Raw genomic sequence first — 55,359 nt, forward strand, 5'->3', positions numbered from 1 at the left:
CCTTGAACAGCCACAGCGCGGCGAGCGCGATCACGGTCACCGCGCCGGCCGCCCAGAACAGCCGCAGCCCGGTGGCGAGTCCGATCGCGGCGGTGATCCACAGCGACGCCGCGGTCGTCAGGCCGCTGATGTTGACGCCCTCCTTGAAGATGGCGCCGGCGCCGAGGAAGCCGATGCCGGTGACGACCTGGGCGGCGATGCGGGTCGGATCGGAGCCGACCTCCTTGCCGGCGATGGTGAACAGGGCCGCGCCGGCCGCGACGAGCATGTGGGTGCGCAGGCCGGCGGGCTGGGCGCCCATCTCCCGCTCCAGGCCGACGAGGGCGCCGAGGCAGATGGCGACGAGCAGCAGGGGGATGACGGTCCAGTCCATCGGACACTCATACCCTCAAATCAGTTCCGGGACCACACAGGCGCAACGGGTGCCCGCGGCCGTCGGGGTCGTCGCGGCTCAGCCGTCGAGGGTGCGGCCGATGCCCTGCGCCGCGACCCGCAGGCCGGCGACGAGGCGCCGCCGGTCCCGGCCCAGCCGCGCCACGACGATGCCGAGCGCGGCCACGACCTCGGTGCCGCCGCGCAGCACCGGCACCGCGACGGAGCTGGCGCCGAGGGTCATCTCGTCGGCGGTCGTCGCGTAGCCGTCCCGCCGGATCCGTTCCAACTGCGCGGCGAGCACCGGCGGCCGCACAACCGTGAACGGCGTGACCCGGTGCAGCGACGCGAGGACCTCGGCCCGCACCTCCGGCGGCGCGTGCGCGAGCAGGACCTTGCCGACGCCGGTGCTGTGCAGCGGCAGCCGGCCGCCGGCCCGGCTGACGATCGGCACTGACTCGTTGCCGCGCAACCGCTCCAGGTAGAGCACCTGGGTGCCCTCGCGGACGGCGAGGTGCACGGTGGCGAGGGTCGCGGCGAAGAGGTCGTGCAGGAACGGCGAGGCAAGCTCGCGCAGCCCGGTCTGCACCGGGGCGAGCAGCCCGGTGCTCCAGATCCGCCGGCCGACCACGTACTGCCCCGACTCCCGCCGGTCCAGGGCGCCGGCGGCGACGAGCTCGGCGGCGAGGCGGTGCGTCGTGGTGAGGGGCAGGCCGGCGCGGCGGGCGAGGTCGGACAGCGTGAGGGCGCGGTGCCGCTCGTCGAACGCGCCGAGGACGGCGAACGCCCGCGACACCACCGACGAGCCCGGGGTCGAGACCCGACCAGCCATCCGAAACCCTTCCACTCAGTGGAAGCCAAGCGTAGACCGCCGCGCGCCGGGATCCGTACGGTCGCGTCCATGACCGCCGACCCATCGCAGCGGGACATCTCCGCCGAGATCGAGGCCCTGCACGCGGGTCCCCCGCCCGCGCGGCAGCCGATGCTGTCCTTCACGCCGTATCGCAGCTCGACCCTGCGCCACCCGACCAGGGAACCGCGCCGGGCCGACCCGGAGGGCGCCGAGCTGCTCGCGCCGGTGTTCGGCCACTGCGACGTCGACCCCCTGGAGGCGGATCTGACCATCCAGCACGGCGGCGTGCCGATCGGCGAGCGCATCGTCGTGCAGGGCCGGGTCGTCGACGGCGACGGCCGGCCGGTGCGGCGGCAGCTGGTGGAGGTGTGGCAGGCCAACGCCGGCGGCCGCTACATCCACCAGCGGGACCAGCACCCCTCGCCGGTCGACCCGAACTTCACCGGGGTCGGGCGCTGCCTCACCGACGACGACGGCGGCTACCGGTTCGTGACGATCAGGCCCGGCGCGTACCCGTGGCGCAACCATCACAACGCGTGGCGGCCGGCGCACATCCACTTCTCGCTCTTCGGCACCCAGTTCACCCAGCGGCTGATCACGCAGATGTACTTCCCGGGCGACCCGCTGTTCGGGCACGACCCGATCTACCAGTCCATCACCGATCCCCGGGACCGGGAGCGCCTGGTCGCCACCTACGACCACGACCTGTCCGAGCACGAGTGGCTGCTCGGCTACCGCTGGGACATCGTGCTGAGCGGCACCCACCGCACCCCGCTGGACGCCGCATGACGACCCCCGGACAGACCATCGGCCCGTTCTACGGGTACGCGCTGCCGTACCGGCGCGATCACGAGCTCGTCCCGCCCGCGCACCCCGGGGCGATCCGGCTGCACGGCACCGTGTCCGACGGCGCCGGGGTGCCCGTGCCCGACGCGCTGCTGGAGATCCGCCAGGCCGGGCCGGACGGGGTGGTGCCCACTGTGGACGGTTCGATCCGCCGCGACGGCACCCGCTTCACCGGCTGGGGGCGGGCCGGCGTCGACCCCGGCGGCCACTACAGCTTCACCACGCTCGTGCCGGGCGGCCGGGCGCCGTTCTTCGCCGTCGTCGTCTTCGCCCGCGGGCTCCTGGACCGGCTGTTCACCCGCGCCTACGTGCCCGGGCCGGGGCTCGGCGACGACCCGTTCCTGGCGTCCCTCGACCCGGACGAGGGCGCAACGCTCATCGCTCGTGAAGAGCCGTCCGGCGACCTCCGCTTCGACATCCGGCTCCAAGGGCCGGGCCAGACCACGTTCCTGAACTTCGAGGGGACCTCGTGAACGCCTTCGACGACGGGATGGCGGTGCGGCGGGAGGTGCTCGGCGACGCGCACGTCGACCGTGCCGTCGCCGGCACCACCGGGTTCACCGCCGACTTCCAGTCGTTCATCACCCGCTATGCGTGGGGCGAGATCTGGACCCGGCCGGGGCTGGACCGCCGCTCCCGCAGCCTGGTCACGCTGACCGCGCTGATGGCCAACGGGCACTGGGACGAGTTCGCGATGCACGTGCGCGCCGCCCGCCGCAACGGCCTGACCCGCGACGAGATCGGCGAGGTGATCCTGCACGCCGCCGTCTACTGCGGCGTGCCCGCCGCCAACCACGCGTTCGCGGTCGCCGGTCCCGTCCTGGACGAGTCCCCGTGACCAGCTTCGCCGCTCGCCGGCAACGGGCACCGGTGCCGCTTGAGGAAGGAGTGCCATGACGGTCACCCGCACCACGGTCGGCATCGTCGGCGCCGGGCCGGCCGGGCTCATGCTGTCGCACCTGCTGGCGCGGGCCGGCATCGACACCGTCGCGGTCGACCACCGCACCCGCCACGAGATCGAGACCACCCACCGGGCCGGCATCCTGGAACGCGACAGCGTCCGCCTGCTCGTCGACGCGGGCGTGTCCGGCCGGGTCCTCACCGGCGGCCACGAACACCGCGGGATCGACCTGCGGTTCGGCGGGGAGAGCCACCGCATCGACTTCCAGGGCCTCGCCGGCGCGTCGACCTGGCTCTACCCGCAGACGGACGTCTTCGTCGACCTCGCCGACGCCCGGGCCCGCGACGGCGGCGACGTCCGGTTCGGGGTGCGCGACACCACCGTCGCCGACGTGACCGGGTCGCCGTTCATCCGGTACGCCGACGACCGCGGCACCATCCACGAGATCGCCTGCGACTACCTGGTCGGCGCCGACGGCTCGAAGAGCATCTGCCGGCACCAGATCCCGTCGTCCGCACGGCGCCGGTACTTCCGGGAGTACCCGTACGCCTGGTTCGGCATCCTGTGCCGGGCGCCGGCCAGCGCGCCCGAGCTCATCTACACCCGCTCCGACCGCGGGTTCGCCCTGATCAGCCAGCGCACCGAGGCCGTGCAGCGGATGTATCTGCAGTGCGACCCCGCCGACGACCCGGCAGACTGGCCCGACGACCGGATCTGGAGCGAACTGCAGGCGCGACTGGCCGGCACCGACGGGTTCCGGCTGCACGAGGGGCCCATCTTCGAAAAGACGGTGCTGCCGTTCCGCAGTTTCGTGCAGGAGCCGCTGCGGCACGGGCGGCTGCTGCTGGCCGGCGACGCCGCACACACGGTCCCGCCGACCGGCGCCAAGGGCCTCAACCTCGCCCTCGCCGATGTGCGGGTCCTCGCCGAGGTCCTCGAGCTCGCCGTGCGCCGCAACGACCCCGACGCCCTGGACGACTACACCCGCCGCGCGCTCATCAGGGTGTGGAAGGCGCAGCACTTCTCGTTCTGGATGACCACGATGCTGCACGTCCCGCCCGGCGCCGACACGTTCGACCTGCGCCGGCAGGAGGGCGAGCTGGCCACGCTGGTCGCGTCGGAGTCGGGCCGCCGCTACCTGGCGGAGGGGTACACGGGCTGGCCCGCCGTCTAACGGTGTCCGACGCTGTCCAGGATCGCGCGACGGCGGCGGGCGGCGGCGGCGAGCATGAGTGCCCCGCATCGAAAGGCTCACAATGAGACGCACGCTGCTCCCATTCCTCGCGCCGCTCACCGCCGCGGTGCTGGCGCTCGCCCCGGCGCCGGCCTTCGCCACCGACGCTCTGGACGCGCCGACGAACGTGCAGGCCGTGCACGTCGCGGACACCACCGCCGACCTGTGGTGGAACGGCGACGCCCGCAGCGACGAGGCAGTCATCGAGCGCAACGTCGGCGGTGTCTGGTCGCCGTTCGCCCGCGGTGCCTTCGGCGCGCTCCACCTGACGGGCCTGCAACCGGGCAGCGGCTACACGCTGCGGATCTCCCTGGTGGCGGCCGGGTACGCCGCGAGCCCGCCATCCGCACCGGTCACGTTCACGACCCTGCCCGGTCCCGACACCGTCGCGCCGTCCGCGCCCGGCTCGATGCTGTTCAGCAGCATCACCACCACCGCACTGTCCCTGCTCTGGGCCGAGTCGACCGACAACGTCGAGGTCACCGGGTATCACCTGCAGCAGCTGGTCGGCGGCGCCTGGACCACGATCCGCACCGTCGACGCGTTCAGCCGCTTCCAGCGGGTCACCGGGCTGTCGGCCGGCACGTCGTACACGTTCGCGGTCATCGCCTTCGACGCCCGCGGCAACACCTCCGCCCGGTCCGCGCCGGCGACCGTCACCACCCTCGCCGCCACCGCCACGCCGACCTGCCAGGCCCAGATCATCCTGTTCAACCCCGGCTTCCTGGTCACGGTGACCATCACCAACACCACCGCCGCCGCGCCGGTCAGCGGCTGGGCCGTGCGGTTCAATCTCGCCGCGACCGCGTCCGTCTCCAACGCCTTCGGCGGGACGCTCACCCGCTCCGGCGGCACCGGCACGATCAGCCCGCCGCCGTGGGGCGGCACGATCAGCCCCGGCGGGCAGCTGACGGCCGGCTTCTCCGGGACCGCCACCCCGTTCACGCCGCCGGAGAGTTTCACGCTCAACGGCACCCCGTGCACCGTGGCATGACGCCGTGACCTGCGGCGCGGGGCCAACCGCCGGAGAAGCCCCGCGCATCGCACCGCTCCCCCGGCCTACGCTGCCGGCATCGACAGCCACGCCCGCACCGGCCCGCCCGACGCCCTCCTGGCGCCGGGCGCGGTCGCGGGCGTGCGCACGACCGAGGACCTGGCGCGGCTGCTGCGCGAGCTGCGCCGCCGCGACGCCCGCCGGCGCGGCGGCGCCGAACTGACCTACCGGGAGCTGGCCGCGGCCACCGGCTGGTCGCACGGGATCATCGGCGGCTACCTGGCCGGGCGGGTGCTGCCGCCGACCGACCGGCTCGACGTCCTGGTCCGCCTGCTCGGCGCGGCACCGGCCGAGCAGGGCGCCCTCGCCACCGCCCGCGACCGGGTCGAGGAGGGCCGCCGCCCGGCGCCGCCGCTGCCGCCGGCGCCCACGACCCCCGTCCCGCGGCAGCTGCCGGCGGACGTGCCCGCGTTCACCGGCCGGACGGCGCGGCTCGCCGGCCTCGACGGGGTCCTGGACGGCACCGGGCCGCGGGCCGCGCTCATCGCCGGCACCGCCGGCGTGGGCAAGACGGCGCTCGCGGTGCACTGGGCGCACCGGGTCGCCGCCCGGTTCCCCGACGGCCAGCTGTACGTCGACCTGCGCGGATACGACCCCCGGCAGCCCGTCGACGCCGGCGACGCGCTCGCCGGGTTCCTCCGCGGTCTCGGCGTCCCCGCCACAGGGATCCCGGCCGCGACGGCCGAGCGGGCCGCGTGCTACCGCACGGCGGTGGCCGGCCGGCGGCTGCTCGTGCTGCTGGACAACGCCTCCACCGCCGAGCAGGTCCGCCCGCTGCTGCCCGGCACCGGGACCTGCGTCGTGGTGGTGACCAGCCGCGACGCGCTCGCCGGGCTGGTCGCCCGCGACGGCGTGCACCCGGTCCACCTCGGCCGCCTGGACCGGGCCGACTCACTCACCCTGCTGCGGCGGCTGGCCGGGCCGGGCGTCCCCGCCGGCACCGCGTCGCTGATCGCCGAGCGCTGCGCGGGACTGCCACTGGCGTTGCGGGTCGCCGCCACCCCGCACTTCGCCGGGGACCTCCACGACCGGCCGGACCTCGACGCGTTCGACGCCGGCGGTGACCCGCGCACCGCGCTGCGGTCGGTGTTCTCCTGGTCGTTGCGGCAGTTGAGCCCGGCCGGGGCGAGCGCCTTCCAGCTGCTCGGGCTGCATCCGGGTCGGATCGTGGACGCGGCCGCGACGGCCGCGCTCGCCGGGGTGCCACCACCCGCCGGCCGGGCGATGCTCGACGAGGTGGCCCGCGCGCATCTCGTCGAACCGGCCGGCGCCGGCGGTTACGGCATGCACGACCTGCTGCGCGCGTACAGCGTCGACCTCGCCGGGCAGCTCACCGGCGACGAGTCACAGGCGGCACTGGACCGGCTCGCCGCGCACCTGCTGCACACCGCGACCCTCGCCGCCGCTACCCTGTTCCCGCACGACCACCCGGGCGGCACCGGGGCGTCCACTGTGGACACGCCGGAACGGGCGCAGCGGTGGCTGGACCGGGAACGCGCCACGCTCGTCGCCCTCTCCCGGACCCACGCCGCCGTCGATCTGTCCCGCGTCCTGTGGCGGTACCTGGAGGTCGGCGGGCACTACCGGGACGCGCTCACCGTGCACACCGCCGCCGCGGCGCACGATGACGCCGACGCCCACACCAACCTCGGCGCGGTCCACTGGCTGCTCGGCGACCACCACCTGGCGAAGGTCCACTTCGGACGGTCGCTGTGCTGGCACCGCAGCACCGGCGACACGGCCGGCGAGGCCCGCGCGACCGCCCGGCTCGCGCTGGTGCACGAGCGGCTCGGCGACCACGAGGAGGCCGCGGCCCGGCTCCGCGACGCCCTCGCCATGTACCGGGCCGCCGGCGACCGGCACGGCGAAGCCGCGCAACTGCTGAACCTCGGCTTCACGTATCAGCGCGGCAACGATTACGCGAAGGCCGAAACGCAGCTCCGGTGCGCCGTGAACCTCTTCGCCGAGCTCGGCGACCGGCGGCTGGAAGGCTACGCGCTGGGCAACCTCGGCGCCGTGGAGAGCCTGACCGGCCGGCACGACCAGGCCCTCGCGCACCTCCGGCAGGCCCTGGCGAACTGCGTCGCGGCCGGTGACCGCGGCGGCGAGGGCAGCGCCCACGGGACGATCGGCGCGGCGCTGCACCGGGCCGGCCAGCACCACCGGGCGCTCGGGCACCTGCGGCGCGCCCTTGCCCTCAGCCGGGCGACGGGCGAGTGCGGCCTCGAGGTCGAGACGCTCAACACCCTCGGCGACGTGCTCCTGGCCACCGGCCGGCAGGACGCGGCGGCGCGCCGGTTCGCGGCCGCCCGCGCCCTCGCCGAGCGGACCGGCGACCGGCACGGCCTGGCGGGCGCCCTGGACGGCCAGGAGCGCAGCGCCGGTCGTCACCTCAGCACGGCACGCCGTTGACCGTGATGTCCACCGGCGCCCCCGTGCTCGCCGCCGACGCGGTCCAGCCGAACCGCACCGACCGGCCGGTGTCGATGACCGCGTTGTAGGGCAGGTTCGTCGCGGTCACCGTGAACGGGTCGGGCTGCGACATCGTCGCCTGCCAGGCGCCGAGGTTGCCGGTCGCGGTGGGCATCGTCCACCGGGCCGTCCAGCCGATGACGGCCGGGCCGTGGTTGGTGATCGTGAGGTCCGCGACGAACCCGCCGGACCAGGCGACGAACGAGTAGTCACAGGCGACCGCGACGGGCGGAAGCGCAACTGCGGGCGCCGCCCAGGCGACCGGCAGGAACGCGGCCGTGGCGAGCAGGCGGGCGGGACGGGACATCGAGCCTCCATGGTGGGATGCGGATCGGGCACTGGCGCGCGCCGGTCACACGGCCCGTCCGCCGCACCGGCCGCTCGGCTCCCACCGCGGCTCGCGGCAGCAATGTATCGATCCGATCACCGCCGGTCAACGAACCGCTGTCCTGACCCTGGCCGGCGCCGCCGGTGCGCCGGTCGGGCTCGCCGCGGCCCCCCGCAGCCAGGCCGCGGCGCTGACCTTCCAGGCGCCCGCCGACACCGGCGGCACCGCGATCACCGGCTACCAGGTGTCGGTCGACGGCGGCACCTGGACCGGGCTCGGCACGGAGGGCACCGACGCGCTGAGGGCAACGTGGCCGGGCTGGTCAACGACAGGTCCTACCAGCTCAAGGTGCGCGCGGTGACGGCCGTGGGCCCGGGCGCGGAGGCCGGCCCGGTGCTGGTGACGCCGCTCGCCGCGCCGGCCGCGCCGAGCGGGGTCACAGCCACGGCGAAGACCGCGACCATCACCGTGACGTGGGTCGCCCCGCCCACCGGCGGCGCACAGATCACCGGCTACACCGCCGTCGCCTCGCCCGGCCCGGCGACCTGCGACGCGGTCGGCGCGACCACCTGCGTCCTGGGCGCGCAGTCGAACCAGGCGTACACGATCACGGTCGTGGCCCACTCGGCCAGCGGCGACTCGGCCGCGTCCGCGCCGTCGAGCAGCGTGACCGCGGCCGCGCCGGAGATCCCGGCCACGCCGCCGGTCACGGACGAGAAGCTCGACACGCCCCAGAGCGACGACAAGCCCACGGCGCCCGGCGCGACCATCACGCTCAAGGGCAGCGGCTACGCGCCGAACTCGACGGTCGAGCTCATCGTGTACTCCTCGCCGGTCTCCCTCGGCACCGTGGTCACCGACGACAAGGGCGAGTTCTCCGTCGACGTCGTCGTGCCGCCCTCGCTCCCGGTCGGCGACCACACCCGGGCCGCGGTGGGCGCGGACAAGGACGGCAACGTGCGGGCGATGCGCCTCGACGTCACCGTCGCCCCAGCCGCTCCCGCAACCCCGGCGACGCCCGCGACGCCGCCGCTGGCGGTCACCGGCGCCGCCACCGCCGTCACGGCCGAGGCCGGGCTCCTGATGCTGCTCCTCGGCGCCGGCCTGGTCCGCGCGTCCCGCACCCGCCGGCTGGCACCCCCGCCACCGCCACACGCGCACCGGCCCCGCCTGACGGCAGTGCGCGGGTGCGGGCCGCGCCCCGGCATCAGGACGGGCGGACCGGGGGTGGGAGTTCGCCCGACCCCCGGGCGATGTACCGGGTCGGCAGCGTGACCGTCTCGGCCGGGCCGCTGTCGCCGTCGAGGCGGGACAGCAGCAGCAGCGCCGCGCGCCGGCCCAGCTCGGCCGGGTCCTGCGCGATGACGGAGACCGGCGGGTCGAGCATGTCGGCCAGGGGGAAGTCGTCGAACCCGACGTGCGCGACGGTGTGGTGCAGCCCGAGGTCGACCAGGGCGCGCCGGGCGCCGACGGTCAGCCAGTTCTGTGCGGTGACGACGGCGGTCGGCGCGGTCGCGGCGCCGAACATCCCGGTCACCGCCGCCCGGGCCGCGTCCTCGGTGTGCACGTCGCGGCGCACCCAACCGGCCCGGGTCCGGCAGCCCAGCTCCGCCATCGCGGCGGCGAAACCCTCGTGCCGCTCCCGTGCCGTCCACAGTGAACTGTGATCGGCCACGAACCCGATCCGCCGGTGCCCGAGCGCGTGCAGTGCCCGCACGGCGCCGGCGACGCCGCCGCGGTTGTCGGCGGTCACGGTGTCCACGCCCGGGACCGGCGACGCGCGGTCGACGCACACGATCGGGGTCCCGTCCCGGTGCGCGGACTCCAGCTCGTCGTCGGGGGCGCCGGTCGGCACCACGATGAGGCCGTCGACCCGCCGGGTGCGCAGCACACCGAGCAACTCACGCTCCCGTTCGGGCTCCTCGTCGCTGCTGCCGGCGAGCACGAGCAGCCCCCGCTGGACGCCGACGTCCTCGACGGCCCGGTGCAGGGCGGAGGAGAACGGGTTCGCCACGTCCTGCAGCACGAGCCCGATCGTGTTGGTCCGCCGGTCCGCGCGGCGCAGGCTGGTCGCCGCGGTGTCCTTGCGGTAGCCCAGCTGCCGCGCGGCGTCCAGGACCCGGCCGGTCAGGTGCGGGTCGACCGGGACGCCGTTAAGAACCCGGGAGACCGTGGCCAGGCCGACCCCGGCAAGGGCGGCGACGTCCTTCATCGTGGCCCGCACATGAACATTCATATATAGACATCTTCCATCGTCAGGCGCACACTGTCGAACAGTCGTCAGGAAACGTTTCCACACGAGGCACCTTCCCGCCAGAAGGGACCGCAACCATGCGCCTGCGCATCCTGCTCACGCTCGTCCTCGTCGCCGGCATCCTGCTGCCCGCAGCGCCCGCCGGCGCCAGCCCGTCGAGTGACTACCCGGAGTTCCCCTACCCGGCCACCGCCGCCTACGACGAGCCCTACCGGGGCCAGTTCCACTTCAGCTCGCGCGGCGGCTGGATGAACGACATCAACGCACCGCTGTACTACAACGGCCTCTACCACCTGTTCTACCAGCACAATCCGCACGGCCTGGCCTGGGACACGATGCACTGGGGCCACGCCACCAGCCCGGACCTCGTGCACTGGACGCAGAAGCCGATCGCGCTGGAGCCCGGCGTGCACCCCGGCGACCTGTTCTCCGGCGCCGGGGTCGTCGACACGGCCAACACCTCGGGGCTGCGGACCGGCACCGACGCCCCGATCGTGGTGTTCACCGGCACCAACGGCGTCTCGATCGCCTACAGCACCGACGGCGCCCGCACGTTCCAGAACTACGACCGCGGGCGCAAGGTCGTCACCCCGGCCGGCACCAGCCGCGACCCGAAGGTCCTGTGGGATGCCGCCCGCGGCCGGTGGGTCATGGTCGTCTGGTCCGACGGCGGCGGTAACGGCGTGAACGTGTACACGTCCACGAACCTGCTCGACTGGACCTATCGCAGCCGGTACTCCGCCGGCTGGCTGTTCGAGTGCCCGGACTTCTTCCCTCTGCCGGTCGACGGCGACACCGGCAACGTGCGGTGGGTCATGACCGACGCGTCCGGCGAGTACGTCACCGGCACGTTCGACGGCAGCACGTTCGGCCCCGACTGGTCCTCCCCGCAGCGCATGGACCAGGGTCGCAACAGCTTCGACGGCTCGTTCTACGCCGGGCTGACGTTCAACAACATGCCCGACGGCCGGACCGTGCAGATGGCCTGGCAGCCCGGCAACCACGGTGCCACCTGGACCGGCAACGCGTCGTTCCCCGCCCAGCTGCGGCTCGTCACCACACCGGCCGGGCTCCGCGTCACCCGCAACCCGGTCGCCGAGCTGGCCGGCCTGCGGGCGGACACGACGACCTGGTCGAACCGCACCGTCACCGCCGACCCGGCCACCGACCCGTTCACCGGGATCACCGCCGACACCTACGAGATCATCGCCGAGTTCGACACCGGCACGGCCACCGCCGCCCAGTTCGGGTTCCAGCTGCACCGGCGCGCCGACGGAAGCTACGACCGGGCCGTGGTCTACGACCGGGCCGCGCAGACGCTGTACGGCGCGCCGCTCGCACCCCTGAACGGCCGCGTGAAGATGCGCCTGCTGGTCGACCGCGGCCAGCTGGAGGTCTTCGGCAACGACGGGCGGCTCTCCGTCACCGACAACGTGAACTTCAACTCCGCGGCCGGCAGTCAGGGCATCCGGCTCTTCGCCACCGGCGGCTCGGTGCGGCTGGTCTCCGCCGAGTTCCACCGCCTCTCCTCCGCCTGGAATCAAGGCCCGAACCAGGGCCAGCCGACCCTCGAGTCGAACCTGGCCGGGCCCTGGCGCGCCGTCGGCGGGACGTGGGGTGACGCGGCGGCCGGCAAGCGCGGCACCGCCGGCGGTGACGCCTTCTACCTGAGCGCCACCAGCGCCACGGACTTCACCTATGAGGGCGACGTGACGATCGCGTCCGGCACCGCCGCCGCCCTCACCTTCCGGTCCAGCGCCGACGCCTCGCAGCACTACACCGCGAACATCGACGCGTCCGGGGTGGTGAAGCTGTGGCGGCCCGGCCGGGTCATCGCCACCTATCCGACAACGATTACGCCCGGCCGCACCTACCACCTGAAGGTCGTGACCGCCGGGGCGGCCATCAAGGTCTTCCTCGACCACGGCACGACCCCGGTCATCGACGCCACCGACACCGCCTACACCGGCGGATACCTGGGCGCCAACGTCTTCAACGGCACGGGCACCGTGCAGAACCTCACCCTCAACGGTCCCGGCTTCGCGACGAACCTGGCCGGTCCGTGGCAGCCCGTCAACGGCACCTGGACCACGGGGGCGGCGGCCCGGCCGGGCGCGCGGGGCAACGCCGCCGGCGACACCTTCTACCTCAGCCGGACCGTCGCCACCGACTTCACCTACGAGGGCGACGTCACGATCCTCAACGGCACGGCGGCGGCGCTCACCTTCCGCGCCAGCGCCGATGCCACTGCTCACTACACGGCGAACATCGACGCGTCCGGGGTGGTGAAGCTGTGGCGTCCCGGCCGGGACATCGCCAGCTACCCGACAACGATTACGCCCGGGCGCACGTATCACCTGAAGGTCGTCGCCAGCGGCGCCAGCATCAAGGTGTACTTCAACAACGGCGCCACGCCCGTCATCGACGCCACCGACACCGCGTACAGCAGCGGGTATCTCGGCGCCAACGTCTTCGACGGCACGGGGGTGGTGCAGCGCCTCAACCGCAGCTGACCCGCTCAGGCGGCGATCAGCAGCTCTGGAACCGGGCCGGGCCGGGCCTTGTGGCGGGCCCGCCTGGCCTCCAGCGCCGGGATCACGGCGGCGGTGACCCGGTCCGCGTCCGGCATCCCGTCCACGGACAGCAGGATGCCGCGGCGGTCGTACCACTCCAGTATCGGCTCGGTGACCTCGTGGTACAGGGCCAGCCGACGCCGGATGACGGGCTCGGTGTCATCGGAGCGGTGCTCGATCCCGGCCCGCGTCAGCAGCCGCCGGACCACCTCGTCGTCGTCGGTGCGCAGGTGCAGCGCCACCTGCGCGGTGGCACCGATCGAGGAGGCGATCTGGTATGCGGCCCACGCCTGGGCGGGGTTGCGCGGGTAGCCGTCGAGGACGTAGCCGCCGCCTCCGGCAGTCGCGTCGGCGAGCGCCTTGCGGACCAGGTCCTGCATCAGTTGGTCCGGGACCAGGCCGCCCCGATCCAGGTACGCGTGCACCGTGCGGCCCAGGGGCGTGCCGCGCGCGACGTGGCGGCGCAACAGGTCTCCGGTGGCGAGATGCGGCACCCCGAAGTGGGCGGCGATCCTGGCGCCCTGCGTCCCTTTGCCGGCGCCGGGTGGCGCGATCATCAGTACCCGCATGGTCTCTCCTCATCCGTGTGTGGCTACCCATGAATGTTGCGGCGGGCACCGGCTCAGGGCATGAGTCAGATGACCGCATCACGGGCTACGGTGGGACACACCACACGTGACAGGGGCAGCACGGTGAAGGTTCCTGCGCCGCCCAGCGGCGATCTGCTCGGCCGGGCGTCCGAGCTGCGGACAATCGACGCGTTGCTCGCCGGCACCGACCCGCCCGGCCCGAGCCTGCTGCTGCGCGGCAATCCGGGCGCGGGCAAGACCGCCCTGCTCGACGCCGCCGGCGCCCGCGCGGTCACCGCCGGGGCCCGGGTACTGCGGGCGACCGGCGCCCCCTTCGAGACCGGGATCCGGTTCTCGACGCTGCACCAGATGCTGTACGCCGCCCGGGACATCGCCGGCCGCCTCCCCGACGACCAGCGCGACGCCCTCGCCCATGTCTTCGGCCGCGGCGGAGCCCGCGACGCCGACCCGCTCGTGCTCGCCACCGCCGTGCTGGCGCTGGTCAACGAGATCGCCGCCGGCCACCCGCTGCTCGTGGCGGTCGACGACGTGCAGTGGATCGACCCCGCCAGCGCGACCGTCCTGGGGTTCCTCGCCCGCCGCGTCGGCGGCACCCCGGCGCGGTTCCTCGCCGCCGGCCGCATCGGCACGCCCTGCCTGTTCGACGAGATGCGGCTGCCGGAGCACACCGTCGGCCCGCTGCCGCCGCAGGCGGCGGCCATGCTGCTGGACGCCGGCCACCGCGGCCTGCCCGGCGTCGTGCGGCGGCGCCTGCTCGCCGACGCCGACGGCAACCCCCTGGCGCTGGTGGAGCTGCCCGGATCGCTGACCGACCGGCAACGGTCCGGCCAGGTCGCCCTGCCCACGTTCCTGCCGTTGAACGCCCGCCTCGAGGCCGCGTTCGCCGCCGGGCTGGCCGCGCTGCAGGAGCCGGCCCGCGTCCTGCTCCTGCTGGCCGCGCTGGACGGCGAGGCGGACCTGTCGACGGTGCTGGCCGCCGCCCGGCCGCAGGCGGACCTGCAGGACCTGACCCCGGCGCGGCGGGCCGGCCTCATCACGGTGGACGAGGCCAGCGGCCGGATGGTCTTCCGCCACCCGCTGATCCGCGCCGCGATCGTCCAGCTCGCATCCGCCGACGAGCGGCGGCACGCGCACGAGGCGCTCGCCGAGGCCCTCGCCGCGTCCTCGGCCGGATCTCGCGGCACCGCCCCGGAACGCCGAGCCCGCCACCTTGCCGACGCCGCGACCGGCCCGGACGAGACGGTCGCCCGCGCGCTGGACGACGTGGCCCAGTCCGCCTGGGGCGGCCCGTCCGGCCGGCGCATCGGGGCCGCCGGCGCGGTCAGCGCGCTGGTGCGCGCCAGCGAGCTCAGCGACCGGCCGGGGCAGCGCTCACGCCGGCTCGTCGAGGCCGCCTTCCTGGCCAACGTGACCGGTCAGCTCGACCGGGTGCCGCAGCTGCTGCACGACGCCGGGCAGACCCCCGACACGGCCACCGGGCTCGTCTTCGCCGCCACCGCGCATCTGCTGACCAACGGCGAGTGCGAGGTCGACACCGCCCACCACCTCCTCGCCAAGGCCCTGGACGACCTCGACGCCATCCCGGGCAACGAGGGCTGGGACGCGTCCGGTGTCCTGTACGCCCTGCTCTTCGTCTGCGTCTACAGTGGACGCCCGGAGCCGTGGGAGCTGCTGCGCGGGGCGCTGTCCCGGTTCGACCCGCGGGCCATCTCCGCGCTGCGGCTGTGCTACGACGCCTACGCCGACCCGGCCGGGACCGCGACCCCCGTCCGCAGCCGGCTGGCGAGCGCCTTCGAGGCCCTGTCCAGCGATCCGGCGCCCTGGCAGTTCATCCCCCTGGCGTACGCCGCCATCGAGCTCGACGAGCTGGCCGCCTACCGGCACCTGTGCCAGCAGGTCATCGACCGGGAACGCGACGGCGGCATCGTGACCGTCGTCATCACCGGCCTGCTCATGCTCAGCGTCGACTCGATCGCGCACGGCCAGTGGGACGAGGCCGAGCAGCTGGCCACGGAGGCCCTGGACATGGCCCGGGCCGACGGCTACCACCTCCTCGAAGGCCAGATCCGGTGCCGGCTCGCCCTCATCGCGGCGTCCCGCGGCGACGGGTCCCAGGCGCGCGTGCTGACCGACGAGGTGACCCGCTGGGCGACCCCGCGCGGCGTCGGTCTCACCCAGGCCCTGGCCTGGCAGGCATGCGGCGTCGCGGCCCTCGGCCGCCGCGACTATGAGGACGCCTACCTGCAGACCACCCGGATCGCCCCGGTCGGCCACCCGAGCCTCGGCATCCCCGGCCGATGGCTGGTGCTGGACCTGGTCGACGCCGCCGTCCACATCGGATACGTCGACGAGGCACGCGCGCACGTCACCGCGGCACGACAGGCCGGGCTCCCGGAGGTCTCCACCCGCACCGCGCTGCTCACCGCCGGCGCCGCCGCGCTCGCCGCCCCCGACACCGAGGCAGACCAGCTGTACAGCATGGCACTCGCCCTGCCCGACGCCGACCAGTGGCCGTTCGAACAGGCCCGGATCCGGCTCGCCTACGGCGAATGGCTGCGCCGCACCCGCGACACCACCGCGGCCCGGCTGCAGCTGCGGGAGGCCTTCGAGAGCCTGAACCGGCTGGGCGCCAGACCATGGGCGGACCGGGCCCGCAACGAACTACGCGCCGCCGGCGTCGTGACCGCCCGAGCCGATGCCGTCGTGGCGCTGACACCGCAGGAGCGGCAGATCGCGACGCTCGCGGCGACCGGGCTGACCAACAAGCAGATCGGCGAGCGCCTGTTCCTGTCGCACCGCACCGTCGGCGCCCACCTGCACCGGCTCTTCCCGAAGCTCGGCATCACCTCTCGCGCCGCGCTCGCAGGCGCCCTCGAGTCGCTCGGCCCCGACGACTGACGTGCCTTCCTCATGATCCGGTAGACCTTGCGCACCCCTGGGTACACAGGCTTTACCGGATCATGAGACCCGGCGGTCACCGTCCGAGGCCGGCCAGGACGACGGTGAGCCCGCGGTAGAACTCCTCGTCGGGGCCGATGGAGCGGGCGGCGCGGGCGGTCTCGGCCAGGAACGGGAAGTCGTCGCCCGGCAGCCGGGCCAGCGCGGCGGTGCCGGGGCCGGACAGCGGGCCGAGGTGCTCGGTGGTGAGCGCGCCGATCAGGAAGGCCAGCAGGGTACGGAAGGCGACGACCCGGTCCGGACCGTGGAAGCCGGCCCCCGCCAGCACCCGCAGCAGCACCTCGCCGCAGCGCATGACGCCGGCGCTGGTGCTGCGGTGGGTCAGGAACAGGGGCACCGCTGCCGGATGGGCGCTGACGGCGTCCCGGATGCCGCCGGTCACCGCGGTCACCTGGTCGGTCCAGGGCACGTCGGCGGGCGGGGTGAGGTCGACGTCGCGGAGCACGAGCTCGACGACGAGGCGTTCGAGCTGCTCGCGGTCGGTGACGTAGCGGTACAGCGACATGGTGCCCATGCCCAGCTCGGCGGCGACGGTCCGCATCGACAGCACGGCCAGCCCGGCACGGTCGATGAGGGCGAGCGCGGCGGCGGCGATCTGGTCGTCGGTCAGTGATCGAGGACGTGGCATGGCCTTGACAGCGTACGACATACGCCTACGATTTAGGAGTACATCGTACGCCTACGAGGGGGAACCATGGTCACGCAGCAGATGGGACGGCGCCTGGTCGCCGGTCAGACGATCGAAGCGACGGCGCTCACCGCGGTCGGCGGCGCACCGGTCGACGTGCCCGCCCCAGGGCTTCTCGTCCACCTGCAGTTCCGGCGCTTCGCCGGCTGCCCGGTGTGCAACCTGCACCTGCGTTCCATCGTCCGCCGGCACGACGAGATCGCCGCCGCGGGCATCCGCGAGGTGGTCGTCTTCCATTCCTCCGAGCAGGAGCTCCGGCCTCACGCCGACGACCTGCCGTTCGCGGTCATCGCCGACCCCGGCAAGCGCCTGTACGTCCGGTACGGCGTCGAGGCCGGCGCGCGGGCCCTGCTCAACCCGCGGGTGTGGGGTCGCATCATCCAGGGGATCGTCCGCGACCTGCCCGCCGTCCTGCGGCGCGGGAAGCCGGCACCCGCGCTCCAGCAGCCCAACGGGCGCCTCGGCCTGCCCGCCGACTTCCTCGTCGCCGGCGACGGCCGCCTGGTCGCGGTCAAGTACGGCAGCCACGCCTACGACCAGTGGTCGGTGGACGAGCTGCTCGCCCTCGCCGAAAGCGGCGCCCGCTGACCGTTTTCCGGCCCCGGTGCCGGCACCGTCGCGCACCGCTCCCCCCTGGGTCACCACCGTCGCGGCCTCGACGCAGCGGCGCGAGTTCCGGTCGGTCATCACGCTGACCTCGACGGACGGTACGTCCGCGACCTTCAGCGGCGCGTCGGTCACCGGCGGGCTCGCCACGCCCGCGCCGGTCACCGTCGTCGACTGCGCCGGCACCCTGCCGGCCGGCTCACTCACCGGCAAGGTGGCGGTGTGCGCCGCCGTCGCGCCGTACGTCGGCAACAGCTACCAGGTGCTCGGCGCCGGCGCCGCGGGCCTGATCCTGCACGGCGGCTCGGCGGCCGTCACGGTCAAGGGGATCTTCCGGGGCAACGGCCAGTTGACGACGACCGCGGACTCCCCACTGGTCGCCGGCACGACGGTCGTCACGACCCCGGTCACGGTCCGCTGACACACTGATCGCACCACGGCCCCGGCGGAAGACCGCCGGGGGCCCGTCCCCACCACCAGACGGCGGGTCAGGTCACCAGCAGCACCGCGACGAGCGCGGCCGCCGCGGAGACGGCCGCGCCGGTCCAGCGCCACCAGCGACGGCCGGCGGTCAGGGGCAGCCCGCGCCAGCGCGGGACGGCCAGACACAGCGCGACGGCGGTCGCGGCCACGCCGAGCGCCCAGACCGCGCCGGGGACCGTGAGCCAGTCGCCGGCGCGGAATGCGAGCACCAGCATCACCACCGACCACACCGCCGACGACGCGAGGCGGACCCGGTCGGTGCGGCCCCGGGCGGCCAGCCCCACGGTCATGAACAGGCCGGCCGCGCCCAGGAAGCTGAGGCCCACGGCGAGCACCACGGCCATCGGCGGGTGCGGCGGGCGCTGCGAGCCGGCCGGGGTGACGCCGAGCAGGCGCCGGCCGATCGCGTCGACGTCGCGGTCGGTGTTGCCCAGCACGACGACGCCGCGTCCGGTGGCGCGGTCCACGGCCAGGTAGGAACGGAAGCCACCGGTGCCGCCGTTGTGCCAGGTCAGCGTCGCGTTGTCGAAGCGGGTGGTGAACCAGCCGTAGCCGACGCGCTCCCCCGGGCCCGCGTCGAACCGCGGCTCCAGCGCGGCGGCGCCGGGCGCGGTGCCCGCGTGCACGGCGGTGACCAGGCGGGCCAGGTCGGCCGCGGTGGACCACATGCCGACGCCGGCGGGCGCCCAGCCCTCGCCCCGCCACGGCGACACGTGCCGGCCGGCGGCCGTGGAACCCGTGGCGTGCCCGGCGGGCAGCGCGACGCCGTCGGGGTGCAGCGTGGTGTGGACCATGCCGAGCGGGCCGAGCAGGAGGTCGTGCAGCAGCTCCGGGTAGGTGACGCCGGCCCGTCCGGCGAGTTCCTGGCCGAGCAGGGCGGCACCGAAGTTCGAGTAGTGCACGGTGCCACGGCCGCCGCCGGGGCGCTCGGTGCCGGCGGTCCGCAGCAGCCAGCCGCGGTCCTGCCCGGCGTACGGGTCGGCGCCGCGCACCGCGGCGAGGTACAGCCGGAGCGCCTGACCCGCCGAGACGACGGGAACGCTGCGCAGGCCCGAGCGGTGGCTGGCGAGCTCGGCGAGCGTGACGTCACCGGCCGGGCCGTCGACGCCGACCCGGTCGCCGGGTGCCACGGTGGGTCCGGGTGCCGCCGCGAGGTCGGCGAGCAGCATGCCGGTGAGGGCCTTGCCGATCGAGCCGATCTCGAACGGCGTCGCGGCGGTCACCGGACGGCCGTCGCCCCGGTCGCCGACCCCGGCGGTGCGGACTCCGCCGGGCCCGATGAGCGCGACGGCGAGGCCCCGGTAGCCGTCGGGGTCGCCGGCCGCCGCGCGGAGGTCGGCGGCGAGCACGGCGTCGCCGGTGACGGGTCCGCGCAGGTGCGGTGGTCTCGGTGCGGCCAGAAGGGCGACGACTCCCGGCAAGCAGAGCGATCACGACGATCACGACGGTGTGGTGACGCACGTTCGGCTCCTTCCGTTCAACGACGGGCGGCCGCCAGGATCACCAGGAGCGGCACGACCCGCTCCGGGGGCACGCTGTACTGCCCGCGGGCGCCCGTGCGCAGCCAACCGGCGGCGGTCAGCTGGCGCAGGTGGTGGTAGAGCTGGCCGCTGGTGCCCAGCCCTTCGACGTCGGCGAGCTCCGTGGTCGCGTGCCGGCCGCCGAGGATCTCCCGCAGCAGCCGCAGCCGCATCGGGTGGCCGAGCGCGGCGAGGGTCGCGCCGAGATCGGACCAGTCCTCGTCGAGCAGCCGCTCGACGGGCGTGCCGAGCTGCCATTCGTAGTGCTCGCCGGCCGGCAGGTCGACGGCGCCGGTGAAGAGCACCGCGCCGGGGCTCGGTGCCAGCTCCCGCAACCGGTCGAGCGCCCAGAACACCGGCGCCGGCTGGTCGGACCCCGCCGCCTCGGCGAAGACCCGCGCCTCGAGCGCCGCTACACGCTCCTCAATGCTCGCCACTTCTACGATATTACGTAGTTACGTAGCATCGTACAACCGTTCTGGCTGAACGGGCAGATGCGCCGTCGCGCCGCCGCCCGTACCGTCGCCAGCTGTGACCGTCGATGCCGCCCGCCCTCCCCGCCCGGCGCAGGTGACCGTGGCCTTCTGGCTCCAGCTCGCCAGTGCCGCACTGCTGCTCGGCATCGTCGGAGTGGCCATCGCCCACGCCGTGCACTTCGACGGGGCGATCTCCCGGGCCGCCGCGCTGGTGCCGGACGCCGACCCCCGCGAGGTCAGCGACGAGCGATCGGCCAACGTCGTGGGGACGCTGTTCGTCGGCGTGCCGGCGCTGCTGCTGGCCGCATGGCTCGCGGTGACGGCGCGACCGGTGCTGCGCGGCAGCAACGTCGCGAGGATCTTCGTCTTCGTGGCCGGTGGCGGACAGTTGCTGCTGGCCGCGACGCAGGTGTGCGGCGGGATCCTGCTGCTGCCGCTGGCGTTCGCGTTCAGCGGCGACGAGGACGTCATCGTCGACGACGGCGTGTCGTGGGAGGAGTCGGGGTTCCAGGACGCCCTCTACAACAGCTCCGGCCTCTTCACCGAGGTCTTCTTCCTGTCCGGATTCGTGGTCGCGCTCCTCGTGCTGACCCTGTCCGGCGCCGTGGTCCTGCTGCTGGCGCTGCCGCCCGCGAACCGTTACTTCGTCCCGCGGGCCGCCGCTCCGGCATGGCCCGCGTTCCCGGGCAGACCGATGCCCTACGTCATCTGCCCCGACCCGTCGGCCCACTTCCCGCGACCCGAACCACCGGCCGGACCACCGGCGCCGCCGGAGCCACCTGCAGCGCCGGCACCGCCGGACGGGGCGTAGCCGCCTCGTCGTGGGCCTGCCGGGCGGCGAGCAGCTCCGGAAGGTGCTCACCGCTCCAGACCCGCACCGCCGCGATGAGCGTCAGCAGGCTGCGGCCCAGCTCGGTCAGCGCGTACTCGACGTGCGGCGGATGCTCCGGATACGCGGTGCGCACCACCAGCCCGTCGCGCTCCATCGCGCGCAACGTGGACGTGAGGACCTTCGGCGTGACGGCGCGCAACGGGACCCGCAGCTCGGTGAACCGCCGCGGACCGTGCTCCAGGCACAGCACGACCATCGCCGTCCACTTGTCGCCGATCTGGAACGGCAGGGCGCCCGACGGACACACCGGGTCGAACATCTCCGGGTCGAGGTCCATCCCAGTACCCTTGCAGATACCGGCATCCCCTGAAATACCGTCCCCGCCAGGCAGTCGACCAGGCAGTCGAGCGGAGGAGCGGGAACATGGGCGGCATCGTCATCTTCGGGGCGGGCGGCAGGGCCGGGCAGGCGATCACCGCCGAGGCGCGGCACCGCGGTCATCAGGTCACCGCCGTCGTCCGCGATCCGGAGAAGCACCCGGACCTCGCCGCCGACGGGGTGGCCGTCGTCCGGGGCGACGTCAGGGACGTCGGCGCTACGTCGTCGATCCCGCGCGGGCACGCGGCGGTGGTCAGCGCGGTCACGCCCGCGTCGGGCCCCGAGGCCCTGGCCGACCTCGGGCGGCTCGACGAACGGTTCTTCGTCGACGGCGTCGACGCGCTGCTGGCAGGTCTGCCGCGGGCCGGGGTGCACCGGCTGGTGCTCATCGGGCTCTTCGCGAACCTGCTCGGCGCCGACGGCCGCCCGGTGCTGGACGACCCGGCGGCGTTCCCGGCGCAGCTACGGCCCTTCGCCCTGGCGCACACCGCGGGCCTGGACCGGCTGCGGGACGCCGGCACCGAGGTCGACTGGCTCATGCTCACCCCGCCGGCGGGGCTCGACCCGGCGGGTCCGCGGCTCGGCCGGTACCGCACCGGCGGTGACACCGCGCCGTCGACCGGGCTGACCTATGCCGACCTCGCGGTCGCCGTGCTCGACGAGATCGAGACCCCGGCGCACCACCGCACCCGGATCTCAGTGTTTCACTGAGAGCACGGCCAGATCGCGCTCGGCGTACAGGCGGTGCTCCCACTCCTCGTTGAGCACGACCGACAGGCACTCGCGCACCGGGAAGCTGCGCGGCGGCGGCCAGCCCGGACCCTCGACCGGCTCGGTGTGCGCGGCGAGCCGCTCGTCGGTGAGACCGTCGACGAGCGTGCGGACCGTGGCCATCCGGTCCCGGCGCAGCTCGAGCACCACGTCCAGCGACGGTCGCGCCGCGCGGTCGCGGGGCACGCCCGGGGTGTCCGGCATCCCGTCCCACGGCAGGGACAGCGGATCCCACGGCGCCGGGTCACCGAGCACCGCCCGGCGGATCCACGCGTCGGTGGCGAACGCAAGGTGCCGCAGGGTCTCGATGAACGACCACTCCCCGTCGACGGACTCGTGCAGCAGCCCGGGATCCAGGCGGCGGGCGCGCTCGACGGTGCCGTCCCAGAGCCGCTCCAGGATGTCCCACGCCTCGCGGAAGCCGGCCGGGTCCGTCGGACGCATCCTGGCCCGGTCGGGATACCGGCGGTCGAGTTCGGCCTCGACCAGCGGCCCGACATCGACGCCGTTGATCCTCAGGTGGCGGACCTCGCCGGAGATGTCGGCGTCGACCAGCTCGACGCCCCGCATCACGACACCGGTGAGGTCGACGTCCTGGAACCGGGCGCCGGCGAGACGGACGGCACGGAACCGCGCACCGGACATGTCCTCGTTGTCGAAGGCCATGCCGCGACCCTATCGCCGCAGCTCGACACACCGCCGGAATGGCGACTGCACCGGCAGTGCGTGATCATGACCGCGGCTATGATCCCCCGGATTGCTCTGGCTGGGTGGTGGGAGTGCAGATGCGGGTCGGGATTTCCGGGACACACGGAACCGGGAAGACAACGCTGGTTGAGGCATTGTGCGCGCAGCTGCCGGGCCACGTCGCCGCCGACGAGCCGTACTACCTGCTCGAAGAGGAGGGTTACGAGTTTCAGTTCCCGCCGGCACTCGAGGATTACCGGGCACTGCTGGCCCGCTCGGTGCGGAGCCTGTGCTCGCCGCCGTCCCGGCCCGACGTGATCTTCGACCGGACGCCTTTGGACTACCTCGCATACATGGCAGCGGCTGGTGCGGACCCCGCCGAGGAGGTGGATGGTGCAGTGTTGCGGCCGGCGTTCGCCAGTCTGGATTTGCTGGTCATCACGGTGATCACACCCACGACGGAGCAGGTGTTGCCGGCAGCGGAGCTGCCCGGTCTTCGTTCGCGAGCGAATGCCGCGATGCTGGATCTGGTGTACGACGACCCGTTGAACGCCTGGGAGGACACGCCGGTGCTGGAGCTGAGCGGGCCGCTCGACAGCCGGTTGCACACGGTCCTCACCGCGCTGAAACAGGTCCGGCAGCAGGGTTCGGATCAGGCTTGACCACCCGATTCATCGACACCACCGCCGCGATCGTGGGTGGCGTGGTCGCCGCGTGCACCGGCATCGGCGACCGGCCCGACAGCCGCGGCGTGCCGGTCGGGTGGATCGTCCGCCGGGAACCGCTGCCGCTCTGGTCCGACCGCGGCTGAACAGTTTTCCGGCGTCGCGGATCTGACGGCTGGATGCGTCGGTGGGCCGTACGATGCCGGGATGGCGGACCCCGGGTTCAGGCTGGGCATCGATCTGGGTACGTCGAACACGGTGGCCTGCGTCCGCCTCGGTGCCGCCGCCGTGACGCCCTTGCTGTTCGACGCCTCACCATTGCTGGCCTCCGCGGTGTTCGTGGGCACCGACGGCGCCGTGCTGACAGGGGCGGACGCGGCCCGGGCCGCCGGCGCAGCCCCGGCCGGGTTCGAGCCCAGCCCGAAACAGCGGATCGACGACGGCAGCGTGTGGCTCGGCGAACGCGCCGTGCCGGTGGTGGAACTGCTCGGTGCGGTGCTGGACCGGGTCGCCTCGGAGGCACGCCGGGTGGCGGGTTCGGACCCGGCCGAGACGGTGCTGACGTATCCGGCGGGGTGGAGCAGCGCGAGGCTGGCGGTGCTTGCCGAGGCGGCGCGTCAGGCCGGGCTGGGCGAGGTCGGGCTGGTCCGCGAGCCGGTCGCGGCCGCGGCGTACTTCGCTTCGGTGCTGGGCCTGCGGTTGCCGGTCGGGCAGGGTCTGGTGGTGTACGACTTCGGCGCCGGCACCTTCGACGTCAGCGTCGTGCGCAGGGCGGAGACCGGTGTGGAGGTGATCGCCGCCGACGGGTTGACCGATGCCGGCGGCAACGACCTCGACGCGCTCGTGGTCGACCTGTTGCGGACCTCCACGCCCGCCTCGGCCGAGGCGTGGGGGCGGCTGGACTGGCCGACGACGCCGGCCGACCGGCGGGCCCGCCGCACGCTGTGGCTGGATGCCCGCGCGGCGCGGGAGCAGCTCACCCGGCACGCACGGGCCGACGTGCACATCCCGGTCGCCGACGTCGACGGCCATGTCACCCGCGAGGAGTTCGAGCGGGCCGCGCGGCCGCTGCTGGACCGCACCGTCGCGTTGACGGTCGCCACGCTGCGCGCCAGCGGTGTGCGTCGTGACGACATCGGCGGCGTCCTGCTCGTCGGCGGCTCCAGCCGGACACCGCTGGCGGCCAGCCTGCTGCACCGGGCGCTCGGTATCGCGCCGACGGTGCTCGAGCAGCCCGAGCTCGTGGTGGCCTACGGCAGCCTGCACACCCCCGCAGATCTCACCTCGACCACCCTGCCCCGCCTCCCCGCGCCCACGACCCAGCTTCTCGCGCCGGCCCCGGCCTCACCGGCCCCGGCCTCGCCGTCCCCAGTCTCGCCAGCCCCGGTCTCGCCAGCCCCGGTCTCGCCAGCCCCGGTCTCGCCGGCGACACCTGTGGTGCCGGCGCCCCGACCGGCGCCGGACACCGCACTGCAGGCACCGGCAGTCATCCAGGCAGCGCCGCCGACCGCACCGCCACCCATGACGGAGCCGGCACCGCGCACGCCCGCCACCACCGCACCGTCCCGCCGCCGCATGGTTGCCTTCGTCGGAGCCGCGGTCCTCCTGCTCGTCGCCACCGCGGCCTTCGCGGTCTGGTACCGCCAGCGCCCCGACAACGCTGATGGCCTCGCCAACGACAGCGAGGTCATCGGCATGGTGTTCAGCCCCGACGGCAAGACCCTCACCACTGTCACCAACTTCGGCCAGGTGCGCCTCGTGAACCTGGCCACCCGTAAGACCGTCATCAAGTTCTCCACCGCCACCAACACCCGGTTCGGCCTCAGCGCCGACGGCAAGACGGTCGCCGTCACCAACGCGCGCGGCACCGTCATCCAGGTGTGGGACGTGCCGACCGGCAGGTCCATCACCACACTCACGAGCACAAAGCCGATCGAAGCGCTGGCGCTGAGCCCCGACGCGAACACCGTTGCCGCCGCCCTCAGCGACGACGGCGCCCAGCTGTGGAACGCGAGAACCGGAGCGCCCATCGCCACCCTGCCCGGCAACTTCTTCCTCGCTTCCCTTGCCTTCACCCCCGACAGCACCACCCTCGCCACCACTCCGGACCGGGACACCAAGCAGCTACGGCTGTGGGACATCAAGACGCACACGGTGACCGCGACGATCACCCCGGACGCCGGCGAGGTCTTCGGACAGATCATGTTCGGCATCAACAGCAACACCTTGGTCACCAACAACTGGCGGCAGGGCAAGTCACAGGTGTGGGACGTCAGCACCACGAAGGCGGTCACCACCCTCAACGGCAGCACCACCGGCATCCTCGCCTTCACCCCGAACGGCGAGACCCTGGCCACCGGCACCAACGACGAGGACGACGGCGACCACCTGGCCCAGTTGCGCAACGCCGCCACCGGCGCGGTCACCGCCACCCTGACCGGTCACACCGGCAAGGTCGTGTGCGCGGCCTTCAGCCCCGACGGCAAGACCCTCGCCACCGGTAGCTTCGACCACACCGTGCGGCTGTGGGACGTCGCCACCGGGCAGCCCAGGTAGCCCGTCGCCGCCGAGGGAGGCCGCCACGGTGCGCAGGGTGTCGACGTAGCGGCCGGTCTCGTTGGTGACGACCGCGGCTACCGCGCCGACCTTCCGGTCCAGGGCCTGGGTCATCTCCCGCTGCTGGGCGCGGTCCAGCACCACCCCGGCCCCGACCGACACCGTGGCGGCGAGGACCGCTACGAGCGTGGCGAGGACCCCGGCGCGAGACACGAGGCGCCCGACCCGCCGCACGACGGACCACATACCCGGTTATCGGACACCCGCCGCCCGTCCTGCGGGTTTCTTGATGGTCAGGTCAACTGCGGAAGGACCTTGGCCCCGAACGCGTCGATGAACTCCTCCTGCCGCTGCCCGACGTGGTGCAGGTAGATCTGGTCGAAGCCGAGCTCCCGGTACCGCTGCAGGATCTCGGTGTGCCGCCCGAGGTCCGCACTGACGTGGACGGTTTCGGCGACCCGCGACGGGGTGACGTCGCGGGAGACGACGTCGAAGTGCTCGGCGGTCTCCAGGTCCCAGCACACCGGCGGCGCGAAGACGTTGCTGCGCCACTGCTCGTGCGCGACCGCGAGGGCCTCGTCCTCGGTCGGCGCCCAGCTGAGGTGCACCTGCAGGCAGAGCTCACCCCGGCCGCCGGCGGCCCGGTACGCGTCGATCATCCGGCGGAGGTGCTCGACCGGCTGGTTCACGGTGATCAGCCCGTCGGCCCACTGCCCGGCCCAGCCGGCGGTCTCCACGCTGATGGCGGCGCCGACGAGCCGCACCGGCTCCGCCGGCCGGGTCCACAGCCGCGCCCGGTCCACGGTGACGAGGCCGTCGTGGCTGACCTCCTCGCCGGCGAGGAGCGCCCGGATGACGTCGACGCACTCGCGAAGCCGGGCGTTGCGCAGCTCCTTGCGGGGCCAGCCGCCGCCGATGATGTGCTCGTTGCTGGCCTCACCGGTGCCGAGGGCCGCCCAGAACCGCCCCGGGTACATGGCCGCGAGGGTTCCGATGGCCTGCGCGATGATCGCGGGGTGGTACCGCTGCCCGGGCGCGTTGACGATCCCGAACGGCAGCCGCGTCGCCTGCAACGCCGCCCCGAGCCACGACCAGGCGAACGCCGACTGGCCCTGCCGCTCGCTCCACGGCGAGAAGTGATCGGAGCACATGGCGGCGGTGAAGCCCGCAGCCTCGGCCCGCCGCACCGCCGCCAGCAGCGCGGACGGGTGGATCTGCTCGTGGGAGTTGTGCAACCCGAAGACCGTCATGGACGCCTGTTACCCAACGGGCGCCGATCGCTTTCACACCGGTGCCGGGTTGAGCCGGGCGAAGCCCTCCTGGCGCTGGTACGGGAAGTGCGGGTACGGCGCGGTCCGGGCGCTGGCCGCGTCGAGCCGGGCGACCTGCTCCGGCGTCAGCGACCAGCCGACCGCGCCGAGGTTCTGGCGCAGCTGGGCCTCGTCGCGGGCGCCGATGACGACGGAGGCAACGGTCGGGCGCTGCAGCAGCCAGTTGATGGCGATCTGCGGCACCGCGCGGCCGGTCTCGGCGGCGATCTCGTCGAGCGCGTCGACGACGGTGAACAGCTGCTCGTCGTCGACGGGCGGGCCGAAGGAGGCGGTCTCGTGCAGGCGGCTGCCGGCGGGCGGCGGGGTGCCGCGGCGGATCCGCCCCGTCAGGCGGCCCCAGCCGAGCGGGCTCCACACGACCGCGCCGAGGCCCTGGTCGAGGGCGAGCGGGAGCAGGTCCCACTCGTAGTCGCGGCCGACGAGGGAGTAGTACACCTGGTGGGCGACGTAACGCGGGTGCCCGTGCCGGTCGGCGGCGGCCAGGGACTTCATGATCTGCCAGCCGGCGAAGTTGGACACCCCGAGGTAGCGGACCTTGCCGGCGCGGACCAGGCCGTCCAGCGTGGACAGGACCTCCTCGACGGGGGTGCCGGCGTCGTACGCGTGCAGCTGGAACAGGTCGATGTGGTCGGTGCCGAGGCGGCGCAGGGCGGCGTCGGTGGCGCGGATCAGCCGGGACCGGGACGAGCCGGCGTCGTCGGGGCCGTCGCCGGTCGGCAGGCTGGTCTTGGTGGACACCAGGACCCGGTCGCGGCGGCCCTTGATCGCCTCGCCGAGCACCTCCTCGGACGCGCCGCCGGAGTACACGTCGGCGGTGTCGAACATCGTGACGCCGGCGTCGAGGCAGATGTCGACGAGCCGGCGGGCCTCGCGGGCGTCGGTGCTGCCCCAGGCGCCGAACAGCGGGCCGCTGCCGCCGAACGTCCCGGCGCCGAAGCTCAGGGCGGGAACCTTGAGCCCGGACGCGCCAAGTCTCCTGTATTCCATGACCGCTCCCCTTAATGGTGCTGCAGTTCCGTTAGTGCTTCCGCTACGCTAGCACCGGCGTTGGCTAAACGGAACTGGAGCACCGTTATGACGGGGAACACGCGGCCCGGGGGGCGCACCGCGCGGGTGCGGGAGGCGGTGCTGCAGGCCGCCGGCGACGTGCTCGCCGAGCACGGCCTGGCCGGCCTGGACCTCGCCGACGTGGCCCGGCGGGCGGTGGTGGGCAAGACGACCGTCTACCGGCGCTGGGGCACCGTCGCCGGGCTGGTCGCCGACCTGTTGCTGGACATGGCGGAGCAGTCGCTGCCGCGGGCCGACACCGGGTCGCTCGCCGGGGACCTGCGCGCCAACGCCAGGCTGGTGCAGCGCACTCTCAGCGACCCCCGGCAGGGCGCGCTGTTCAAGGCGGTCATCGCGGCCGCCACCTCGGACCCGCGGACCGCCGAGGCGCTGCACGGCTTCTACCGGACCCGCATCCGCGAGTGGGCACCGTGCGTGGACCTCGCCGCCGCGCGCGGCGAGGTCCCTGCGGGCACCGACCCGGACGAGGTCATCCGGGCGGTGTCGGCCCCGCTGTACTACCGGCTGCTGGCCAGCGGCGACCCGGTCGACGAGGCCGCCGCCGACACCGCCGCCACGGCGGCCGTCGCGGCGGCGCGGGCCGGCGCCTTCGTCCGCTGACCGCCGTTCCTCACGCCGCGGCCGGAGCCGACAGGCGTTGCGCGATCCACGGCGCGGCCAGCGCCGACGGCGGGTCGACCAGCGCGGTCACCCGGATGAACGCCTCGGCCAGCTCGGCGTCGTGCACCGCGGCCAGCTGCAGCCGCCGCACCGGCTCCGACGGGCCCTCCACGTCGGCGCGGACCGCGAGGGTCCACGGCGCGTCCAGCAGCCCCGCCTGCGCGGCGAAGAACGCGGCCGGCTCGACCGACGTGCGCAGGGCACCGGCGCACATCGCGGCGACCGACATGCCCTGGCCGTACACCGGGTTGAAGGCGCACGCGGCGTCGCCCAGGACGAGCAGTCCGTCGGGGACCGTGGCCAGCTGCTCGTAGCGCCGGCGCACATACGTCGGGTAGCGGAACGAGACCGGGTCACCGGCGGGAGTCGCGGCCCGTACCACATCCGCCGTCGCGGACACCGGCAACGACTCGGCATAGGCGGTGAACCCCGCGAGGTCCGCCGGGGCCCGCTCGCCGTGCACGCCGGCGAGCGTGACGAGGGCGCGGCCCCCTTCCAGGCGTTGCATCACCGAACTGCGGTGCTGGCCCGGGAAGCGGGCCGTGACCACGACGATGTCGCCGTCGAAGAGCTCGTCGGGCACGTCGAAGAGCCGGGAGGTGTACGCGAGATCGATGCGCACCGCCTCCTCCGCCGGCCCGGGCAGCCCGAGGTCGGCGAGCCAGTGCGGCGCGCGGGAGCCCCGGCCGGTGGCGTCGACGACGAGGCCCGCCGGCAGGACCCGGGAGCCGCCGCCGTGCAGGCTGGTGACCCGCCCGCCGGTCACCCCGCCGTCGTCGGCACGCACCCCGACGACGTCGTGGCCGTCCAGGAGCGTCACGTTGGGCAGGGCGAGGGCGAGCTCCCGGATGGTCCCCTCGATGAGCGGCCGGCTCGCGGACAGCGCGGCCAGCCCGGTGTGCGCCTGCCGCAGCGGCAGGCCGTTGAGATACCAGCGGGTGTTGCCGAGGATGTCGCCCTGGTGCCCGCCGGCCGCGAGGACCCGCTCGGTGAACCCGGGCAACAGCTCCTCCACGATCCGCCGGCCCTGCGGCAGCAGGCCGTGCACGTGCCTTCCTTGCGGCACGCCGCGCCGGTGCTCGTTGTTTCGGTTGGCGGGCGGCAGGACGTCGCGTTCGACGACGGTGACGCTGGTGTAGCGCTGTGCCAGTGCGGCGGCCGCCAGCATCCCGGCGACGCTGCCGCCGAGGACCACCGCGCGGTCCGAATGGTGCTTCGACATTGGGTGTACCTCCTTGACCGCCGACGATCCGCCCGGAGGACGGCGGCGTCTGCGTCGAAGGACCCACGCGCACGGTCGAGCTCCCGACGCACTCAACTGCTGGGTGTGCCGTCCGATATGACGAGCATGCCGGACCAGCTCTACCTGCTCGGCAACATCGTGATCATGACGGCGTACGCGGCGATCATGGTCGCGATCGTCGTGCCGGTGGTGCGGGCCGGCCAGCTGCTGACGAACAAGCTCGCCGTGGCCACCGCGTTGATCTTCTTCAGCTGCGCCGTCGGGCACGGGATGCACGCGCTGCTGTCGTATCGCAGCATCCTGCACGGGCACGGCACGTCGTCGGCCTGGTCCTGGTCGGCGGCGCTCTGGGACGCGTTCACCGCCGTCGTCGGCATCTACTACTGGACGTTGCGGCGCGGGTACGGCGTCCTGCTCGACAAGGGTGCCATGTATGTGGAGCCCGGCCGCCAGGACCGCATCGACGCCGCCGGAGAGCGGGAACGGGTCGCCCGCGCCGCCGCCGAGAGCCACCGGGCCACCCTCGCCGCCGTCGTCGAGCACACCGCGGACGCCATCATCGGCTCGACCCCCGACGGCGTCATCACCGCCTGGAACGCCGGCGCCGAGCGGCTGTTCGGCTACCCGGCCGGCGAGGCGATCGGCCGGCACGCGGACGTCCTCACCAGCGGGGAAGGCACCGCCGAACAGGAAGGGCTGCTGGCCCGCATCCGCGCCGGCGAGCGCAGCCTGTCCTACGAGGCGCAGCGGGTGCACAAGGACGGTTCACCGCTCGAGGTCGCCTTCACCGTCGCCCCGATCGAGGACCACACCGGCACCCTCATCGGCATCTCCGTCGTCGCCCGCGACATCGCCGCGGCGAAGGAGGCCGCCGAGCGGCAGCGCGCCATGCAGGAACGCACCCATCAGGCGCAGCGGATGGAGAGCCTCGGCAAGCTCGCCGGCGGCGTTCGGTGCTCGGGCACAGCGACGAGAGTGCCCTGGCCACGTTCCGGCGCATTCAGCGTCGATATTCGGGGTTTACCTACTTCAGCCGGTTCCGTCGTGCCGAGATCGTCTTCGAGCCTGCCTTCGAAGTCGATCCCGAAACAGGGCAGGTCGCCTTCGAGTACGCCGTCATGGACGCTGCGCCCGACGGCTGCCGCAGTGGCTTTGTGCGGCCCGACGAAACGGTGTGGTTCGGCCACCTGCACGTTGATGCGCCGGCGTTTCCCTCCCTCGACCACTTTCTGGAGTGTGATGCCCTGCTCCACCATGCCCACCAGCAGCGGCTCGAGTCCACGGAGACACCGCCGGATGCCAATGCCTATCTCACCGCCCTACGTGCCCGTCACCCGCGCCTGCAGCCGGTGAACTCGGCGAGCGGGTTCTCGGTCGGGTGGTGGAGTGATGATGAGAGGCTCGTATGCATCAACGGCTTTGACGCGCGGCTGGCGGCCGACGGACATGGCATGAGCCCCGTGCCGACCGTCGTGATGACCTGGCTCATCGACGAATCCTTGCGATAAGGGCACCCGCAGCCACTGAGGTTTCGCATCCGCTCATGGCGCAGACAACGCGCGATGGCCGGCTTGTAGATCGTCACGCTTCGTGGTGGCGCATCCCGCGCTCCGGACCGCCGCCGGCGGGCGCTCGTGCCGATGTTCGCTCACACCGGCCGCGGCTGGAACTGGCCAGGAACGAGGCCGGGTGCGAGCCCCGATCCGGGTGCCCCGCAGCGGGGTGATCAAGGCCGTACAGTCGCGGTCGTGCCCATCGTCCCGACCCACATTCTGCGGGCCACTCCCCCGTTGGCCCTGGCCGCCTCCTGCTGGCGGGCTGCTCCTCGGATACCCCCAAGGGTCCTGGTGACACGCCTGCCATCTGCGCCGACTACCGACACGTGCAGGACGACTTCGCCAAGTCGCCCGAGCAGGCCACCCTCAACGCGGAGAACCTGAAGTCATCCGGCGGCACGGGCGACCCGGCCAAGCAGGAAGCCGCCCGACGGGCCTGGGCGACCGCTTACGCCAAACGCATCCGGCCGTTGGCCGGGCGCGCCACCGACCCGGCCGTCAAGACGGCATTCACCAACCTCGCCGACGCCTTCGCCAGCGGCAAGAATGACATCTTCAACGAGATGGACGCCGTGGTGCACGTCTGCCCGGGTCCCACGGACACACCCTCCTGAGCGAGCGGCCGGAGTCGTGTTCGGCAATCCCGCAGCCTGAACGGCTCCGCTTCAACAGCGACCGCGACGGCGACGGCGACGGCGACGGCGACCGCGACGGCATCGGCTGCGGCTGCGGCGCAAGCGCCCGAGTGAGTGTCCGCCTGCTTCGCCGGGCAAGCGTCGCGGTGTGACCCCTGACCAGCGGGCGGCATCACGCTACGAGCGCGACCCCGGCGTCATGAATCCGCCCTGGATCGTACGGCTGCTACCGCGGCCCAGGGGGTCCATCACGTGCAGCAGCGGCTGGTTGCGCAGCTGAGCAGGATCGGCGCAGAATGTTGAACGTGTTCAAAAATGGACGACCGGGGGCCTGGCTGCTGGCCGGGCTGACCGCATCGGTGCTGCTTCGTGGACCCATCTGGCTGCTCACCTGGCTGTATGTCGGGCCGCTCCTGGGTCCGATCGATGGGCTGCTCATCAGCGCAGACAACCAGACCGCCGCCGCGGTGGTCTGGTTCGGAGACGTGGTCGCATCGCTCCTCGCCGTTGTTGCGACCGGCGTGACATGCCTGGGGCTGGGCGAGGACCGCCTGTGGGCGTACCGGATGGGGCGAGGTCTGGCCTGGTTCTACATCGCCGTCAACACCGTGACCGCTGCCACCTGTGGCACGCTGCCGCCGGACTGGGGCATGCTGGCGCCCGCGCTCCTGGCCTTGTACGCCGGCTCGATCGGCGTCGCGATTGTTGTCCTTCGTCAGCTGGCGACACACCGCCGGTCGGCCACCGTCATCGGCATCAACGCGCTTCGCCGCCTGGACTCCCGTCGCGACGCGCCCGAACGTCGCAGATCCTCACTGGCACATCGCGGCGGGGCGTCGTGACCCGTCGGCGCGCAACCCGCGATTGAATGTTCGAACTTTATAGAACGTGTTTGTTTCGGAGATTCACAAAAGAACGTGTTGACACCAGATCCAACATCGTCGCTCAATATGTAACAACCACGAGGTCCGCCAGGACGGTTCGTTGATCGTTCTTCTCGAGGAGAGTTATGTACAAGCGAGCGCTCGTCGCGACGACGGTGTTGGCATCGTCGCTGTTCATCTCGAACGTCATAGCGCCGGCACCGGCGCTGGCATCCGACAACGGTGCTTCCCGGACGCCGCCGGCAGGATGGAGCAGCTGGAGCTTCCTGATGCGCAGCCCGACCGAGGCCAAAGTGAGGGCCCAGGCGAAGGGCATGTCCGACGCCGGCCTGGTGGCCAAGGGTTTCCAGTACGTCAATCTGGACGACTACTACATCCGCAACCCCGGGACCACCGTGGACCAGTACGGGCGCTGGGCGGTCGACACCACGAAGTTCCCGAGCGGCATGAAGGCCCTCGGTGACTACGTCCACGGCCTCGGCGAGAAGTTCGGCATGTACGTGACCCCAGGCATCCCGGTGGCGGCGTACAACCAGAACACCCCGATCGAGGGCACATCGTTCCACGCCCGCGACATCGTGTCCGACACCAGCCGGTACGAGACGAACTACGGCGGTTTCGGCAATGTCATGTACTTCATCGACTACGCCAAGAATCCCACTGCGGCACAGGCGTTCCTGAACTCGTGGGCCAACCTCTTCGCCTCCTACGGCGTCGACTACATCAAGATCGACGGCGTGCACACCAGCGACCAGGACGACGTCATCCACTGGGCAACGGCGCTGCGGCAGACCGGCCGGACCATCCACTACGGACTGTCCAACACCCTGGACTTCAACAACGTCGGCACCTGGAAGCAGCAGGCCAACAGCTGGCGGATCAGTGGTGACATCGAGTGCTACTGCTCGACGCTGACCCACTGGGGGATGATCCGTTCGCGCTGGGCCGACCTGCCGAAGTGGGCTCCGTACGCCGGTCCGGGTGGCTGGAACGACCCGGATTCCCTCGAGGTCGGCAACGGCACGGCCACCGGGCTCACGCCGCAGGAGCGGCAGAGCCAGCTCACCCTGTGGGCGATCTCCAAGGCTCCGCTGCTGCTCGGGGTGGACATGACCAAGTTCGACGCCGGTGACCTCAACATGCTGAAGAACGACGAGGTCCTCGCCGTCGACCGGGACGGCGGCCGGCCGGCCACCCCGGTCTCCCAGGCCACCCAGCAGCAGGTCTGGCGTTCGACGAAGAACCCGGACGGCAGCTACACGGTCGCCATGTTCAACCTCGGCGACAACACCGCCACGATCACCGCCAACTTCGCCGACCTCGGCTTCACCGGCAACGCCACGGTCCGCAACCTGTGGGGCCGCTCGTCCGAGACGCTGTCCAACTCGGTCACGCGCAGCCTGACCAGCCACGAGTCGGCGCTGTTCAAGGTCACGCCGGCGGCCGGCAGCACCCAGCTCGGTGGCCAGCTCGTCAGCGCCAACTCGAGCCGCTGCGCCGACTCGCCCGGCGGCACGACCGTCAACGCGACGCAGCTCGTGGTGTGGGACTGCAACGGCGGCGAGAACCAGCGGATCACCTACAGCGCGTCGGCCAGGACCCTCAAGGTGCTGAACAAGTGCTTCGACGCGCACGACAACGGCACGGCCGCCGGCACGCACGTCGAGCTCTACGACTGCAACGGCGGCGCCAACCAGCAGTGGAACGTCAACGCCAACGGCACGATCACCGGCGTCCAGTCCGGGATCTGCCTCGACGTCACGGGCACCACGAATCCCAACGGATCCGGCCTCGAACTGTGGACCTGCAACGGCGGCGCCAACCAGCGCTGGACCCTGGGGTCCGGGGTCCGCGTCCCCTGATCCGGCTGCCCACCGGACGGGCGGTCAGCGCGAGTCGAGCGCCGGCAGCCCGTCCGCGGCCGCGGGTGCGAGGTCCGCGGAAACGCCCGCGAGCTCCGGGGTGGCCGTCCCGCGGGGCAGCGTGAAGATGAACCGGGCGCCGTCGCGGTAGGTGTCGTCGAGGCGGATCTCGCCGCCGTGGAACTCGACCACCTTCTTGCACACGGCCAGGCCGATCCCGGTGCCGGTGTAGGTCTCGCGGGAGTGCAGCCGCTGGAAGATGACGAAGATCTTGTCGGCGAACCTGGGGTCGATGCCGATGCCGTTGTCCTCGACGCTGAACTGCCACCGGTTGCCCGCCTCGGCGACCGTGACCCGCACCACCGGGTCGCGCTCCGGATGGCGGAACTTGATGGCGTTGCTGATCAGGTTCTGCCACAGCATCGTCAGCAGGGTCACGTCGCCGGGCACGGTCGGCAGCGGTGAGTGTTCGATGCGGGCCCGCCGTTCGCTGATCGCGCCGGCGAGGTTCGCCTCGGCCTGCCCGATCACCTCGTCGAGATCGACGGAGCGGCTGTCGTCGTACACCCGGCCGATCCGGGAGAACGTCAGCAGGTCCGTGATGAGCCGTTGCATGCGGGTGGCGCCGTCGACCGCGAACGCGATGTACTGCCGGGCCTTGTCGTCGAGCTGGTCGCTGTAGCGGCGTTGCAGCATCTGGCAGAACGAGGCGACCTTGCGCAGCGGCTCCTGCAGGTCGTGCGAGGCGACGTAGGCGAACTGCTCCAGGTCGGCGTTGGAGCGGTGCAGCTCCAGCTGCTGCTGCTCCAGCTTCGCCCGGGCCTGCTCGCTGGCGATGAACGCGTCCACGATCCGCTGCCGCATGGTCTCCACGTCGCCGGTCAGCCGGGCCAGGTCGGCGGGGCCGCGCACGGCGAGGCGGTGGTCGAAGTCCCCGCCCGCGACCCGGCGCACCCCGGCGCTCAGCCGGTCGAGCGGCTCCAGCACCACCAGGCGCAGCAGCACCGCGATGGCGGTGATGAACAGCAGCAGGAACCCGACCATGCCGAGGAACACGCCGTCGCGCAGCCGGCGGGCCTCGTCGAGGTCCTTGCGGGCCTGCTCCCGGACGCCGGCGAGGTGCCCGTCGAGGGTGCCGATCCGGTCGCGCACCGCGTCGACCGTGGTCGACGTGTCACCACCACGACGGCGAGCCTCGATCGACGGATCCGCCACCGTGGTCCGCCAGTCGCGGGCCTGCTCCTCGACCCGGTCCAGGTCCACGAGGGCGGCCTGCTCGCCGGCGAGCAGCTGCCGGATGCGGGCCAGCAGCGTCCGCTCGCCGGCGACGCCCCGCGCGTAGGGCTCCAGGAACCGCTCGTCGCCGCTGAGCAGGTAGCCCCGCACGCCGGTCTCCTGGTCGACGAGGGCGGCGGTCAGCTCCACGACGGCGGTGCGGGCCGGGGAGATCCGGTCGCTGAGCCGGTTGGACACCGCCGCGGTGTGCGCCAGGATCGCCGCGCCGACGGCCGCACCGGCCAGGACCAGGACCACCATCGCGATCAGGACCGACGCGAACCAGCGCTGTGTGCTCCACCGCCGCGGGAATCCACCTGTGCCAATCACAGCAGCAACGTACGCGATCGGCGGCGGCGCCGCCCGTGGCGCGTGGTCAGCCCTCCCGCGGGTTGAACCGGGACGCCTCGCCGAGCTCCTCGAACAGCCGGCGTTCGGGCTCGGTCAGCTTCGCCGGGACCATGATCTTGACCTCGGCGTACAGGTCGCCAGGGCGGCCGCGCGGGTTGGGCAGCCCCCGCCCGCGCAGCCGGAGCCGGCGCCCGGACGACGTTCCCGCCGGCACGTCGACGTGGACCGGCCCGCCGGGCGTGTCGAGGGGCACCGGCCCGCCGAGGGCCGCCTCCCAGGCCGCCACCGGCAGGTCGAGCACGATGTCGCGGCCCTCGACCCGGAACCGCGGGTGCGGCGCGAGCCGGACGACCAGGTACAGGTCGCCGGACGGCCCGCCGACCACGCCGGGGTTGCCCTGGCCGGCGAGGCGGATCCGCTGCCCGTCGACGACCCCGGCGGGCACGTTCACGTCGTAGCGGCGGGGGCTGCCGTCGGGGCCCGGGAGGGTGACCTGCCGGCGGCCGCCCCGGAACGCGTCCTCGACGCCGATCGTGATCGTGGCCTGGGTGTCGGCACCGGGGACCGGGCCCGCGCCGCCGGGTCCGTACCGGCCGCCGCCGAACATGCTGCCGAGCAGGTCCTCCAGGTCGACGTCGACGCCCTGAAACCCGCCGCCCTGAAATCCTCCTCCGCTCTGAAATCCTGCGCTCGGAACGCCCGCGCCCCGCCGGGCCCGGGCGGCCCGGTCGAACTTGGCCCGGCGCTCGGGGTCGGACAGCACGTGGTAGGCCTCGTTGATCTCCTTGAAGCGTTCCTCCGCGCCGGGTTCCTTGTTGATGTCCGGATGCTGCCGGCGGGCCAGGGTCCGGTACGCGCGCTGGATCTCCTCCGGTTTCGCGTCCCTGGCCACGCCGAGCACCTGATACGGGTCGCGGTTGTCAGCCACCGTCCCGACCCGCTTCCGGGTCCACCGCCAGCTCGGCCGGCGCGCTCACCGCGACGACGGCCGGCCGCAGCAGCCGCTCCCCGTCGCCGAATCCGGGACGCAGCACCCGCACGACCGTGCCCGGCGGCGCGTCGCTGTCGCGGACGACCTCGGCCGCCTCGTGCCGCACCGGGTCGAACGGTTCACCGACCTCGCCGACCGGTTCGAACCCGAGCCGGGCAAGGATGCTCAGCGCCTGGTCCCGTACCCCTGCCACGCCCTCGAGGATGGTGCTCGGATCGGCGTCGCCGTGCTGCAGCGCCAGGTCGAGGTTGTCCAGCACCGGCAGCCACGCGGCGGACACGGCGAGCCGCTCCTCCTGCCGCTGCCGCGCCGACTGGCGCTCGGCCCATTTGCGGGTGTTCTCGACGTCGGCGGCGGCCCGCTGCCAGCGCTCGGTGAGCTCCGCGACGTCCCCGTTCACCTCGGCCACGGCGTCACCCGGTGTTGAAGTCGGCGTCGATGACGTCGTCGGCGTCCTGCGGGGCCTCCCGGTTTCCGCCACCGCTGCCGAGCGCCAGGGCCGCCTGCCGCAGGTCCTCCGTCAGCTGGCGCAGCCGCGGCGTCTGCGCCTGTTCCCGCACTGCCTGCCGGGCCTCCTCCACGAGCATCGTGGCCCGGGCCCGCTCGTGCTCCGGCGCGTCCCCGCGCTCCTGCAGGCCGCGTTCCAGTTGGTACGCGGCGCTGTCGAGCTCGTTGCTCGCGTCGACCCGCTGGCGGATCTGCTGGTCCTCGGCCCGGTGCTCCTGGGCCTCGCGGACCATCCGCTCGACCTCGGCGGCGTCCAGGGTGCCGCTCTCGGTGATGGTGATCTGCTGCTGCGCGCCGGTGTCCTTGTCCTTCGCCGACACGTTGAGGATGCCGTTGGCGTCGACGTCGAAGGTCACCTCGACCTGCGGGGTACCACGCGGGGCGGGCCGGATGTTCTCCAGCCGCATGCGGCCCAGGACCCGGTTGTCCGCCGCGCGTTCCCGCTCGCCCTGCAGCGCGACGACGTCGACGGCCGGCTGGTTGTCCTCGGCGGTGGAGAACACCTCGGCCCGCCGGGTCGGGATCGTCGTGTTGCGGTCGATGACCTTCGTCATCAGCCCGCCGAGGGTCTCCACGCCCAGCGACAGCGGCGTCACGTCGAGCAGGACGACGTCCTGCACGTCGCCCTTGAGCACCCCGGCCTGGATGGCCGCGCCGAGCGCGACGACCTCGTCGGGGTTGACGGTCATGTTCGGTTCCTTGCCGCCGGTGAGGCGGCGCACGAGGGCCTGCACGGCCGGCATGCGGGTCGCCCCGCCGACCAGGATCACCTCGTCGAGGTCGCCGGCGGTGACCTTCGCGTCCTGCATCGCCTGCTTGACCGGACCCATCGTCCGCTCCAGCAGGTCGTGGGTCAGCTCCTCGAACGTCGAGCGGGTCAGCGTCGTCGTGAGGTGCTTGGGCCCGGTCGCGTCGGCGGTGATGAACGGCAGGTTCACCTGCGTCTGCGTCACCGACGACAGCTCGATCTTGGCACGCTCGGCGGCCTCCGTGAGCCGCTGCAGCGCCTGCGGGTCCGTGCGGACGTCGATGCCGGTCTCCTGCTGGAACTGCCCGGCGATGTGCTCCACCAGGCGGTGGTCGAAGTTGTCGCCGCCGAGGTGCGTGTCGCCGGACGTGGCCCGGACCTCGACCACCCCGTCGCCGACGTCGAGGATGCTCACGTCGAACGTGCCACCACCGAGGTCGAACACGAGGACCGTCTCGTGGCCCTTCTTGTCCAGCCCGTACGCGAGGGCCGCCGCCGTCGGCTCGTTGATGATCCGCAGCACTTCCAGGCCGGCGATCTTGCCCGCGTCCTTGGTCGCCTGGCGCTGCGCGTCGTTGAAGTATGCCGGAACCGTGACGACCGCCTCGGTCACCTTCTCCCCGAGGTGCTTCGCCGCGTCGTCGGCGAGCTTGCGCAGGATCTGCGCGGACACCTCCTCCGGCGACAGCAGCTTGTCCCGTACGTCGAAGCGCACCATGCCGTCGGGCCCCGCGACCACGTCGTAGGTGACGCCGCGGGTCTCCTCGCCGACCTCGTCGAACCTGCGGCCGATGAAGCGTTTCGCGGAGGTGATCGTGCCTTTGGGGTTGAGCACCGCCTGCCTGCGGGCAAGCTGCCCGACGAGCCGTTCCCCGCCGTCGGTGTACGCCACCACGGACGGGGTGGTCCTACTGCCCTCCGCGTTGGGCAGGACGGTCGGCCGACCGCCCTCGAACGCGGCGATCACGGAGTTGGTCGTCCCGAGGTCGATTCCTACAGCGCGTGCCATGTGCGCGTCTCCTCTCGAGCCCTACAGCCGGCATGCCGACTCCAAGGCTCGCCGCGCCACCACGGCCCCGTCTCACCCGCCGCGGATGGCCGCCGCCTCAGCCCGGATCGCGCGAAGCGAAGCTGATGGCGCCGTCGCGCAGGACCGCGTGCACGCCGACGACCTGGTTGACGATCTGCGTGACCCGCAGGTCGACCGCGACGCTGGACAGCGCGACGGCGTCGGCCCGGGTCACCCCGTGCAGGCGCTCCAGGAGGGTGAACATCGACTCCAGCGCGGCGTAGCCGGCGTCGTCGAGGGTGTCGCCGAGGCCCAGCGCCAGCCAGGCGTCGGCGGTGCGGACGACCGGGCCCGGCACCGGGAAGTCGTCGCGGATCCCGAACGTCAGCGTCACCCGGTCCATCGGGCACTCGATCGCGGTGCCGCTGACCTCGCCGTCGCCCTGGGCCGCGTGCCCGTCGCCGGCGGAGAACAGCGCGCCGTCGACGGGGATCGGCAGCAGCAGGGTGCTCCCGGCGACCAGTTCCTTGCAGTCGATGTTGCCGCCGTGCACGCGCGGCGGGATGGTCGAGTGCTCGCCGGGTCCGGCGGGCGGCATGCCCATCACGCCCAGGAACGGGCGCAGCGGCACCGTGTGGCCGTGCTGGTTTCGGCCGGTCATCGCGGCCGGGTCGAGCGTCCACGCGTGCACGACGCCCTCGGTCTCCAGGTGGTACCGCCGGTTCGGGCCGCTCGGCCAGCCACCCGCGACCGTGGTGCCCCACGTCGCCGGGACGACCTCGTCCACGCGGACCTCGAGTGTCTGACCGGCGGAGGCCCCGAGCACCTCGATCGGGCCGATCAGCGCGTGGCCGTACCCCGGGCGGTGCTGCGGCACGCGTGGCCGGTCGGGCGGGTGCTCCCCGGCGTAGGGGCCGGCCGACCACCAGCAGTCGAGGGTCCGGAAGGTGACGCTGTCGCCGGGCCGCACGGTCAGCACCGGCGGGTAGGCCGCCGAGAAGTAGCCGTGCAGCGTCCGGTCGTCGGGTTCCAGCACGTGTTCCACGATGTCGCAGTAAACCAGGCCGCTCAGCGCCCGCCGCAGAGGGCGTGGTCGATGAGGTCGACCGTGATGTCCTCGGTGGGCGCCGGCACGCCGGGGGCCCGCTGGAACGAGTCGGTGTTCATGGAACGCGTCGTTCGTCGGCACCGTGCGGCGCATCTCGGCGAGTTCCGCCGGGCGCAGGCGGCGGTCGTGGCGGACAAAAGCGGCCCGGTCGTCCCGGCAGTGCGGGGCGATCGCGACATCCCGGACGCCGGGTCACCCTGAGCGGGTGATGCGCGGCCTGTCACCGCCGGTCCCGAGTGCCATGATGGTGGCCGGGACGGGTCTCGGGTCACGCGAGGGGCAGGTGAGCTCGATGGCACTCCATCACGCCGCCCGGCGGCAGGGTCGCCGGCTGCACGTGGTCAACGAGGGCGGGGCGGTCGCCGACGTCCTGGAGCTGACCGGGGTCGGCTTCCCGCCACCGGCCGACGGCACCGGGAAGCCGACCCCGTGAACACGCCGGAGCGCGCCGACAGGTCCGACACGCTGTCGTACGGCGACGTCGGGGACCTGGGCACGGTCCGGGAGTTCGTGCGCCGGCACGCGCTGGCGCTGGGCATGTCGGAGGCCCGGACCGAGCTGCTGATGCTGGCGGTCAACGAGCTCGCGACCAACACGGTCCAGCACACCATCGGCGGCGGCCAGGTCCGGGTGTGGGCGGACGACGGGCACATCGTGTGCGACGTCGTCGACCAGGGACCGCCGCGGACGTTTCAGCGGCAGATGCCGCCGGCGGACGCGGTGCGCGGCCGGGGGCTGGCGATCGTGGAGCGGGTCTGCGACCACGTCGACACGGTCAGCGGCCCGGAGGGGACCACGGTCCGGCTGCGCCTGCACCTCTGACCGGCGCTCAAGCACGTAGGCCGGGCGGCGCTACTGCGGTGCCGGGTGACGCGGGACTTGTCCCTCACGCGGCGTCATGCCACATAGTCGGTGGCGTGGAGGAGCACCTGACCGTGGGACATGTGGCGGAGCTGGCCGGCGTCACCGTCCGTACCCTGCATCACTACGACGAGATCGGCCTCTTGCAGCCGTCCACGCGGACCCCGGCCGGATACCGGGCGTACTCCGCGGGCGACGTGGAGCGACTGCGGGAGGTGCTCGCCTACCGGCGGCTGGGCTTCGGGCTGCGCGAGATCGCGGACCTGGTCGACGACCCCACCACCGACGCGGTCGCGCACCTGCGCCGGCTGCGCGGCCTGCTGGTGGACCAGCGCGACCGCGCCGCGGCCATGGTGACGGCCATCGACCGGGAACTGGAGGCACGAGCAATGGGCATCAGGACGACACCGGAGGAGCAACTGCGGGTGTTCGGCGCGCAACTGTACGACACCATCGGAGCCGCCTACCCGGCCACGCGGCGCACCGAGCCGCGGATCGCCGCACGCATCTGGGCCGCGCTGGGCGACGCGCGAACGGTGCTGAACGTCGGGGCCGGCACCGGCTCCTACGAACCCGCCGACCGCGACGTCACCGCGGTGGAGCCGTCGGCGGTCATGCGGGCGCTGCGTCCCGCGGGCGCTGCGCCGTGCGTGGCCGCCGCCGCGGACAGCCTGCCGTTCGAGGATCAGTCCTTCGACGCCGCGATGGCCGTCAGCACCGTGCACCACTGGCCGGACCCGATCGCCGGGCTGCGTGAGCTGCGGCGGGTGGCCCGCCGCGTGGTGGTGTTCACCTACGACGCCGCCTCGCACCAGCGGTTCTGGCTCAACCGCGACTACCTGCCCGAGTTCGCCGGCCTGGTGGTCGGCGGGCCCGCACTGGCCGACCTGACCCGGGCGATCGGGGGACGCGCGGAGCCGCTGCCCGTCCCGTGGGACTGCGCCGACGGCTTCTTCGAGGCGTACTGGCGCCGCCCTGAGGCATACCTGGACGAACATGTGCGCCGCGCGGTGTCGGTCTGGACCAGGGTCGGCCCGGAGGCCGAGCAGCGTGCGGTGCGCAAACTCCGGGCGGACCTGTCCTCAGGCGTGTGGGCCGAGCGCAACGGCGAGCTGGCCGACCTCGACGCGGCGGACCTCGGCCTCCGGCTGCTCGTCGCCTGAGCCACCGGGCCGCTACCGCCGTCGCGGTAGCGGCCCCCGCGAGCGGATCAGGCGAACTGGGCGAGCAGCGCCGGCGGTGCGGGCTGCACCTCGGCGGCGGCCGGCTTGTTGATCGTGACCGGCTTGCCGAAGTCACTGAACGTCGTCGTCGCCGTCGTCGCCGGAATCTGGCCGGCGGCGGGCGTCTTGACGATCAGCGACGTGACGTAACCGTCGGCGCCGACCGTCGCCTCGAACGGCACCGACTGCGCCGCGTTGCCCAGCTGCTGGATCAGGGCCGCGCTGGACGCCGGGAGGTTGCGCTTGGTCATGTCGATCGTGCCCTTGAACGTGCCGGCGCCGGTCCGCTCGATCGTCACGATCGCGTCAGCGAACCCCTTGACGTTGGCCGGGTCGTCCGGATTTCCGAGGCCCAGCTTGCTCAGCGACGTCTTGCTGCCGTCGACGTACATCCACTTCTTCGGGTCGACGCCCGGAACCGGCAGGTTCAGCTTCAGGTACAGATCGGTGCCGACGATGATGACGTCGGCCGTGATCTGCTGCCCCTGCGCGCTGATGGTCAGCGAGCCGCTGTTGGCCTTCTTGACCGGGTCGCTGGATCCGGTCAGCTTGACGCTGGCCGCGGCTCCGGTGTCGGTGGCCGTCGAGTAGGCCACGGTCACGCCGTTGAACTTGTTGAACGCCGCGGCCAGTTCCGCGCGCGGGTCGGCCGCCGGTGACGCCGCGGCGCTGGTCGAACCGTTCGCCGCCGGCGCTGCGGCGCCGCTGTCGGTCTTGGTGCCGCAGGCGCCGGTGACGGCGAGCGTGCCGGACAGGGCCAGGGTGAGCAGGACACTCCTGCTGGACTTCATGTGTTCCTCCCCGTGGGCGGCTCCGTGCCGCCCCGGCGAGGATAGCCACACCCCGCCCAGGCGGTCACACCGGTTTGTCCGCCCGGGCCCGGGACCCGCCGGGAGCCGGTCAGATGCTCCCGATGGTCGCCGACGGGATGCCGCCGCGGCAGGCGATCTGCATCCGCACCGTGTGCTCGGGGTTCTTGAACGAGATCCGTGCCCTGGTGGCCGGTCCCGCCTCGACCTTCACGAGCTCATACGTCTCGGCCGGCTCCCACGACAGCAGCTGCGCCAGGTCGCCGGTGGTGCAGGTCGCCAGGACGCTGCCGCCCATCGACGACAGGGTCCGTTGCTGGGGTGAGGGCGGTTCGCCCGGCGTCGGCGGTGCGGTGGTCGGCGCCGGGTTGCCGCCGGTCGGCTGCGGGACGGGATGGGTGGCGCCGCCGGTCGGACCCCTGCCCGCGGGCCCGCCACCGGCCGTGGTCGGACCGGTGCCGACGGAAGGAACCACCGCGGTCGTGGCGGACGGTGCGTCGGCGCCCGGCGTTTCCGTCACGGTCGATGACGTCGACGGCGCCGCAGCGGCGGCGGCGGCGGCGGTGGCGCGCTGCTGCTGCGCGGGCGGACCGGCGGCGAACGCGGCCACCACCAGGCCCGCGGTGACCAGGCCGGCCACGGTGGCGGACGTCACCACCAGGGTTCGCCGGCGGCCCGGCGGGGTGCCCGTCGAGGCGGCGGCCCGGACGCCCGGCGGCGGGATGAGCACGGCCGACGGCTCACCGTCCGCGGCCGGGGCGGCCGCCGCGTGCGCCCGCTCGTCGGCGACCACCCGCAGGCCGGCCGCCGCGGCGAGGACCGCCGCCACCTCGGGCGCGTCCGGCCGCAGCGCCGGGTCCTTGCGCAGGCAGCGGTGGCACAGGTCGATGACCTCGTCGGGCACGCCGGGCAGCAACGGCAGCGGCTGCGGCTCCGTGTACACGTGCGCGACGAGCAGCTGCACCGTGTTGTCGACCTGCCACGGCAGCTGCCGGGTGAGCAGCTTGTACAGCAGCATGCCCAGCGCGTACACATCGGAGGCCGGCTCGACCGCGTCGTCGGTGAGCCGCTCCGGCGCCAGGTAGGACGGGGTGCCCAGCACCTCCGTCGGCAGGGCACCCTCGCCGCTCGGGGCGGCCGACGCGGCGATGCCGAAGTCGACCACCTTGGCGCCGGTCTCGGTCACGATCACGTTGGCGGGCTTGATGTCACGGTGGACCAGGCCGGCGGCGTGCGCGGCGGTCAGGGCGGCGGCCACCTCGGCGCAGATCCGGAACGTGACCCGCGGCTCGATGGGCCCGGCGGCCATGCGCTGCTCGAGGGTCTGCCCGCGGACCAGCTCCATCACCACGTACGGGACCGTCTGACCGTCCTCCTCGGCCTCGCCGTAGTCGTGGACCTGGGCGATGTTCGGGTGCGAAAGGGTCGCCGCGGTCCTTGCCTCGGCGCGGATGCGGCGCAGCGACTCCGGCTTGGCGGCGTGCTGTCCGGCCAGCATCTTGACCGCGACCAGTCGCCCCAGCACCTCGTCGGTCGCCGACCACACCACGGCCATCCCACCGCTGCCGAGCTGCTCCTCCAGCCGGTAGCGACCACCGAGCACCCGCTGCTCCTGCACGTCCGGCTGCCTCCCGAGCATCGACGTCTCCCGCACGCCGTATCCTGCGGGAGATTCCACCCCGGCGCCAGTCCGAGGCCCGAGCCTACATTTGTATGAAGGCAAACACCTAGGGGCCCTGGCCGGCCAGGCCCGCGCGGACCGCCCCGGGCGCCACGCCGAACGTGCGGCTGAACGCCCGGGAGAACGCGGCCTCCGAGGCGTACCCGAAGCGGTGCGCCACCTGCGACAGCGGCTCCGCCGACTGCTGCAGGTGGGTGTGCGCCAGCTGCATGCGCCACTGCGTCACGTACTGCATCACCGGCTCGCCGAGCAGTGCGGTGAACCGGGCCGAGAACGCGGAGCGCGACATCGCCGCCTCCCGGGCGAGGGACTCCACGCTCCACGGCGCCTCCGGCGCGCGGTGCATCGCGGTGAGGGCGCGGCCGACGTGCTCGTCGCGCAGCGCCGCCAGCCAGCCCTGGTGCGCCTCGGGCGCGGTGTCCAGCCAGCCCCGCATCGCCTGCACGACCAGCACGTCGGCGAGGCGGGTCAGCACCGTCTCGCCGCCGGGCCGCAGCGCGGTCGCCTCGCCCGCGATGAGCTGCAGGGTGCTGTGCAGCCAGCCGCCGTCGTCGTCCCACCCGTCGACGTGCAGGACCGGCGGCAGCTGCGCGACCAGCCGCCGGGCCGGGACGTGGTCGCAGCGCAACACGCAGTAGGTGACCCGGGTCAGTGCGCCCCCGCCGCCGTGGCGCAGCAGCTCGTAGCGCTCGCTGACCCGCTCGACCGGGATGTCGAACAGCGGCGTGGCAGCCGGGTGGCCGGGTCCGCTGTGGACGCGGTGCGGGGTGCCGTGCGGGATCAGCGTGAGACCGCGCGGGCGCAGCGTCCGCGGCGGCTCGCCGGCGACCTCCAGGACGGCCTCACCGGCCGTCACGACCAGCAGCGCCATCAGCTCGTCCAGGGCCGGCACGTCGATGGCCCACGGCGTGGTCAGCTCCGAGCGGCAGTAGAGGGTGCCCGTGAGGCGCAGCAGGTGCAGCGCCTCACCGAGCGGGTCCGCCGCCGGCGGAAGGATCGTCGTCACCGCACCATCGTCCACCGGGTTGGACGATCTGCAAAGACTTCAGGTGCTTCGATGATTCAGAATCTCGCTGGTACGGGCGAGGCTGGACCCATGACCACACTCGTCACCGGCTCGACCGGCAAGACCGGCCGGCGGATCGTTCGCCGCCTCACCGACCTCGGCCACCCCGTCCGCGGCGTCTCCCGCCGCACCGACCCGCCGTTCGACTGGGAGCGGCCGGAGACCTGGCCGGCCGTCCTGGACGGCGTCGGGGCCGCCTACGTCACCTACCACTCCGACCTCGCCGCACCCGAGGCGCCCGCGGCCATCGAGGCGTTCACCAAGGCCGCCTCGGCGGCCGGCGTCCAGCGGCTGGTGCTGCTGTCCGGCCGCGGCGAGCACCACGCCGAGAGCTGCGAGGACATCGTGCGGGAGTCCGGGCTGGGCTACACGCTGATCCGCTCGGCCTGGTTTGCGCAGAACTTCGGCGAGGGCGAGCTGCGCCAGGGCGTCCTCGACGGCGCCATCCACCTCGCCGCCGGGTCCGTCGCCGAGCCGTTCGTCGACATCGAGGACATCGCCGACATCGCCGTCGCGGCGCTGCTCGACGAGCGGCACGCCGGCCGCCTGTACGACGTCACCGGACCGCGCCTGCTGACCTTCGCCGAGGCGGCCGAGGAGCTCGCGGCCGCGTCCGGGCGCCCGGTGACCTATGTGCCGGTCACCGTCGAGGAGCTGCGGGCCGCCCTGGCCGGGCACCCGCAGGCCGACCTGTTCGCGGACCTGTGCGGCGAGGTGTTCGACGGCCGCAACGCCAACCTGGGCACCGGGGTCCGCGACGCGCTCGGCCGCCAGGCGCGCGACTTCGCCGACTACTGCCGCGCCGTGGCGGCCGCGGGAGCCTGGCGGTGATCCGGCGGATCCTGCTGTCCGTGGCCGGGCTCGTCGCGGTCGCCGTCGGCACGGCCGGCCTGTTCGCGCCGGTGGCGTTCCGCCGCCAGTACGGCATCAGCATCGGCGCCGACGCGAACCTGCTCAGCGAGACCAGGGCGGCCGGCGGCGCGGTCCTCGCGGTCGGCGTGCTGCTGATCGCCGGTGCGTTCGTCGCCCGGCTGGCGTTCGCGGCGGCGCTCGCCGGTGCCGTGTTCTACCTGGCGTACGCCGTCTCCCGGGGGCTGTCCGCCGCGCTGGACGGCACCCCCGCCGGCGGCCTGGTGCTCGGCGGGGTGGTGGAGCTGGTCCTCGGCCTGGCCTGCGGCTACGTGCTCTACCGCGACGCGGGCCGGCCAAGGTCCGCGGTGCTGTGACGCGCCGCAGGCCGGCCGAGGTCCGCGGCGCTGGAACGCGCCGCTGCAACGCGGTGCGGCCAAGGTCCGCGGTCGGGTAGCGCGCCGCTTCAGCGCGGTGCGGGCCACTCCAGGTCCGGGTCGACCGGTTCGGCGTAGTCGACGCCGGGGACGTCGAAGCCGTACAGGCCGCGGAACTGCGCGCGGAACCAGTCGACGTCGGCGACCTCGGCGATCGTCTCCTGGGTGATCGCGCGCCAGCGCTCCGCCACCGCGGCCTGCACGGCCGGGTCCAGCTCCCACCGGTCCAGCCGCAGCCGGCCCTGCTCGTCGAGGTCGAACGGGGCCGCCCCGGTGAGCTGGTCCCACAGTTGCACCGACTGCTCGACCGGCGACTGCAGCGCGTCGCCGAGCACGGCGTGCAGCAGGCTCACGTACAGCGCGATGCCCGGGATCGCGGTCGACGCCTGCGTGACGGCCGCGCCGTTGACCGAGGTCAGCGCGCGGCCGTCGACGGCGGCGAGCCGCTCGTCGAGCTCGCGGGCGGTCCGCTCCAGGTGCACCTTCGCGGCGCCGATCGTGCCGTCGCGGTAGATCGCCGACGTCAGGCTCGACCCGATGTAGGACAGCGCGACGGTGCGGAACCCGGTGCGCAGCAGGTTTCGCTCCTGCAGCGCGGCGACCCAGCGGGACCAGTCCTCGCCGCCCATCACCTGCACCGTGTCGGCCGCCTCCGCCTCATCGGCGGGCTGGGCGGTCACCTCACGCAGGATCGGGGCGCCGTCGCTGTCGAACTCCAGGGTCCGCGTCGTGTGCGCGGCGCCGATCGGCTTGATGACCGACTGATACGTCGTGCCGGTCCGCGGGTCGGTCCGGCGTGGCGCCGCGACGCTGTACACCAGGAAATCGAGCTGACCGAAACGCTTCTCGATCAGGTCCAGCACCTCGACCTTGGTGGTGTCGGCGAACGCGTCGGCGTTGACGAACGTGAAGTCGCTGCCGGCCTCCGTGGCGACCGCCTCGGTGGCGATCGTGCGATACCAGCCGGCGGTCCCGGTGCGCCGCCCCGGTGGCCGCTCGAACGCGACGCCGACCCCCTCGATGCCGTGCCGCTGCAGGCCGGCCAGGGTGGCGGCCAGGCCGTAGCCGGCGCTGGAGCCGATCACGAGCGCCACCGGCCGCCGTTGCGGCGGCTGCGCCGCCGGCGGGATCTGCGCCACCATGTCGGCGACGCTGCGGAAGCAGCCGGTCGGGTGCGCGTCGAGCAGCAGGAACCCTCGCCCGGTGGGACTGACGACACGTGCGGCCACGGTGCTCCCTCTCGATCATCGGCTGGTGCCGTCCCATCCTGTCACGCCCGCCGCGGAGTCCGATTTCCGGCAGCGGGCGTGTGATCGGCGCGCGTCACTGCCTACGTTGGCGGCGTGGACCTCATCGCCAGCGCGGACGTCAGCGCCGACAACATCCTGGACTACTCGGTGACACCGGCGTGCCAGGTGTATGTGATCGCCGAGCACATCGTGCGCGTCCCGCGCTGCCAGGTGCTCGCCGTGGCGAACCTGTCCAACCACCAGCCGCCGCCCTATCCCTTCCCCGGGGTGCCCTCGGCCCCGGCGAACCTGCGGACCGGCGCGCACGCCTCGGTCGGCTTCCGCGACGGCGGCACCGGCGGCTGGGACCACACGGTCTACGCCCGTGGCGAGTCCGACGACTGCGCCGCCGTGAGCTTCCGCGTGTACGTGGAGCAGGGCTGGGCCGCCGTCACCGGGCTGGTGTTCCAGACCGGCATGGTGCTGCCCCGTTCCGACCGGATCGTGCTGGAGGCGCACCGGATCGTCTTCGACGCGATCACCGGGCTCATCGTCTTCAGCGTGACGACCTCGCGGGCCGGCGAGGCCGGAGACGACGACACCGACCCCGACGAGTACGCCCTCAGCACCGCCCGCGAGCTCACGCCGACCGGCACCCACCTGCGGGTCCGCGCCCTCGACCGGCCGCTGCCGCCGGGTCGCAGCTTCCGCGTCGACCCGGACACCGGTGCCGTCATCGAGGTGCGCAACCGCGCTCAGCGGTAATACAGGTCGTCGGCCTCCACCACGCTCTTCTTCGCCGGCGCCTTGATCTGCAGCGGCTCGCCGTGCCCGCTCATCGTGGTGGTCAGCTTGACGGTCCGGTCCTTGTCGGTCAGCTCCACGGTGATCGTGGTGACCCAGCCCTTGCCGTCCACGGTCGCGGTGAACGGCGCCGCCCCGCCGATCACCCAGAGGCTCGGCGCGCCGACCGGCAGGAACTCCGGGCTCGCGCCGCCGGCGTCGAAGCGGCCCTTGTAGCCGGTCGCGGCGGTGCCCTCGGCCGATTCGACCCGGGTGGTGAACTTCACCAGGCCGGTCGCGTCGGTCATGTCGAAGTAGACCAGCGCGTCGGGCTTCACCCGCTTCAGGTCCAGGTGCACCCACTTGCCGCCGGTCTGCTGCAGGTAGCTGTCGGTGCCCACGACGATGCGGTGCACCGGATCCTTCTGCGACGAGATCTGGATGGTCGACTCGAACAGCTTCGCCGTGGGGTCGAAGGCGCCGGTGGCCTTGATGGTGCCGTCGTCGCCGGGCAGGTCACCCTCCACGGTGAACCGGAACGCGACCTGCTGCGAGCGCTGCAACGCCTCGGCCAGCAGGGTCTGCGCCGGCGTCCCCGTCGGCGACGGCGGCTGCCACGGCTTGGCGGTCTGGCTGTCGGACTGTGTTTCGCCGGACGGCAGCCCGAGGCAGCCACCGGTGAGCACTGCCACGGCGACGCCACCCACGATCAAACGACTGAGCATGTGTTCCCCCCGGCCCGCCACAGTAGCGAAGCCGGTCGTTGCGTGCCGCCCCATTGCATCGAGCGTCGGGAGGTTCAGCCGGTGCGCGCCGTTTGGGCCCGTACAGGCGGGTGCTCAGCAGGTGTATCCGGCGCCGCCACACCATCCGGCCCAGCACTCCTTTCGCGCCAGCACGGCTGTACCGACGCCGCAGAGGGAAACGGTAGAGCGGTCAGAAGGGGGAGGGCAGGACGATGGAGCCGATGGTCGCGTCGCTCAGGCCGCAGTAGACGCGGGCGAGGCCGCCGTCGAGGGTCTCGAGGGAGCCGGGGAAGACGACGTCGGTCAGGTCCGGGCGCTTCGGCGGGGCCGGCGGGAAGTCCGACCGCATCGCGATGACCCGCGGCGCGGTGGCCGTGCAGGCGGCCGGGTCGATGGTCCACCAGGCACCGGCGTACTCCTGCGGGCCGCCCTCCTCGCCGACCGCGATGTGGCCGAGGACGCCGATGCGGTCGCCGAGGTCGTAGAGCTCGTTGACGCCGAGTTTGGTGTCCTCGGCGACCTGGTCGTGGAAGACGTGGGCCTTCGCGATCAGCTCGGGCGACAGCTCGGTGTAATCCTCGGCCATGATCAGGCTCACCCGGCCGCGGCCGGCCGTGCCACCCTGCGGGCGGCCGCAGACCGCGAGGCCGTCGCCGCGTTGCAGCAGCCGGATGTCCTTCATCTGCGGCACCTCGAGGAACGCGCCGCCCGGGTCGAGCCGCTCGACGTCGGGCGCGGCGTGGAAGCGGGTGACGACCATCGGCGGGTCCTGCCGGTAGTCCAGCGACACCACCCCGAACACCAGCACCGGCGTGCCGTCGCGGCCCAGCACCCAGGCCGCGAACGGGTCCTCGGCGCCGGTGAACACCGGCGTGCCGGGCGCGGGACGCCAGCCGCCGGGGGTGCGTTCGTAGAAGCGGATCTCCGGGTCCCACGACGACTCGTCACGCCAGTAGCTGTCCGGCGACTCGACCCGCACCGCGAGCAGGGTCCGGCCGCCCTGCCGCACCACACACGGGTTGTACGCGAGCCGGTCACCGACGCCGGGGATCACCTCGGCGACCCCGGTCGGGCGGCCGGAGCGGCGCAGATGGTCGGCGACGAGGTCGCGATACCCGATGGGCTGCGTCATGTGGCATTCCTCAGCGGTCTGGAAGGCGGGACGGACGGCGGGGATACAAGCACCGTAACGCCGCCATCGGGCGCGGAAGGCGGGAAACCAGGGTGAATGTCGAACGCGGCCGTGCGGACGTTCCGGCACTAAGCTTTGACGGATGGCACATGACGGTGCGCGGCGCGGGACCGCGCCGCCCGCTGCGGGCAGTGACGGCGACACCGTCACGTCGGTGGTCCGCGCGCTGCTGTCGGCGGTGCCGTCCGGGTGCACCTGGCTGCTGCCGCTGACCGGCGAGGACGGCCACGTCGCCGACTTCCTCGTCGCGGCGGTGAGCGGCCGCGACAACGACCTCTACGGCCGCGGCGCCGACCGGCTCGGCGAACGGGTCAGCGAGCTGTATCCGAGCCTGATCGGCGGCCCGCTCTGGCAGCTCTACCTGCAGGTCCTCACCGACGGCGTGGCCGCCGAACTCCCCGACTTCCGCTATGCCGGGCAGCGGACCGGGATCGTGGCCGACTCCCGGTTCGAGATCAGCGTGCACCCCGTCCTCGGGGGGCTGCTGGTGTGGTGGCAGCGCGTCGACGAGGCCCGCCGCCGGCTGGAGCGCACCGAGCTGCTCGGCAGTCTCGGCTGGGCGGAGTACGACCTGGTCACCGGCCGCAGCGAGTGGTCACCGGGGATGTTCCGGATCTTCGAGCGGGACCCGGCGCTCGGCGCGATGTCGCGGTCGGAGCAGGCCGCGGCGCTCCTCGCCGACGACCGGGGGGTCAGCGAGACGGCCTGGCAGACCCTCGACAGCGGCGCCGCGTCCGACGTGACGGTGCGGTTCCGGGCCGGCGGGACGGTGAAGTACCTGCGGATCCTGTCCGACGTCGCCCGCGACGCCGACGGCAGCCCGCTGAAGATCTACGCCGTCGTGCAGGACGTCACGGCCCGCGAGGACACCCGCACGGCGATCGAGCGGCTCAGCGACCAGCTGCGCACCCGCGAGATGACGGCGCTCGCCGAGCACCGCCTCGCCGCGCAGCTGCAGAACCTGATCCAGCCGGTGCCGCTCGAGCCGTTCCCCCTGGCCGGGCTGCAGGCGGCGGTCAGTTACCTGCCCGCGGAGCGCGCCGTGCAGGTCGGCGGCGACTGGTATCACGCGCAGACCCTGCCCGACGGCCAGGTGGCGCTCGCGGTCGGCGACGTCGCCGGGCACGGCCTCGAAGCCGCGAACGGCATGGCGCACCTGCGGTTCTCGCTGGTGGCGTGGCTGTCCATCGGCATCCGCGACCCGGGCACGCTGCTCGCCCACATGAACCGGCTGTGCCTGCAGCTGAGCATCACCGGCACCGCCGCGATCGGCGTCTACGACCCCGGCGCGAGGACGCTGTCGTGGGCGCGGGCCGGGCACCTGCCGCCGCTGCTGGCCCGGGCCGGCGCGGTCAGCGAGCTGGAGCGGCCCACCGGGCTGCTGCTCGGCGCCGCCGACGACGTCGCCTACCCGGTCCTCGCCGCACGCCTGCGGGACGACGACCTGGTCCTGTTCTACACCGACGGGCTGGTCGAGCGCCGCTCGGCGAGCATCGACGTGATGCTCGACCGGGTGAAGCAGACCCTCGCCGACGTGTCCGCCGACCCCGGCCCGCAGCCGCTGACCCGGCTGCGCGGCCTGCTGCACTTCGCCAGCCCCGACGACGACACCTGCACCCTCGCGCTGCGCGTCCTGCCCTGAAGATCCTGCCCTGCTGCTGCTCACCGGCCGCACTGACGCTGCGAGCCCACGTCTGACCTGGCGGTGGCGGATCGTCAGCGGCGGCGCCGGGAGGACTTCAGCAGGGGGCGGGCCACACCGAAGACGAGCAGCAGCGCCAGCAGGAGCGAGCCGCCGCCGACGGCCGCGGCGCGGATCGTCCGGGAGCTCAGGCCGGGGGCATCGCCGGGTGGCGCCGTCGTCGCCGGTGGTGGTGGGGACGGGGACGCGGCGGCAGTGATCGGGCCGAGCGGGTCGGCGGTCACCGGCGGGACCGTCGCGGTGAGCGCCGAGTACGGGTCGATCAGCCCGTGCCCGAAGGCGTCGTCGCGCCCCGCGGTGCCCTTGTCACGGGCGGTTGTGAGGAGGCGGTTGAGGACGTTCGCCGCGTCCAGGGTCGGATACTTCGACCAGATCAGGGCGAGGACCCCGGAGACGATGGCGGCGGCGCCGCTCGTGCCGCTGCCGACCGCGAAACCGGAGGAGTAGCGGGACTTCGGGGCGGCCCCGATGATGTCCTGCGCGGGGGCGGCGATGTCGACCGTCGGGTCGGCGATGGACCCGTCCCACAGCCCGCCGGCGCGGGTGGTGCCGGCGACGGTGAGGACACCCGGGTAGCGGGCCGGCAGCGGGACGTGGTCGTCGCCCTGGGGGCGGTTGCCGCCGGCGGCGACGAGGATGGCGCCCTTGGCTCGCGCGTAGGCGATGGCGTCGACCTCCGGCTGCTTCAGCTCGTCGTCGGCGAGGGTGAACGACATGTTGATGATCTTCGCGCCGTGGTCGGCCGCGTACCGGATCGGCTCGGCGAGGGTGCCCTCGGGGTTCTTGAGCTCGCGGTTGCCGATCGGGATGGCGATCGGCAGGAGTTTGGCCTTCGGGGCGATGCCGAGCACGGCGCTGCCGCGGCCGGCGAGGACCGACGCCATCTGGGTGCCGTGGCCGTCGGGGTCGTCCCAGCCCTTCTGGCTCGTGACGCCGTTGGTGCCGGTGCCGGCGAGCAGGGCGCCGGCCAGGTCGGGCTGGGTGCTGTCGACGCCGGTGTCGATGACCGCGACGACGACGCCGTCGCCCTTGGCGACCTGCTGCGCCTTGGCGACGCTGAGCGCTCCGAGCCACCACTGCTGCTCACGGACGGTCTCGGCGTGGGCGGGCGCGGGAGCGGCGACCGCCGTGACACCGCCGAGCACCAGGGCTGCCACGGCTGCGCGCATTCTCACCACGCGACCGTAGCGAAGCGGGGCGGCAGCCCGCCCGCCGGCCTGCGAGAGCCCGGCGGACGGGTCACCGTCCCGATGTGCCGGCCGGGGTCAGGACCACCACCACTTCTGGTTGGCGCCGCCGTAGCACTCGTACTGCACGGCCCGGCCGAAGTTCTCGGTGCAGTTTCCTACCTGCCATCTCGTTCTCCCGGCCGGTTGAGCCCGATGTGCTGACCCGGCACACTGCGCGTGACGACAACGGGCCGCGCCGCTGCCGGTCCAGTTCACGACATGGGTGT

The 55,359-nt window shown here is 73.3% G+C and carries 55 protein-coding genes (2 of these 55 running past the window's edge); 29 read left to right on the top strand and 26 right to left on the bottom strand.

Annotation, left to right across the window (positions count from 1 at the left end):
* Both ACFPIJ_RS31115 and ACFPIJ_RS31120 read right to left on the bottom strand, forming a co-directional pair.
* A protein-coding gene (locus ACFPIJ_RS31115) for an MgtC/SapB family protein (RefSeq protein ID WP_380120185.1) crosses the window boundary here: on the bottom strand, positions 1-373 show its 5' portion. Its footprint begins 257 nt before the window's first position; only the first 373 of its 630 coding nucleotides appear in the window; its start codon is at positions 371-373; its stop codon lies beyond the left edge, outside the window.
* Between the two features lie 78 nt (positions 374-451).
* Positions 452-1,204 carry an IclR family transcriptional regulator gene (locus tag ACFPIJ_RS31120; protein WP_380120187.1) on the bottom strand — a complete coding sequence of 251 codons (753 nt, stop codon included), beginning with the start codon at positions 1,202-1,204 and terminating at the stop codon, positions 452-454.
* 69 nt (positions 1,205-1,273) lie between these two features.
* Here ACFPIJ_RS31120 and pcaH point away from each other — a divergent pair, with 69 nt between their 5' ends.
* The 6 genes from pcaH to ACFPIJ_RS31150 all read left to right on the top strand — a co-directional run bounded on the left by pcaH (position 1,274) and on the right by ACFPIJ_RS31150 (position 7,672).
* Complete coding sequence (gene pcaH, locus ACFPIJ_RS31125) at positions 1,274-2,014, top strand: protocatechuate 3,4-dioxygenase subunit beta (protein ID WP_380120189.1); 741 nt, start codon at positions 1,274-1,276, stop codon at positions 2,012-2,014.
* Positions 2,011-2,544, top strand: coding sequence for a protocatechuate 3,4-dioxygenase subunit alpha (gene pcaG, locus ACFPIJ_RS31130; RefSeq protein WP_380120191.1), 534 nt, complete (start codon positions 2,011-2,013; stop codon positions 2,542-2,544). Before pcaH ends, pcaG begins: the two co-directional genes overlap by 4 nt.
* Positions 2,541-2,909, top strand: coding sequence for a 4-carboxymuconolactone decarboxylase (gene pcaC / locus ACFPIJ_RS31135; RefSeq protein ID WP_239136496.1), 369 nt, complete (start codon positions 2,541-2,543; stop codon positions 2,907-2,909). Before pcaG ends, pcaC begins: the two co-directional genes overlap by 4 nt.
* 55 nt (positions 2,910-2,964) lie before the next feature.
* Positions 2,965-4,146: a 4-hydroxybenzoate 3-monooxygenase gene (locus tag ACFPIJ_RS31140; RefSeq protein WP_380120193.1), complete on the top strand. Its 1,182-nt coding sequence runs from the start codon at positions 2,965-2,967 to the stop codon at positions 4,144-4,146.
* A gap of 82 nt (positions 4,147-4,228) precedes the next feature.
* Positions 4,229-5,200: a cellulose binding domain-containing protein gene (locus ACFPIJ_RS31145; protein WP_380120195.1), complete on the top strand. Its 972-nt coding sequence runs from the start codon at positions 4,229-4,231 to the stop codon at positions 5,198-5,200.
* Positions 5,201-5,341: 141 nt separating this feature from the next.
* Entirely contained in the window at positions 5,342-7,672 is a 2,331-nt protein-coding gene (locus ACFPIJ_RS31150; protein WP_380120197.1) for an ATP-binding protein, read from the top strand.
* Here the strand turns inward: ACFPIJ_RS31150 and ACFPIJ_RS31155 are convergent.
* Positions 7,653-8,039 (bottom strand): cellulose binding domain-containing protein, encoded by a 387-nt coding sequence (locus ACFPIJ_RS31155; protein ID WP_380120199.1) that lies wholly within the window; start codon positions 8,037-8,039, stop codon positions 7,653-7,655. The two genes, ACFPIJ_RS31150 and ACFPIJ_RS31155, sit on opposite strands and share 20 nt — an antisense overlap.
* Between ACFPIJ_RS31155 and ACFPIJ_RS31160 the strand changes: the two genes are divergently transcribed.
* Together ACFPIJ_RS31160 and ACFPIJ_RS31165 are read left to right on the top strand one after the other, a co-directional pair.
* Positions 8,011-8,421 carry a hypothetical protein gene (locus tag ACFPIJ_RS31160; RefSeq protein ID WP_380120201.1) on the top strand — a complete coding sequence of 137 codons (411 nt, stop codon included), beginning with the start codon at positions 8,011-8,013 and terminating at the stop codon, positions 8,419-8,421. The genes ACFPIJ_RS31155 and ACFPIJ_RS31160 overlap by 29 nt on opposite strands.
* Positions 8,418-9,335 carry a fibronectin type III domain-containing protein gene (locus tag ACFPIJ_RS31165; RefSeq protein WP_380120203.1) on the top strand — a complete coding sequence of 306 codons (918 nt, stop codon included), beginning with the start codon at positions 8,418-8,420 and terminating at the stop codon, positions 9,333-9,335. Before ACFPIJ_RS31160 ends, ACFPIJ_RS31165 begins: the two co-directional genes overlap by 4 nt.
* Here the strand turns inward: ACFPIJ_RS31165 and ACFPIJ_RS31170 are convergent.
* Positions 9,268-10,296 carry a LacI family DNA-binding transcriptional regulator gene (locus tag ACFPIJ_RS31170; RefSeq protein WP_380120205.1) on the bottom strand — a complete coding sequence of 343 codons (1,029 nt, stop codon included), beginning with the start codon at positions 10,294-10,296 and terminating at the stop codon, positions 9,268-9,270. The two genes, ACFPIJ_RS31165 and ACFPIJ_RS31170, sit on opposite strands and share 68 nt — an antisense overlap.
* Before the next feature lie 95 nt (positions 10,297-10,391).
* Between ACFPIJ_RS31170 and ACFPIJ_RS31175 the strand changes: the two genes are divergently transcribed.
* A complete protein-coding gene (locus ACFPIJ_RS31175; RefSeq protein ID WP_380120207.1) occupies positions 10,392-12,827 on the top strand; it encodes a glycoside hydrolase family 32 protein in 2,436 nt (811 codons plus the stop codon).
* Positions 12,828-12,832: 5 nt separating this feature from the next.
* On the opposite strand, the gene ACFPIJ_RS31180 is transcribed toward ACFPIJ_RS31175, so the two are convergent.
* The gene (locus tag ACFPIJ_RS31180) at positions 12,833-13,456 is read right to left on the bottom strand and encodes an adenylate kinase (protein WP_380120209.1); all 624 of its coding nucleotides are present in this window, start codon (positions 13,454-13,456) and stop codon (positions 12,833-12,835) included.
* A 123-nt stretch (positions 13,457-13,579) separates the two neighbouring features.
* On the opposite strand from ACFPIJ_RS31180, the gene ACFPIJ_RS31185 reads away from it, so the two are divergent.
* Positions 13,580-16,375: an AAA family ATPase gene (locus ACFPIJ_RS31185; protein ID WP_380120211.1), complete on the top strand. Its 2,796-nt coding sequence runs from the start codon at positions 13,580-13,582 to the stop codon at positions 16,373-16,375.
* A 76-nt stretch (positions 16,376-16,451) separates the two neighbouring features.
* Here ACFPIJ_RS31185 and ACFPIJ_RS31190 read toward each other — a convergent pair whose 3' ends face one another.
* A complete protein-coding gene (locus ACFPIJ_RS31190; protein WP_380120213.1) occupies positions 16,452-17,063 on the bottom strand; it encodes a TetR/AcrR family transcriptional regulator C-terminal domain-containing protein in 612 nt (203 codons plus the stop codon).
* 66 nt (positions 17,064-17,129) lie between these two features.
* Here ACFPIJ_RS31190 and ACFPIJ_RS31195 point away from each other — a divergent pair, with 66 nt between their 5' ends.
* Positions 17,130-17,711, top strand: coding sequence for a peroxiredoxin-like family protein (locus ACFPIJ_RS31195; protein ID WP_380120215.1), 582 nt, complete (start codon positions 17,130-17,132; stop codon positions 17,709-17,711).
* Between the two features lie 16 nt (positions 17,712-17,727).
* Positions 17,728-18,150, top strand: a complete 423-nt coding sequence (locus tag ACFPIJ_RS31200) for a hypothetical protein (protein WP_380120217.1) — start codon at positions 17,728-17,730, stop codon at positions 18,148-18,150.
* A gap of 67 nt (positions 18,151-18,217) precedes the next feature.
* On the opposite strand, the gene ACFPIJ_RS31205 is transcribed toward ACFPIJ_RS31200, so the two are convergent.
* Both ACFPIJ_RS31205 and ACFPIJ_RS31210 read right to left on the bottom strand, forming a co-directional pair.
* On the bottom strand, positions 18,218-19,633 hold the full coding sequence (locus ACFPIJ_RS31205) for a serine hydrolase domain-containing protein (protein ID WP_380120219.1): 1,416 nt from the start codon (positions 19,631-19,633) through the stop codon (positions 18,218-18,220).
* Positions 19,634-19,689: 56 nt separating this feature from the next.
* Entirely contained in the window at positions 19,690-20,169 is a 480-nt protein-coding gene (locus tag ACFPIJ_RS31210; RefSeq protein WP_380120221.1) for an ArsR/SmtB family transcription factor, read from the bottom strand.
* Between the two features lie 94 nt (positions 20,170-20,263).
* Between ACFPIJ_RS31210 and ACFPIJ_RS31215 the strand changes: the two genes are divergently transcribed.
* Positions 20,264-21,019: a hypothetical protein gene (locus ACFPIJ_RS31215; protein WP_380120223.1), complete on the top strand. Its 756-nt coding sequence runs from the start codon at positions 20,264-20,266 to the stop codon at positions 21,017-21,019.
* Here ACFPIJ_RS31215 and ACFPIJ_RS31220 read toward each other — a convergent pair.
* The gene (locus ACFPIJ_RS31220) at positions 20,913-21,377 is read right to left on the bottom strand and encodes a winged helix-turn-helix transcriptional regulator (protein ID WP_380120225.1); all 465 of its coding nucleotides are present in this window, start codon (positions 21,375-21,377) and stop codon (positions 20,913-20,915) included. The genes ACFPIJ_RS31215 and ACFPIJ_RS31220 overlap by 107 nt on opposite strands.
* Positions 21,378-21,463: 86 nt before the next feature.
* Between ACFPIJ_RS31220 and ACFPIJ_RS31225 the strand changes: the two genes are divergently transcribed.
* On the top strand, positions 21,464-22,129 hold the full coding sequence (locus ACFPIJ_RS31225) for an NAD(P)-dependent oxidoreductase (RefSeq protein ID WP_380120227.1): 666 nt from the start codon (positions 21,464-21,466) through the stop codon (positions 22,127-22,129).
* Here the strand turns inward: ACFPIJ_RS31225 and ACFPIJ_RS31230 are convergent.
* The gene (locus tag ACFPIJ_RS31230; RefSeq protein ID WP_380120229.1) at positions 22,115-22,855 is read right to left on the bottom strand and encodes a DinB family protein; all 741 of its coding nucleotides are present in this window, start codon (positions 22,853-22,855) and stop codon (positions 22,115-22,117) included. The genes ACFPIJ_RS31225 and ACFPIJ_RS31230 overlap by 15 nt on opposite strands.
* 119 nt (positions 22,856-22,974) lie before the next feature.
* Here ACFPIJ_RS31230 and ACFPIJ_RS31235 point away from each other — a divergent pair, with 119 nt between their 5' ends.
* The 3 genes from ACFPIJ_RS31235 (at position 22,975) to ACFPIJ_RS31245 (ending at position 26,097) form a co-directional block, all read left to right on the top strand.
* Entirely contained in the window at positions 22,975-23,538 is a 564-nt protein-coding gene (locus ACFPIJ_RS31235) for an ATP/GTP-binding protein (RefSeq protein ID WP_380120928.1), read from the top strand.
* Complete coding sequence (locus ACFPIJ_RS31240) at positions 23,535-23,687, top strand: hypothetical protein (protein WP_380120231.1); 153 nt, start codon at positions 23,535-23,537, stop codon at positions 23,685-23,687. Before ACFPIJ_RS31235 ends, ACFPIJ_RS31240 begins: the two co-directional genes overlap by 4 nt.
* 61 nt (positions 23,688-23,748) lie before the next feature.
* The gene (locus ACFPIJ_RS31245; RefSeq protein ID WP_380120233.1) at positions 23,749-26,097 is read left to right on the top strand and encodes an Hsp70 family protein; all 2,349 of its coding nucleotides are present in this window, start codon (positions 23,749-23,751) and stop codon (positions 26,095-26,097) included.
* Positions 26,098-26,390: 293 nt separating this feature from the next.
* Here ACFPIJ_RS31245 and ACFPIJ_RS31250 read toward each other — a convergent pair whose 3' ends face one another.
* A complete protein-coding gene (locus ACFPIJ_RS31250) occupies positions 26,391-27,347 on the bottom strand; it encodes a TIGR03885 family FMN-dependent LLM class oxidoreductase (protein WP_380120235.1) in 957 nt (318 codons plus the stop codon).
* Positions 27,348-27,380: 33 nt separating this feature from the next.
* The gene (locus ACFPIJ_RS31255; protein WP_380120237.1) at positions 27,381-28,415 is read right to left on the bottom strand and encodes an aldo/keto reductase; all 1,035 of its coding nucleotides are present in this window, start codon (positions 28,413-28,415) and stop codon (positions 27,381-27,383) included.
* Positions 28,416-28,502: 87 nt separating this feature from the next.
* On the opposite strand from ACFPIJ_RS31255, the gene ACFPIJ_RS31260 reads away from it, so the two are divergent.
* On the top strand, positions 28,503-29,096 hold the full coding sequence (locus ACFPIJ_RS31260; RefSeq protein WP_380120239.1) for a TetR/AcrR family transcriptional regulator: 594 nt from the start codon (positions 28,503-28,505) through the stop codon (positions 29,094-29,096).
* Between the two features lie 10 nt (positions 29,097-29,106).
* On the opposite strand, the gene ACFPIJ_RS31265 is transcribed toward ACFPIJ_RS31260, so the two are convergent.
* Complete coding sequence (locus ACFPIJ_RS31265) at positions 29,107-30,378, bottom strand: NAD(P)/FAD-dependent oxidoreductase (protein ID WP_380120241.1); 1,272 nt, start codon at positions 30,376-30,378, stop codon at positions 29,107-29,109.
* A 117-nt stretch (positions 30,379-30,495) separates the two neighbouring features.
* Here ACFPIJ_RS31265 and ACFPIJ_RS31270 point away from each other — a divergent pair, with 117 nt between their 5' ends.
* From ACFPIJ_RS31270 to ACFPIJ_RS31285, 4 genes are all read left to right on the top strand, one after another.
* On the top strand, positions 30,496-31,752 hold the full coding sequence (locus ACFPIJ_RS31270; RefSeq protein WP_380120243.1) for a PAS domain-containing protein: 1,257 nt from the start codon (positions 30,496-30,498) through the stop codon (positions 31,750-31,752).
* Between the two features lie 529 nt (positions 31,753-32,281).
* Positions 32,282-32,569, top strand: coding sequence for a Rossmann-fold NAD(P)-binding domain-containing protein (locus ACFPIJ_RS31275; protein ID WP_380120245.1), 288 nt, complete (start codon positions 32,282-32,284; stop codon positions 32,567-32,569).
* A gap of 317 nt (positions 32,570-32,886) precedes the next feature.
* A complete protein-coding gene (locus tag ACFPIJ_RS31280) occupies positions 32,887-33,432 on the top strand; it encodes a hypothetical protein (protein WP_380120247.1) in 546 nt (181 codons plus the stop codon).
* 167 nt (positions 33,433-33,599) lie between these two features.
* Positions 33,600-35,336 carry a glycoside hydrolase family 27 protein gene (locus ACFPIJ_RS31285; RefSeq protein ID WP_380120249.1) on the top strand — a complete coding sequence of 579 codons (1,737 nt, stop codon included), beginning with the start codon at positions 33,600-33,602 and terminating at the stop codon, positions 35,334-35,336.
* Between the two features lie 24 nt (positions 35,337-35,360).
* Here ACFPIJ_RS31285 and ACFPIJ_RS31290 read toward each other — a convergent pair whose 3' ends face one another.
* From ACFPIJ_RS31290 to ACFPIJ_RS31310, 5 genes are all read right to left on the bottom strand, one after another.
* The gene (locus ACFPIJ_RS31290; protein WP_380120251.1) at positions 35,361-36,941 is read right to left on the bottom strand and encodes a sensor histidine kinase; all 1,581 of its coding nucleotides are present in this window, start codon (positions 36,939-36,941) and stop codon (positions 35,361-35,363) included.
* A gap of 46 nt (positions 36,942-36,987) precedes the next feature.
* Positions 36,988-37,890, bottom strand: coding sequence for a DnaJ C-terminal domain-containing protein (locus ACFPIJ_RS31295; RefSeq protein WP_380120253.1), 903 nt, complete (start codon positions 37,888-37,890; stop codon positions 36,988-36,990).
* Positions 37,883-38,362 (bottom strand): nucleotide exchange factor GrpE, encoded by a 480-nt coding sequence (locus tag ACFPIJ_RS31300; protein WP_380120255.1) that lies wholly within the window; start codon positions 38,360-38,362, stop codon positions 37,883-37,885. Before ACFPIJ_RS31300 ends, ACFPIJ_RS31295 begins: the two co-directional genes overlap by 8 nt.
* A gap of 4 nt (positions 38,363-38,366) precedes the next feature.
* The gene (gene dnaK / locus ACFPIJ_RS31305) at positions 38,367-40,217 is read right to left on the bottom strand and encodes a molecular chaperone DnaK (RefSeq protein WP_380120257.1); all 1,851 of its coding nucleotides are present in this window, start codon (positions 40,215-40,217) and stop codon (positions 38,367-38,369) included.
* A 97-nt stretch (positions 40,218-40,314) separates the two neighbouring features.
* The gene (locus ACFPIJ_RS31310; protein WP_380120259.1) at positions 40,315-41,253 is read right to left on the bottom strand and encodes an acetamidase/formamidase family protein; all 939 of its coding nucleotides are present in this window, start codon (positions 41,251-41,253) and stop codon (positions 40,315-40,317) included.
* A gap of 364 nt (positions 41,254-41,617) precedes the next feature.
* Here ACFPIJ_RS31310 and ACFPIJ_RS31315 point away from each other — a divergent pair, with 364 nt between their 5' ends.
* The 3 genes from ACFPIJ_RS31315 (at position 41,618) to ACFPIJ_RS31325 (ending at position 43,349) form a co-directional block, all read left to right on the top strand.
* The gene (locus ACFPIJ_RS31315) at positions 41,618-41,758 is read left to right on the top strand and encodes an STAS domain-containing protein (protein ID WP_380120261.1); all 141 of its coding nucleotides are present in this window, start codon (positions 41,618-41,620) and stop codon (positions 41,756-41,758) included.
* A complete protein-coding gene (locus tag ACFPIJ_RS31320; protein ID WP_380120263.1) occupies positions 41,755-42,147 on the top strand; it encodes an ATP-binding protein in 393 nt (130 codons plus the stop codon). Before ACFPIJ_RS31315 ends, ACFPIJ_RS31320 begins: the two co-directional genes overlap by 4 nt.
* A 95-nt stretch (positions 42,148-42,242) precedes the next feature.
* Positions 42,243-43,349: a MerR family transcriptional regulator gene (locus ACFPIJ_RS31325; RefSeq protein WP_380120265.1), complete on the top strand. Its 1,107-nt coding sequence runs from the start codon at positions 42,243-42,245 to the stop codon at positions 43,347-43,349.
* Between the two features lie 47 nt (positions 43,350-43,396).
* Here ACFPIJ_RS31325 and ACFPIJ_RS31330 read toward each other — a convergent pair whose 3' ends face one another.
* The 3 genes from ACFPIJ_RS31330 to ACFPIJ_RS31340 form a co-directional block, all read right to left on the bottom strand.
* Entirely contained in the window at positions 43,397-44,200 is an 804-nt protein-coding gene (locus ACFPIJ_RS31330; protein WP_380120267.1) for a hypothetical protein, read from the bottom strand.
* Positions 44,201-44,309: 109 nt separating this feature from the next.
* On the bottom strand, positions 44,310-45,857 hold the full coding sequence (locus ACFPIJ_RS31335) for a serine/threonine-protein kinase (protein WP_380120269.1): 1,548 nt from the start codon (positions 45,855-45,857) through the stop codon (positions 44,310-44,312).
* A gap of 88 nt (positions 45,858-45,945) precedes the next feature.
* On the bottom strand, positions 45,946-46,905 hold the full coding sequence (locus ACFPIJ_RS31340; RefSeq protein ID WP_380120271.1) for an AraC family transcriptional regulator: 960 nt from the start codon (positions 46,903-46,905) through the stop codon (positions 45,946-45,948).
* A gap of 90 nt (positions 46,906-46,995) precedes the next feature.
* Here ACFPIJ_RS31340 and ACFPIJ_RS31345 point away from each other — a divergent pair, with 90 nt between their 5' ends.
* Together ACFPIJ_RS31345 and ACFPIJ_RS31350 are read left to right on the top strand one after the other, a co-directional pair.
* Positions 46,996-47,796, top strand: coding sequence for an SDR family oxidoreductase (locus ACFPIJ_RS31345; RefSeq protein ID WP_380120273.1), 801 nt, complete (start codon positions 46,996-46,998; stop codon positions 47,794-47,796).
* A complete protein-coding gene (locus ACFPIJ_RS31350) occupies positions 47,793-48,191 on the top strand; it encodes a DUF4345 domain-containing protein (protein WP_380120275.1) in 399 nt (132 codons plus the stop codon). The genes ACFPIJ_RS31345 and ACFPIJ_RS31350 overlap by 4 nt, the downstream gene beginning before the upstream one ends.
* Positions 48,192-48,280: 89 nt before the next feature.
* On the opposite strand, the gene ACFPIJ_RS31355 is transcribed toward ACFPIJ_RS31350, so the two are convergent.
* Positions 48,281-49,480 (bottom strand): trans-2-enoyl-CoA reductase family protein, encoded by a 1,200-nt coding sequence (locus ACFPIJ_RS31355; RefSeq protein WP_380120277.1) that lies wholly within the window; start codon positions 49,478-49,480, stop codon positions 48,281-48,283.
* A 114-nt stretch (positions 49,481-49,594) separates the two neighbouring features.
* Between ACFPIJ_RS31355 and ACFPIJ_RS31360 the strand changes: the two genes are divergently transcribed.
* Entirely contained in the window at positions 49,595-50,245 is a 651-nt protein-coding gene (locus ACFPIJ_RS31360; RefSeq protein WP_380120279.1) for a hypothetical protein, read from the top strand.
* On the opposite strand, the gene ACFPIJ_RS31365 is transcribed toward ACFPIJ_RS31360, so the two are convergent.
* Both ACFPIJ_RS31365 and ACFPIJ_RS31370 read right to left on the bottom strand, forming a co-directional pair.
* A complete protein-coding gene (locus ACFPIJ_RS31365; RefSeq protein ID WP_380120281.1) occupies positions 50,236-50,988 on the bottom strand; it encodes a hypothetical protein in 753 nt (250 codons plus the stop codon). The two genes, ACFPIJ_RS31360 and ACFPIJ_RS31365, sit on opposite strands and share 10 nt — an antisense overlap.
* 211 nt (positions 50,989-51,199) lie before the next feature.
* Positions 51,200-52,141 (bottom strand): DUF1861 family protein, encoded by a 942-nt coding sequence (locus ACFPIJ_RS31370; RefSeq protein ID WP_380120283.1) that lies wholly within the window; start codon positions 52,139-52,141, stop codon positions 51,200-51,202.
* Between the two features lie 142 nt (positions 52,142-52,283).
* On the opposite strand from ACFPIJ_RS31370, the gene ACFPIJ_RS31375 reads away from it, so the two are divergent.
* Complete coding sequence (locus ACFPIJ_RS31375; RefSeq protein ID WP_380120285.1) at positions 52,284-53,843, top strand: PP2C family protein-serine/threonine phosphatase; 1,560 nt, start codon at positions 52,284-52,286, stop codon at positions 53,841-53,843.
* Between the two features lie 74 nt (positions 53,844-53,917).
* Here ACFPIJ_RS31375 and ACFPIJ_RS31380 read toward each other — a convergent pair whose 3' ends face one another.
* A complete protein-coding gene (locus ACFPIJ_RS31380) occupies positions 53,918-55,072 on the bottom strand; it encodes a S8 family serine peptidase (RefSeq protein ID WP_380120930.1) in 1,155 nt (384 codons plus the stop codon).
* 286 nt (positions 55,073-55,358) lie between these two features.
* A protein-coding gene (locus ACFPIJ_RS31385) for a hypothetical protein (RefSeq protein ID WP_380120287.1) crosses the window boundary here: on the bottom strand, position 55,359 shows a 1-nt sliver of it. It continues 992 nt past the right edge of the window; a 1-nt sliver of its 993-nt coding sequence is all that appears in the window; its start codon lies beyond the right edge, outside the window; its stop codon straddles the right edge of the window (only 1 of its three bases is visible, at position 55,359).

Source organism: Dactylosporangium cerinum (genome assembly GCF_042653625.1).
Lineage (GTDB): Bacteria > Actinomycetota > Actinomycetes > Mycobacteriales > Micromonosporaceae > Dactylosporangium > Dactylosporangium cerinum.

What these genes read in the sequence shown, in the direction of transcription:
- ACFPIJ_RS31380 (WP_380120930.1), bottom strand. Translation starts at nt 55,072, where the DNA reads ATGCGCGCAGCCGTGGCAGCCCTGGTGCTCGGCGGTGTCACGGCGGTC.
- ACFPIJ_RS31315 (WP_380120261.1), top strand. Translation starts at nt 41,618, where the DNA reads ATGGCACTCCATCACGCCGCCCGGCGGCAGGGTCGCCGGCTGCACGTG.
- ACFPIJ_RS31250 (WP_380120235.1), bottom strand. Translation starts at nt 27,347, where the DNA reads ATGACGGTCTTCGGGTTGCACAACTCCCACGAGCAGATCCACCCGTCC.
- ACFPIJ_RS31220 (WP_380120225.1), bottom strand. Translation starts at nt 21,377, where the DNA reads ATGGACCTCGACCCGGAGATGTTCGACCCGGTGTGTCCGTCGGGCGCC.
- ACFPIJ_RS31190 (WP_380120213.1), bottom strand. Translation starts at nt 17,063, where the DNA reads ATGCCACGTCCTCGATCACTGACCGACGACCAGATCGCCGCCGCCGCG.
- pcaH (WP_380120189.1), top strand. Translation starts at nt 1,274, where the DNA reads ATGACCGCCGACCCATCGCAGCGGGACATCTCCGCCGAGATCGAGGCC.
- ACFPIJ_RS31170 (WP_380120205.1), bottom strand. Translation starts at nt 10,296, where the DNA reads ATGAATGTTCATGTGCGGGCCACGATGAAGGACGTCGCCGCCCTTGCC.
- ACFPIJ_RS31140 (WP_380120193.1), top strand. Translation starts at nt 2,965, where the DNA reads ATGACGGTCACCCGCACCACGGTCGGCATCGTCGGCGCCGGGCCGGCC.
- ACFPIJ_RS31270 (WP_380120243.1), top strand. Translation starts at nt 30,496, where the DNA reads ATGACGAGCATGCCGGACCAGCTCTACCTGCTCGGCAACATCGTGATC.
- ACFPIJ_RS31330 (WP_380120267.1), bottom strand. Translation starts at nt 44,200, where the DNA reads ATGAAGTCCAGCAGGAGTGTCCTGCTCACCCTGGCCCTGTCCGGCACG.
- pcaG (WP_380120191.1), top strand. Translation starts at nt 2,011, where the DNA reads ATGACGACCCCCGGACAGACCATCGGCCCGTTCTACGGGTACGCGCTG.
- ACFPIJ_RS31265 (WP_380120241.1), bottom strand. Translation starts at nt 30,378, where the DNA reads ATGTCGAAGCACCATTCGGACCGCGCGGTGGTCCTCGGCGGCAGCGTC.
- ACFPIJ_RS31335 (WP_380120269.1), bottom strand. Translation starts at nt 45,857, where the DNA reads ATGCTCGGGAGGCAGCCGGACGTGCAGGAGCAGCGGGTGCTCGGTGGT.
- ACFPIJ_RS31285 (WP_380120249.1), top strand. Translation starts at nt 33,600, where the DNA reads ATGTACAAGCGAGCGCTCGTCGCGACGACGGTGTTGGCATCGTCGCTG.
- ACFPIJ_RS31255 (WP_380120237.1), bottom strand. Translation starts at nt 28,415, where the DNA reads ATGGAATACAGGAGACTTGGCGCGTCCGGGCTCAAGGTTCCCGCCCTG.
- ACFPIJ_RS31345 (WP_380120273.1), top strand. Translation starts at nt 46,996, where the DNA reads ATGACCACACTCGTCACCGGCTCGACCGGCAAGACCGGCCGGCGGATC.
- ACFPIJ_RS31370 (WP_380120283.1), bottom strand. Translation starts at nt 52,141, where the DNA reads ATGACGCAGCCCATCGGGTATCGCGACCTCGTCGCCGACCATCTGCGC.
- ACFPIJ_RS31195 (WP_380120215.1), top strand. Translation starts at nt 17,130, where the DNA reads ATGGTCACGCAGCAGATGGGACGGCGCCTGGTCGCCGGTCAGACGATC.
- ACFPIJ_RS31365 (WP_380120281.1), bottom strand. Translation starts at nt 50,988, where the DNA reads ATGCTCAGTCGTTTGATCGTGGGTGGCGTCGCCGTGGCAGTGCTCACC.
- ACFPIJ_RS31280 (WP_380120247.1), top strand. Translation starts at nt 32,887, where the DNA reads ATGTTGAACGTGTTCAAAAATGGACGACCGGGGGCCTGGCTGCTGGCC.
- ACFPIJ_RS31235 (WP_380120928.1), top strand. Translation starts at nt 22,975, where the DNA reads ATGCGGGTCGGGATTTCCGGGACACACGGAACCGGGAAGACAACGCTG.
- ACFPIJ_RS31180 (WP_380120209.1), bottom strand. Translation starts at nt 13,456, where the DNA reads ATGCGGGTACTGATGATCGCGCCACCCGGCGCCGGCAAAGGGACGCAG.
- ACFPIJ_RS31120 (WP_380120187.1), bottom strand. Translation starts at nt 1,204, where the DNA reads ATGGCTGGTCGGGTCTCGACCCCGGGCTCGTCGGTGGTGTCGCGGGCG.
- ACFPIJ_RS31375 (WP_380120285.1), top strand. Translation starts at nt 52,284, where the DNA reads ATGGCACATGACGGTGCGCGGCGCGGGACCGCGCCGCCCGCTGCGGGC.
- ACFPIJ_RS31155 (WP_380120199.1), bottom strand. Translation starts at nt 8,039, where the DNA reads ATGTCCCGTCCCGCCCGCCTGCTCGCCACGGCCGCGTTCCTGCCGGTC.
- ACFPIJ_RS31175 (WP_380120207.1), top strand. Translation starts at nt 10,392, where the DNA reads ATGCGCCTGCGCATCCTGCTCACGCTCGTCCTCGTCGCCGGCATCCTG.
- ACFPIJ_RS31225 (WP_380120227.1), top strand. Translation starts at nt 21,464, where the DNA reads ATGGGCGGCATCGTCATCTTCGGGGCGGGCGGCAGGGCCGGGCAGGCG.
- ACFPIJ_RS31260 (WP_380120239.1), top strand. Translation starts at nt 28,503, where the DNA reads ATGACGGGGAACACGCGGCCCGGGGGGCGCACCGCGCGGGTGCGGGAG.
- ACFPIJ_RS31230 (WP_380120229.1), bottom strand. Translation starts at nt 22,855, where the DNA reads ATGGCCTTCGACAACGAGGACATGTCCGGTGCGCGGTTCCGTGCCGTC.
- dnaK (WP_380120257.1), bottom strand. Translation starts at nt 40,217, where the DNA reads ATGGCACGCGCTGTAGGAATCGACCTCGGGACGACCAACTCCGTGATC.
- ACFPIJ_RS31245 (WP_380120233.1), top strand. Translation starts at nt 23,749, where the DNA reads ATGGCGGACCCCGGGTTCAGGCTGGGCATCGATCTGGGTACGTCGAAC.
- ACFPIJ_RS31145 (WP_380120195.1), top strand. Translation starts at nt 4,229, where the DNA reads ATGAGACGCACGCTGCTCCCATTCCTCGCGCCGCTCACCGCCGCGGTG.